This window comes from Ruminococcus sp. AF31-8BH, from assembly GCF_003460605.1.
Classification (GTDB): domain Bacteria; phylum Bacillota; class Clostridia; order Lachnospirales; family Lachnospiraceae; genus Blautia_A; species Blautia_A acetigignens.
The window spans coordinates 1-57671 of the sequence record NZ_QTVN01000002.1; the positions used below are offsets into that span (position 1 = coordinate 1).

Below are 57671 nucleotides of genomic sequence, written 5' to 3' on the forward strand. Positions count from 1 at the left end.
GCCTGGGTGGCTTTTTAAAATTTCCTATTGATTTAGCACGGTGAAGTATGTATAATACCTGTAAGGTCAAAATGATAGAAAAAATAAGAGAATTTTGTACCAGAACAGGAGAAATGCGTTAGCCCTGTGACAATAAAGGAAAGGCAGGAATGACAACATGCAGGTAATGTACCAGAGCACCAGAGGAAAAGGGGAGCCGGTAACCGCTTCCCAGGCTATTTTGAAGGGACTTTCTGAAGATGGAGGTCTGTTTGTACCCACAAGCATTCCATCCCTTGATGTTTCTATGGAAGAGCTTTCCCAGATGTCTTATCAGGAGACAGCATATCAGGTAATGAGCCGTCTTCTTACAGATTTTACAGAGGAAGAATTAAGAACCTGTATTAACAGTGCATATGATAAGAAATTTGATACAGATGTGATCGCACCTCTTAAGGAAGCAGACGGTGCATATTTCCTGGAGCTGTTCCACGGACCGACCATTGCGTTCAAGGATATGGCACTGTCTATTCTGCCATACCTGATGACCACCGCTGCGAAGAAGAACAACGTGAAAAATGAGATCGTCATTCTTACAGCGACCTCAGGAGATACCGGCAAGGCTGCACTGGCTGGTTTTGCGGATGTTCCGGGCACAAGAATTATTGTATTTTACCCGAAGCACGGCGTAAGCCCCATCCAGGAGAAGCAGATGGTGACCCAGAAGGGCACCAATACTTACGTAGTCGGCATCACAGGCAACTTTGACGATGCCCAGACAGCAGTGAAGAAAATGTTCAATGACAAGGAGATGGCAGCAGAGCTTGCCGATGCAGGCTTCCAGTTTTCTTCCGCCAACTCCATTAATATCGGACGTCTTGTTCCGCAGATCGTATATTATGTATACGCTTATGCCACACTGGTCCGCCAGGGCAAGATCCAGGCCGGCCAGGAGATCAACGTGGTAGTACCTACAGGAAACTTCGGAAACATTCTGGCAGCATTCTATGCGAAACAGATGGGACTTCCGGTGAAGAAGCTGATCTGTGCATCCAATGAGAACAAGGTATTGTTTGACTTCTTCTCCACTGGTACTTATAACCGTAAGAGAGATTTCATCCTTACCAGCTCTCCGTCTATGGACATTCTGATTTCCAGCAACTTGGAGCGTCTGATCTACCGTATTACAGGCGAGAATCCGGATACCTGCGCGCAGCTGATGGAAGCACTGTCAAAAGGCGGCGAGTACACCATTACACCTGAGATGAAAGCACAGCTTGCAGACTTCTACGGCAACTTCTGTACAGAAGAGGAGACAAAGGATGCCATCCGTGAGGTTTATAAGGCCAGTGATTATGTCATTGATACGCATACTGCAGTTGCGGCAGGCGTATATAAGAAATATGTGGCAGATACAAAGGACGATGTTCCGGCAGTGATCGCTTCCACAGCAAGCCCGTACAAATTTACAAGAAGCGTTATGGATGCTATTTCAGAGGGACATGAGAATCTGGATGACTTCGGACTTGCAGACGCCCTGGAGAAGCTCTCTGGCGTAGCAGTGCCGAAAGCTGTCAACGATATCCGTACCGCACCGGTTCTTCATGACCGCGTAGTGGATGCAGAGGATATGCCGAAGACCGTGAAGGATATTCTCGGAATCAAATAAAGGAAATGTCTGCTGAAAAATCTGCATTTTATGTTGAAAAACGGCATATACTAGAGTATAATAACTTTTAGAAAAAAAGAATCCTGGGATGTGCGAGGCCCCTTTTATTTTTGAACCTACATTGACATCAAGGGAATCCAAGATCGCAGTGCGGATGTCAGACCTCTCGTTGTGGTAGGCAGAAGTCCTGTTGAGGATACCCACCTAGCGGCAAGCTAGGCGTCAAAAGAAAGGGAACGGCATTCTGGGATTTTTTAGAATCAGGAGGCAGGTAACATGGGTGTTACAGCAAAGAAATTTGGGGAATTAACCTCCGGCGAGGAGATTACTCTCTATCATCTTGAGAATCAGTCGGGCGCTTATGCAGAGGTTATGGATTACGGTGCCATCCTTGTGAAGGTGGTTGTTCCGGATAAGGACGGCAGGCTTATAGATGTAGTGCTTGGCTATGATGACGTTCAGCAGTATGAGGTGAACGGATGCTTTTTCGGAGCCATTATCGGAAGAAGCGGCAACCGTATCGGAGGCGCGAAATTTTCCCTTTATGGACAGGAATATCAGTTAGGAAAGAATGAGAATGACAACAATCTTCACAGCGGTCCCAATGGCTTCGAGAAGAAGATCTGGACTGTGAAGAATACCGATCAGGATAAAAATGCAGTTACTTTTTTCAGGATCAGCCCGGACGGGGAGAACGGATTTCCGGGAGAGTTTGAGGTTTCCGTTACTTATGAGCTGACTGAGGACAATGCCATCCAGATTTATTACGGCGGCATCAGCGACAAGGCAACCGTGGCCAACATGACCAACCACTCTTACTTTAACCTTGCAGGAGAGGGCAGCGGCAAGGTTCTGGATACATATGTTACCATTCATGCCAAGGATTACACTCCGGTGGATGAATTTTCCATTCCTACAGGTGAGTATGCATCGGTAGAGGGCACTCCAATGGACTTTAACAAGGCTAAGAAGATTGGTGACGAGATTGACGCCGATTTCCAGCAGCTGAAGTTTACTGGCGGCTACGACCACAACTATGTGACCGACAATTACGCCAAGGGCAACAGAAGAGTGATCGCATCTGCTTATAATGAGGCATCTGGTATTACGATGGATGTAATTTCTGATTGTCCGTGCGTGCAGTTCTATGCAGGCAATTTCGTCATTGATGAGAAAGGCAAGAACGGACATGTTTACAACAAGCGTGAGGGCTTCTGTCTGGAGACACAGGTGGAGCCAAACGCAGTGAATGTGGAGACCTTCCATTCTCCTGTACTGGAAGCCGGAGAGAAATACCAGTCCTTTACTGCATATAAGTTTGGCGTGCGCAAATAAAAGGACAGGCTGCCTGTGGCAATATTCCCATATATAAGGACATGTTTGTCTGGTCTTCTTCATATATTTACTGTATGAAGAAGACCAGATTTTTTTATGAAATTAATTATTTTCTCATTGTGCTGTTGGGGTGGCTGCTGCTGTTTCATAAGGCGGCGGAGGTGAACCGCGCCAGGGAAAAAGAAGGCTGGAAAACCTGGACAGGATGTGTGCTGGGAATTGCCGGGGCGGGAGGGATTGAGAGCGGAATGACGGTTGGTGTGCAGAATACTGGAAGCGCTGAGGCAACGGAGAACGATGACCTTCCAGAAATTGCTGAATCTGGGGATGAGAGACTTTCTACGCTGTCAGGAAAAATCCGTGTGCTTCTCATGGATTCAGGCTATCAATCTTATTATCATTCCTCTGTGACTTTGAATTTAAACGGAGCAGATTATGAGTATACTCCAGATTCCCCCGAACTTTCCCAGGGCGAACTTGTCCTGGGAGGCGGAGAAGCGGGAATCACCATCACCTCCATAGAAAGACAGGAGAGTCCGCCGGTTTACTACGGAACCCTGGAAATTCAAAATACGCCCCAGGGCTTGCTCCTGATCAATGAACTTCCCCTGGAAACCTACCTGGAAGGCGTGGTTCCAAGCGAGATGCCGGCCTCCTACGAAAGCCAGGCCCTGATGGCACAGGCAGTATGTGCCAGAACCTATGCTGTATGCCAGATGGAAGAGGGCAGCCTTCAGGAAGAATACGGGGCAGATGTGGATGACAGCGTGAATTTCCAGGTCTATGGCAACATTGCGCCCACAGACAAAACCAGCCAGGCAGTAAGAGAAACCAGCGGCCAGATCATGTGCCAGGACGGAAAGACAGTAACTGCCTATTATTTTTCCACCTCATCCGGCAGAACCAGCACGGACGAAATCTGGGGCGGGACGTCATCCTCCTATCTGAAAAGCGTGGAATGCGAGTTTGATCAGAACGCTCCCTGGAGCAGCTGGAAGGTGACAATTCCCTGGACGGTTCTGGAAGAGAGAACCAGGAATCTGACCGGCAGTGAAAGCCTGGAATCCATACAGGTGGTGAAAAAAAGTGAAAGCGGTGCCGTAACCGGGCTTCAGATCACCACAGAAAAGGAGGCGGTGCAGTTAGAAGGGGAATACGAAATCCGGGAATTTTTGTCCCCGCAGGGCCAGACCATCACGGAAAAAGATGGAAGCACCGTGACTGGGGGAAGCCTTCTGCCAAGCTCTTATTTTCAGTTGAAGGCAAATAAAGGCGGCTGCGTGGAAATCACAGGCGGCGGTTTCGGGCATGGCGTGGGAATGAGCCAGACGGCAGCCAATGAGATGGCAAAAGAAGGTTACAGCTGGCAGGAAATCCTGAAATATTTTTTTCGGGACATTACCTTGGACAGGTACGAATAAATTTTCCGATGGCAGGCAATATCCAGGCAGACAGTAGACAGAAATCCCATTTCATGGTATGATACAAAAAATTGCGCGATAGACTGGCAGGGGTACTTAAATGCAGCAGATGTTTAATGTTTGCTATATCAGGTCCTGCACCGCCTATCGCAGTAACAGCAGGAGCAATTGTATGGATAAGAAGAAAGAAAAACAGAGCGTTGTCCAGCTGATCCGTGGGTTCATGCAGCGGGCAAACGGGGATCATGTGGGCGCATATGCAGCCCAGGCTGCGTACTTTCTGATCATGTCGTTCATTCCGTTTATTCTGTTTCTTACAACTATGATCCGTTATACGCCTTTGACGTACAACATGGTCAGCGAGGCCATCCGGGCATTTGTGCCCCATAATATACAGAATTTTGTGCTTACCATTGTATCTGAGGTTTATGGAAGAAGCACGGCAGTGGTTCCTATTTCCGCTATCATGGCACTGTGGTCTGCGGGGAAAGCCATGCAGTCCCTTACCAATGGGCTGAACACCATTTACCATGTAAAGGAGACCCGTAACTGGCTGATGACCCGGCTGTATGCAGTGGTATATACTTTTATGTTCAGCGTTGCCATCATTGCCAGCCTCCTTCTTCTGGTACTGGGAAACCAGATCCAGGCCATGGCGCTGAAATACATTCCTTTTGTGGGAAAAATCATCGGCAAGGTGATCGGAGCCCGGACAGCCCTTGTGTTTGCCGGCCTGTTTCTGATCTTCCTGATTCTGTATAAAATGCTTCCCAACCGCAAGGCAACCTTCAAAAGCCAGGTGCCGGGAGCGGTGCTGATCGCAGCGGGATGGTCCTTGTTTTCCTATTTCTTTTCCCTGTATTTCGAGCTGTTTCCAGGCTTCAGCAATATGTACGGAAGCCTGACGGCACTGATCATGGTAATGCTGTGGCTGTACATCTGCATGAACCTGCTTTTGTACGGTGCGGAGATCAATTCTTACTTTGAGAAACAGTTCCGGCTGGCCCAGGCATCTGTGCGGGAAATGTTAAGCCGGGAGCACGAGGAAGCGGAAAAAGAAATCGAAAAAGAGAAAAGAAAGCTTCTGGAGAAAGTGCCGGAGAAGAAAACACAATCCTCCGAAGCCAAAAAGAAAGAAAAAGAAAGCCCTTGACAGATTTGCTTTCCTGTGGCATAGTAATAAAAGAGAAAAAGCCAGGAAGGTGTTTTTAGGAAATTATTTTCTTCCAGAGAGAGGAAGTCATCGGCTGTAAGCTTCCTTAAGTTCAGATAGTTTCTGAGTTTCGCATCGGAGCCGCGTTTCTGAAAGATTCAGTAGGAAGCGACGTGATGCTGCGCGTTAAGCGGCGAGAGAGCCTGTATACACAGGAATCAGGGTGGTACCGCGGATATGCTTCGTCCCTTTAGCTGGGGACGGAGCTTTTTTATTGTAAAAGTCTGGGCAGCAGCTGTGCCTGCGTGAAAGCTTGCTTGCACGCAGGCACAGATATTGCCCAGGCTACCCCATATGAACAAGTAGGCCGATAGGCCGGATTGTGAATATGGGGGGGATTGCGGGAGCGCGAAGCGCGGAGCAATCCACTTTTACAATAGGAAATATCGGCTATGCCGAGATTTCCTTTCCTTCCTTCCACTCTTCTGGCAGATCATAAGAATAAAGGAGAAATGAACCATGGATATGAAAGAGAGACTTCAGGAACTGGCTGAGAACGCCAGAATCCGGATCGAGGAATCCGAAGGCCTGGACAAGTTAAACGATGTGCGCGTTGCATATCTTGGAAAAAAAGGTGAACTGACCGCAATCTTAAAAGGAATGAAGGACGTATCACCGGAAGAAAGACCGAAAGTAGGACAGCTTGTAAATGAGACAAGAGCCAAGATCGAGGGTCTTCTGGAAGAATCCAGACAGAAATTAGAGGAAGCAGTCAGAGAAGAGAAAATGAAAGCCGAGGTCATCGACGTAACTCTTCCTGCAAAGAAATCCAGAATCGGTCATCGTCATCCCAACAGCATCGCCCTGGAAGAGGTGGAGCGTATTTTCATCGGAATGGGCTATGAGATTGTAGAAGGACCGGAAGTGGAGTATGCAGACTACAACTTCACCAAACTGAACATCCCGGAGAACCATCCGGCAAGAGACGAGCAGGATACTTTCTTTATCAATGACTCCATCCTTCTTCGTTCCCAGACTTCCCCGGTACAGGCCCGTACCATGGAGAAAGGCAAGCTGCCAATCCGTATGATCGCACCTGGCCGTGTATTCCGTTCTGATGAGGTGGATGCAACCCATTCTCCATCCTTCCATCAGATCGAGGGACTTGTCATTGACAAGAACATTACCTTTGCAGATCTGAAAGGAACTCTGGAAGTATTTGCCAAAGAGCTTTTCGGACCTGAGACAAAAACCAAATTCAGACCGCACCACTTCCCATTCACAGAGCCAAGTGCAGAGGTTGACGTTTCCTGCTTCAAGTGCGGCGGAAAAGGCTGCCGTTTCTGTAAAGGCTCCGGCTGGATTGAAATCCTTGGCTGCGGAACTGTTCATCCCAACGTACTTCGCATGTGCGGCATTGACCCGGATGAGTACACAGGCTTTGCATTCGGTGTAGGTCTTGAGCGTATTGCCCTTCTGAAATATGAGATCGATGACATGCGCCTGCTTTATGAGAACGATATCCGTTTCCTGAAACAGTTCTAGAGCATGTTTGAAAAAGGCTCTAATAAATAAAAAGTGAGAAGAGGATTAAATAAATGAATACTTCATTATCTTGGATGAAAATGTATGTGCCGGATCTTGATGTAACCGCACAGGAATATACAGATGCAATGACCCTGTCAGGTACAAAGGTAGAGGGATTTACCAAGCTTGACGCAGACCTTGACAAAATCGTCATCGGACAGATCGAGAAGATCGAGAAGCACCCGGATGCTGATAAGCTGATCATCTGCCAGGTAAATATCGGCAGCGAGACCATTCAGATCGTAACCGGTGCACCAAATGTTAAAGAAGGAGACAAGGTTCCGGTTGTTCTGGACGGCGGACGTGTAGCTGGCGGCCATGACGGCAAAATGACACCTGGCGGAATCAAGATCAAAGCCGGCAAGCTTCGCGGAGTTCCGTCAAACGGTATGATGTGCTCCATTGAAGAGCTTGGAAGCAACCGCGACATGTATCCGGAAGCTCCGGAATACGGAATCTATATTTTCCCGGAAGATGCAGTTGTGGGCGAGAGTGCGATCAAGGCACTTGGACTTGACGACGTTGTATTTGAATATGAGATTACTTCCAACCGTGTAGACTGCTACGGCGTTCTTGGAATCGCAAGAGAAGCAGCCGCTACCTTCGGCAAGAAATTCTGCCCGCCGGAAGTAAAGGTGACAGGAAACGATGAGAAAGCATCCGACTACGTGAAAGTAACTGTAGAGAAACCGGAGCTTTGCCCGCGTTACTGTGCAAGAGTGGTAAAAAATGTAAAGATCGGACCGTCCCCGAAATGGATGCAGCGCTGCCTGGCTTCCAACGGAATCCGCCCGATCAACAACCTGGTTGATATTACAAACTATGTAATGGAAGAGTTCGGACAGCCAATGCACGCTTACGACCTTGACACCATTGCAAACCATGAGATCGTTGTCCGCTGTGCTGGCGAGGGCGAGAAATTCGTCACTCTTGACGGCCAGGAGCGTACCATGGATGAGAACGTGCTGATGATCTGCGACGGCGAGAAGCCGGTTGGAATCGCTGGTATCATGGGCGGCGAGAACTCCATGATCACAGACAATGTGCACACCGTTCTTTTCGAGGCAGCATGCTTCGACGGAACCAACATCAGACTTTCCTCCAAGAGAATCGGACTTCGTACAGATGCTTCCGGTAAATTCGAGAAAGGCCTTGATCCAAACAATGCAAAAGCCGCAATCGACAGAGCCTGCCAGCTGATGGAAGAGCTTGGCGCCGGCGAGGTTGTTGGAGGAATGGTTGACATCTGCAGCAAAGTAAGTGAGCCATCCCGTGTGAAATTTGAGCCAGACCGCATCAACGGACTTCTTGGAACCAATCTTTCCAAAGAAGAGATGCTTGGCTATCTTGCAAAAATTGAGCTTGCCTATGATGAGGAAACAAATGAGATCGTAGCACCTACCTTCCGTCAGGATATCCACTGCATGGCAGATGTTGCTGAGGAGGTTGCACGTTTCTACGGATATGACAAGATCCCGACTACTTTACCGTCCGGTGAAGCTACCACAGGAAAAATGCCATTTAAGCTTCGCATTGAGAACATTGCAAGAGATATCGCAGAGTACTGCGGATTTTCCGAAGGCATGACCTACTCCTTCGAAAGCCCGAAGGTATTTGACAAGTTAAGAATCCCGGAGGATGATATGCTCCGCCAGGTGATCACCATCAGCAATCCGCTTGGTGAGGACTACAGCATCATGCGTACCAGCACCCTGAACGGAATGCTTTCTTCCCTTGCAACCAACTACAACAGAAGAAACAAAGACGTTCGCCTGTACGAGCTTGGAAATGTTTATCTGCCAAAGGCTCTGCCGCTTACAGAACTGCCGGATGAGAGAACCATGTTCACACTTGGAATGTACGGAAACGGTGATTTCTTTGACATGAAGGGTGTTTGCGAGGAATTCTTTGAAAAGATCGGCATGAAGAAGAAAATGGAATATGATCCTGCAAGCAAGAAGCCGTTCCTTCATCCTGGAAGACAGGCCAACATGATCTATGAAGGCACTGTTGTGGGATACCTTGGAGAGGTTCATCCGCTGGTTGCTGACAATTACGGAATCGGCGACCGTGCATATATTGCAATGATTGATATTAAGAGCGTTCTGGAGTTTGCAAACTTCAACCACAAGTTCACTGGAATTGCCAAATATCCGGCTGTAACCCGTGACATCAGTATGCTGGTTCCGAAGCACGTTCTTGCAGGACAGATCGAGGATATTCTGGTACAGCGCGGCGGAAAGATCCTGGAGAGCTATCAGCTGTTTGATATCTACGAAGGAAGCCAGATCAGAGGCGGCTACAAGTCTATGGCTTATGCCCTTGTATTCCGTGATCATGACAAGACTCTGGAGGAGAGCGAGATTTCTGCAGCAATGAAGAAAATCTTAAATGGTCTGGAAGGACTTGGAATCGAGTTGAGAAGCTGATGCTTTTATATGTGATAAGACATGGGCTGACTCCCTGGAATCATCTGCATAAGGCCCAGGGGGCAGCGGATATTCCTCTTGCACAGGAGGGAATCGACCTTGCGAAAAAGACGGGAGAGGTGTTGCGGGATGTGGATTTTGACATCTGTTTTACCAGCCCTCTTACCCGGGCAAGACAGACAGCGGCTCTGGTACTTGGGGGCAGGGATGTTCCAACGATACCGGATGCGCGGATCCAGGAGATTAATTTCGGAGATCTGGAAGGCCATGTGATGCGAAAAGGCGATGCCATGGAGTCAGACTGCGGAGAATTTGATCTGTTTTTCAAGGATCCTCTGAAATTCCCACGTCCCAACAATGGGGAAAATATTCAGGATGTGCTGAAGCGGACCAGGGATTTCTGGGTGGAGAAAACCACGGATCCTTCTCTGGCAGATAAGACCGTGCTGGTATCTTCCCACGGATGTGCAGTGCGGGCGCTGCTTCAGAATCTGTATCAGGATCCGGAGCATTTCTGGCATGGATGCGTGCCGCCCAACTGCAGCATCAATTTAGTAGAAGTAAAAGATGGCAAAGCCAGATTCCTGGAGGAAGATAAGGTTTACGCCTGAAAATATGTGATATGTTATAATACCCTTGTCTATGTGAAAAGACAGTCAAACAGGCCTTTTTACCGGACAGGGGTATTTTTTTAGCCTGGTATTTTTTATAGTAATGCGAATTATGCCTGGCGACTTGTTATTATTAGAAAATTGTGATATTATAATAAAAATATACTATAATTCACAATATATGATGATATCAGGGGCAAAAGGTCAAAAAGCCGTTCATGCTTGCATGATAAGGCTTTTGAACTTGGGACCCGCCGAACATGAGGAGGTAGCGATTTACGTAGTAAATCAGCGGATTCCGAATGTTCGAGAATTGCGGGAGCTGCTTTGCAGCGGAGCAATTCGTGGATATCAAGTTAGGGGCAAAAGACCTTTTGACCCTAACATCAAAATTAAACATGGGGAGGCAGACAATGAAGAAAAAAATAACACATTCTGTATTGTTTGTTGCGGTCCTTGCAGGTACCACTGCGCTGACATTATACGCAGGCAGAGGAAATGTATCATCCACCATTTACAATTTCGTATTCCTGGCGGTGATCGCAGTACTGTACATGATCGCAATGTTCGGCGGAATGTTCCGCATGAACAATCTTGGCTCTGCATTTCACAGGGCAGTAGAAGAACTGAACAGCATGTTCAAGACTCCGGGCAAGACCGACCCGAAGAATCTCACTTACTTAGGAGAACTGTTTGATGATAAATATCTGGATCAGAAGATGGACAGCTTCACAGACAGCATCAACAACAGTAAGGAAGGTCTTGGAGATATCGAGGAGTTTATCAATGAAGACGAGCTGGATATCCACATCCACAAGAAGCTTCTGGAAATGGTGCCGGATATTTTCACCAGCATCGGTATTCTGGGAACCTTCCTTGGTCTGGTATGGGGACTTCGTGATTTCCAGCCTACAGACTACAGCGCCATGACTTCCTCTGTGGCAGCGCTGGTAGAAGGTATTAAGGTAGCGTTCCTTACCTCTATTTATGGTATTTCTTTTTCCATTGTATATACCTTTGGCATGAAAGGAGAGTATTCTTCCATGACAGAGGAACTGCAGGCATTCCTTGAGAAATTCCACTCCTGTGTAATGCCTACTGCGGAGAATGAATCCAGGAACCTGCTTCTTGCAAGCCAGAAGCTGCAGACAAGTGCCATGAAGCAGATGGCAGAGCAATTTTCCGTTCAGATGGCAGACAGCTTTGAAAAGGTCATTACCCCTACCTTCCAGAAGATGAACGATTCTCTGGATATGCTGGTGGCTTCTGTGACCAGATGCCAGGAGGATGCCATCCGGGATATTTCCGATGAGTTTTTGAAGCAGATGAACAATTCCTTCCATCTGCAGTTCCGTGATTTCAACCTGGCTCTTGACCAGCTGAAGAAGGCTCAGAAAGAGAACACAGCTTATACGTCTGCCATGTACCAGACCATGAGCCAGAAGCTTTCTGAGACCTATGAGAAGCAGGACAAGGCCATCACCGATATGGTGAAGGAGATGGGCGGCATGCAGACACGGTATATGTCCACAGCCAACCGCATCCTTTCCGAGAATCAGGAGATCCAGAAGATGCAGCAGCAGGATTACCAGCATGTTGTGGATTACCTGAAGGATGCTGAGAAATCCGCTGCCAAGTTCTGGGTTGCATGTAATCAGGCAATGCAGAAATATGTGGAGACAGCAGCTGCTTCTATTGAGAAGGTGTCTTCTGCAGGTCAGGAAAGTGCAGATCTGATCCAGGCCAACAAGAAGATGGCGGAGAATTTCACCGCGCAGATGGAAGATTTTGCCCAGTATCAGCGGCTTTCCTATAAGACTATGGAGCAGGTAAGACGTCTCCTTAGCGAGGTTTCTGCAGCCAACACAAGAGATGTATCTCTGATCGCAAGCGGAAGAAATGATTCCATGGACAAGCTTGCGGACCTGATCGCAGAGCAGAATGAGAGACAGCAGGCTCTTTTGGAAGAGATCAACAAGAACATGAAGGAGCTTTCCAAAGCTGCACAGAAAGGGAAATTCGGCTTATTCAGATAAGAGGAGAGAAACATGCGCAAAAAAAGAAAATCAGGAGAGGACGGCTTTAATGTATGGCGCTCCTACTCCGATGTTATGGCCGGTGTTCTGCTTCTTTTCATACTGATCATGTCATTGACGCTTTTTCAGGCTCAGAAGAGCTACGACGAGAGTATTCAGGAGAGAGATGAGAAGCTGGCCCTTCAGGCAGAGTATACAGCAGATCTTCTTGCCAAGCAGAATACCATTGAGGAACAGGAAGGCACCATTAAGACCAAGGATGAGAAGCTCACGGCCCTTGCCCAGACACTGGCAGAGCAGGAAGCCAAGCTGAAAGAGCAGCAGGCTCTTCTGGATCAGCAGCAGACAGATCTGGATGAGAAGACTACACTGCTCAGTGAACAGCAGACCAAGATCGATAATATTATCGGTGTCAAAGCTGAGGTTGTAGAGGCTCTCCAGAAAGAGTTCAAGAACAACAACATCAATGTAAATCTGGATTCCCAGACTGGTGCCCTTACACTGGATGCCAGCGTTCTGTTCGATGTAAATGAGTCAGAGCTTACAGATGCTGGTAAGGAAGCACTTCGAAACGTACTTCCCATTTACTGCAAGGTTCTGATGGAGGATACATATAAGAGCTATCTTGCAGAGATCATCATTGACGGTTATACGGATACAGATGGTGATTATGCGTACAACCTGGAACTGTCACAGAGACGTTCCCTTGCAGTGGCACAGTATCTTCTGGACATCCAGGGAGAATTCCTGACTGCAGACCAGAGTCTGGATCTGCAGGATTACCTTACCGTAAACGGACATTCCATGGCGAACCCTATTCTGGATGCCAATGGAAACGTAGATAAGGAAGCGTCCCGCCGTGTTGAGGTTAAGTTCCGCTTGAAGGATGACGAGATGATCGATGAGCTGAGCAAGATCATGTCCGGAAGCGAGGACACCGCGGGAAGTACAGATGGGGCTGCGGATGCAGGAACGGACAGCGGTAATTAATAATTCGGCTGAAATTTATGAAATATAAAAGAGAGTATCTTTACCATTTTCCTTTTGGGGAAGGTAAGAAGATACTCTCTTTTTATGATAGTTGTGTTTTATCCCAGCCTGGAAAGGGCTTCCTCGGACACGATTTTCTTGCGGACGCAGAGGAAAATAGTGAAGGCTGTGGTTGCCGCGGTGATATCGGAAATTGGTTCTGCGTAATAAATTCCCATAACACCAAAGAATTTCGGAAGAATCAGTGCCAGCGGAATCAGTAGGATCACCTTACGAAGCAGGGCAATGAAAAGGGAAATTTTCGCCTGTCCAAGTCCCATGAAAGTAGTCTGGCAGCCCATCTGAATACCAAAGATGGCAATTCCCGCCATGAAGATTGGCATTACTTTTTTCACCAGTGCAAGCAGTTCAGGGTCAGAGGTAAAGATTCCGGCGAACATACCCGGGCAAAATACGGTCAGAAGACAGAAAATAGTGGAAACCGCAAAGGTAAAGCTGATGGTAAGACGATAGGTCTTTTTCACACGGTCAAACTTACGGGCACCGAAGTTATAGCTGATAATCGGCTGTACGCCCTGGGTAAAGCCCTGGATGGGAACTACCGCAAGCTGCATTACGCTTTGCAGGATGGTCATGGATCCTACATAAAGGTCTCCGCCGTAAATGGAAAGTCCGCGGTTTAATACAATGTTGATGGCGCTTTCTGTTGCCTGCATGATGAAAGGAGAAATTCCAAGTGCCATAATATTTTTCAGAATGGAAAAGTCAATGGCAAGGTTTTTCCTGCGGATGCGGATGGCGGATTTCTCAGAGAGAAGAAACTTTACTACCCACACTGCGCTCACTGCCTGGGAAATAATCGTGGCAAGGGCAGCGCCCTGTACATTCATATTCAATACAAAAATGAAAATGGGATCAAGGATGATGTTGATCACGGCTCCAATCAGTACGGAAAGCATGGCAGTCCGCGCCTGTCCCTGGGAGGAAATAAACATGTTCAGTCCCAGAGCAAACTGTACGAAAATCGTTCCCATGAGATAAATGGTGATGTAATTTACCGCATAGGTGATGGTCTGGTCACTTGCCCCGAACAAAAACAGAAGGGGACGCTTAAAAATCATGAAAATAATTGTCAGGGAAATGGAGAAAATAAGAAGGACGCTGACACCATTTCCCAGGATTTTTTCCGCACGTTCTTTGTCACCTTTTCCAAGGGCAATGGAAGCCAGGGGAGCACCTCCTGCACCGATAAATGCGCTGAATGCGGAGATCAGCATAATGATGGGGAAGGTAAGTCCTACTCCTGTCAGTGCGATTGGTCCAACTTTGGGGATATGCCCAATGTACATTCTGTCAATAATGTTATAAAGAACATTGATCAGCTGGGCAATTACAGAAGGAATTGCAAGGCTAGCCATAAGACGGGGCAAGGGCATTGTGCCAAGTTTCTGTTCTTTTGTCTGTTCCATGGAATACCTCTTTTCTAAAACTCAGCCTCCGGGCAGCAACGGACTTCGGGCAAAATATACCGCAAAGCGGGGGTGTGCAGATTGCGGGATTGATTTTGGGGGCACGCTCTAAACTGTGTATCTGCCAGGTGCTGAGAAGTAATTTGTAAGGATCGCAGGACTGCCTGAATATGCAGTAACCCGCAAGGAGTAAGTATAACATAGGGACGAATATTAGGCAAGAATGATTCCGTGCCATTGGAGCGGCATACGAAAATGTTTTGGATGGATTGATGATAGAAATTACCAATAAGCAGTATGGGAATTCAGAGGGAAATGTGATATGATATTACGAGTTAGGATATTCTAACTAAATGAGACTGCTTTTGACCGGACATAAAAAGGGCAGGAATGGTACCTGGCCGCGTGGATGCGGCAGAGATCTGGTACAGAACCTTTTTTCCGGCATAAGCTATTGTAGAATATAAAGGAGTTTTGTGCGTATGAATGTATTCTGGGGACTGATGATCCCTTTTTTTGGAACGACCCTGGGGGCGGCCTGTGTTTTCTTTATGAAAAAGGAACTGAATCCGCTGGTGCAAAAAGGGTTTCTTGGTTTTGCGGCGGGCGTGATGGTGGCGGCTTCGGTATGGTCCCTTTTGATTCCGGCAATGGATATGAATGCTAGGATGGGACGGTTGGCTTTTATTCCTGCGGCAGTTGGATTTTTGATTGGAATTGGATTTTTGCTTTTTATGGACCGCACAGTGCCTCATCTTCATCTGGACAGTGAGGAAAACGAAGGACCAAAATGCAATTTAAAAAAAACAACAATGCTTGTACTTGCGGTGACATTGCATAATATTCCGGAGGGGCTGTCGGCAGGAGCTGTGTTTGCGGGAGCTTTGTCCGGAAATGAGACGGTGACCATGGCGGGCGCATTTGCCCTGGCCATTGGAATTGCCATACAGAATTTTCCGGAGGGCGCCATTATTTCCATGCCCCTTCGCGGCAACGGAATGAGCCGGAGAAAATCCTTTGTTTATGGAACTGCATCCGGTGCGGTGGAGCCTATCGCGGGCGGTCTGACCCTTCTGCTTGCGAAGTACATTACTCCGGTGCTTCCCTATCTGCTGGCTTTTGCGGCAGGTGCCATGATCTACGTGGTAGTGGAAGAGCTGATTCCCGAAGCCAGCGAAGGGGAACACAGCAACATCGGAACCCTGGCGTTCGCAGGCGGGTTTGTGCTGATGATGGTGCTGGATGTGGCGCTTGGATAGCTCGGATTACGAATGCGGTCGGCAGTTGTGGGAGCGCTCAGCGCGGGTTACTGTTCACTTCGTGCCCAGTAACACGCTTCGCGATGCACAGAAATCATGCTTTGAATGATTTCGCGCCGCAATCCTCGGGTTTTCTGTGAACTTTGTTCACAAAAAACACCTCGCGGAATATTACCTATGAACAGTAACCAGCGCGGAACAACTGACTTTCATATTTGGAAATACTGTTGCAATTTGCATATTTCAAGTATAAAATAGACACCAGAGAAAATTTTTACAAAAGAAAACAGACTGCCGGATCTGGCAGCCAGGATTTGAAGGAGAGAGTAAAATGTCAACAAAAATCGGACGAAATGATCCCTGCTGGTGCGGCAGCGGAAAGAAATACAAAAAATGTCATGAGGCTTTTGATGCGAAGGTGGAGATGCTCAGACAGAAAGGCTATCCGGTCCTGGACCACAAGCTGATCAAGACTCCGGAGCAGATCGAGAAGATCAAGGAGAGCTGCAAGATCAACGTTGCAGTTCTTGACTACGTGGCAGAACACATCAAAGCCGGCGTTTCCACAGAGGAGATCGACCGCTGGGTTCATGAGGAGACCGTACGCCACGGCGGAATCCCGGCCCCGCTGAATTATGAAGGTTTTCCAAAGAGCGTTTGCACCTCCATCAATGAGGTAGTGTGCCACGGCATTCCTTCCGAGGATGAGATTTTGAAGGATGGCGATATTGTAAACGTAGATGTTTCTACTATTTATAATGGATATTTCTCCGATTCTTCCCGTATGTTCTGCATCGGAAACGTAAGCCCGGAGAAGGAGAAGCTGGTCCGCGTTACCAAGGAATGCGTGGAAATCGGTATTTCCAAGGTAAAACCATGGGAGCCAATCGGTAACATGGGACATGCGGTGCATATGCATGCTCTTGAGAATGGCTACACCATCGTTAAAGAAATCGGCGGCCACGGCGTAGGCCTGGAATTCCACGAAGATCCGTGGGTTAGCTACACCTCTGAGGAAAACAGCGGTGTGATCATGGAGCCTGGCATGATGTTCACCATTGAGCCTATGGTAAACATGGGAAGCGACGAGGTTTATACCGACGAGGAAGATGACTGGACCGTCCGTACCGAAGACGGCCTGCCCTCCGCCCAGTGGGAAGTAACCGTCCTGGTAACCGAAGACGGCTGCGAGGTCATCTGCTGGTAAGGTTTTACTGAAAGGGAAAGGCATCTACAGAAAGTTTCATAAAACAATAAGCCGTGTGTACAGGTGAAATTCTTTACTTGTATACATGGCTTTTTTTAGAAAGGCTCTTGAAAAAGTTTAGAGCAAATGGTACTATAATTTCAAAGCATATTTCTATAAGTCTAGGCATTCTTGCCATCTGTTATTCTAAATCATCACTTCAGAAATCCATGCTTTTAATTTCAATCAAAAAACAGGGCAGGGGTTTGAGGTGTAAAATAGCAGTGCGGCATATTCCCATACTCCTGGAGGAACAGGAGGTATAAGCCTATGGCAAAAAGAAAGAATAACGCTGGTACTGTAAAGAAAAAGCAGATTACAGAAAAGAATCTGAAAGCAAACAGAAACTATAAAGATACCGTATTTCGAATGATTTTTTCTGACAGGAAGAATTTGCTGTCATTGTATAATGCAGTAAATGGGACTTCCTACAAAAATCCGGAAGAATTGGAAATCGTGACACTGGAAAATGCAATTTATATGGGGATGAAGAATGATCTTGCGTTTATCATTGCTACGAATCTATTTTTGTATGAACACCAGTCTACATATAATCCAAACATGCCGTTAAGGGATTTGTTTTATATTTCCAGTGAGTATCAAAAGCTGGTTGACCATAAGTCTTTATATTCTTCTGTATTGCAGAAAATACCGGCTCCGAATTTTATTGTGTTCTACAATGGAACAGAGAAAAAAGAAGACCGATGGGAAAATGCATTGTCAGATGCGTATGAAACGCCGGATAAAGAACCAAGGCTTGAATTAAAGGTACTGACATTAAATATGAATGAAGGGCATAACAAAGAACTGATGGAGCAGTGCCAGACACTGAGAGAATATGCAAAATACGTTGCATTGGTAAGAAAATACAAGAAAGAAATGAAACTGGATGCAGCTGTCAAATGTGCAGTGGACGAATGCATTCAAAGTGGGATCCTTGCAGAATTCCTGAAGAAAAATAGAGCAGAGGTGATTGCTGTGAGTATATTTGAATACGACAAAGAGGAAGAGGAGAAAAAGCTCCGTAAGGCAGAATATGAGGCCGGGTACGATGATGGAAAGAAATTAGGTATTACAGAGGGTGAAATACGTAAGGCAAAAGAAACGGCAATAGAACTGACAAAAGTGGGGATGGCGAAATCGCAGATAGCGGCTATCCTTAAAGTGAATGAGAATATGCTTCGACAATGGCTTGAAAAATAATGGCTATTTGTAAAGAATGCGAAAAAACTTCAGAAAACCTGGTGAGAAACAAAATTTGCAAAAATAATGGTTGCAATACGGGAACAACTATAGTATAATCACTTATGTTGTGAAAAAAGATGGTCCGCTGTTACCGTGATGGGTATTAAGAACATCCAGAGAATAAGGAGAGAATAACATGAACGAAATTATTAAAAACATCGAAGCAGAGCAGCTGAAAAAAGAAGTACCGCAGTTCAACGTAGGAGATACCGTAAGAGTACACGCTCTTATCAAAGAGGGTAACCGTGAGCGTATCCAGATCTTCGAGGGAACTGTATTAAAGAAACAGGGCGGAAGCACCCGTGAGACTTTCACAGTAAGAAAAGCATCCAACGGTGTTGGCGTTGAGAAGACATGGCCGCTTCATTCCCCACACGTAAAAGAGGTTGAGGTTATTCGTCGTGGTAAAGTACGTCGTGCAAAACTTAACTACTTAAGAGACCGTGTAGGTAAAGCAGCTAAGGTTAAAGAGCTGGTTAGATAATTTTGGACGTATTCAATCGTGAATGAAATTTGCTGCACAGATGGCGATCACTGTCTGTGCAGCATTTTTTTCTTTTTCTTTACCGGAAACTGTGTTAGAATGAAATCGTGTATCTAATGTAGCAGCAAGTGGTATAAATTTTGCAACCTGGTACAATAGCGCTGGAATATTCGCGGTACCAGTATGTAAACGGAGTAATTATGAGCGAAAGAAGAAACAAGAAAGAGACGGAGCAGCTTTTTAATATGCCGGAGATCACACGGATGGAGAAGAAAGCCCTGTCCAGTGCCAGAGAGAAGTTAGAAGACAGTAAGTTAAGAAAGGTGCTGATCTGGGTATTTGAGATCGTGGTCACCCTTATTTTTGCGGTGCTCACCTCCATGATGCTGTTTCAGTCCGTAACCATGCAGGAAAGCTCCATGGAGCCTACACTGGCCGTTGGCAGCCAGTATTTTGTAAATAAACTTGCCTATAAGACTTCCTCACCGAAGCGGGGCGACATCATTGTTTTTCGCACCAACGGAAGCGACGATGCGGCACTTCATGTCCGCCGGGTAATCGGACTTCCAGGTGAGACGATCCAGATTGTCAACGGACGGATCCTGATTAATGGAGAGGCCTACAAAGAAGGCAAGGATTTTCCGTCCATCAACAATCCGGGAATGGCAGCCAATGCCATTACTCTGGAAGCAGGAGAGTACTTTGTTCTAGGAGACAACCGAAACAACAGCGAGGACAGCCGTTACGCTGACATCGGCAAGGTAAATAAGAAATACATAACCGACAAGCTGTGGTTCCAGATTTCCCCAAGAAAAGAGATCGGCCTGCTGGATCAATAGTAGAGCGCAGGGCCTGCCTGGAAAGGGCTCTGTTTCTAACTTACTTGAAAAATTTTGCAGAACAATAAAGCGAGGTAAATATGAACGTACAGTGGTATCCTGGTCATATGACCAAGGCAAAAAGACAGATGCAGGAGGATATCAAGCTGATCGACCTGATCATTGAGCTTGTGGACTCCAGAGTTCCCCTTGCAAGCCGCAATCCGGACATTGACGAGCTTGGCAGAAACAAAGCCAGACTGATCCTTCTGAATAAATCTGATCTTGGCGATGAACGCCAGAATGAAGCCTGGAAGGCCTATTTCCAGGCGAAAGGATTCTATGTGGTGAAGGTGGATTCCAGAAGCGGCGCCGGAATGAAAGCCATTCAGGCTGCCATCCAGGAAGCCTGCAAGGAGAAAACAGAGCGGGACAGAAGAAGAGGAATCAAGAACCGTCCCATCCGCGCCATGGTAGTGGGAATCCCCAACGTTGGCAAATCCACTTTTATCAATACTTTTGCAGGAAGAGCCTGCGCCAAAACAGGCAACAAGCCTGGCGTGACTAAGGGCAAGCAGTGGATTCGCCTGAACAAGAATGTGGAGCTTCTTGACACTCCTGGAATCCTGTGGCCCAAATTTGAGGATGAGGAAGTGGGAATGCGTCTTGCGTACATTGGTTCCATCAAGGATGATATTCTGAACCTGGAAGAGCTTTCCCTGACCCTGATCGATTTTCTCAGGGAAAAATATGCAGGAGCGCTGGAAAAACGCTATCAGATTGCAGAAGAGGGAACCGCTGTACAGGTGTTAGAGGCAATTGCCAGATCCAGAGGCTGCCTGAAAAAAGGCGAGGAGCTTGACTATGCCAAGGCTTCTTTGATCCTTTTTGATGATTTCCGTTCCGGCAAAATTGGAAGAATTACCTTGGAATGGGTGCCCCAAGAGGAAAAATAACATGCAGAAAATTGGAGAAATCAAGGCAGAGCTTCAGGTACTGCAGCCGGAAGAGTACGATGCCTTTTTTGAAAAATACAAGGATGATACCAGAAACGGTGTCAGAAAGCTTCTGGAACAGCTTCATAAGAAGGAGGCTGCTTACCAGAAGGAGCTTGCCCGCACGGAAGCGATGAAGGTCTATGAGCATAAATATGAAGACCTGGGTTATATCTGCGGCATTGACGAGGTGGGAAGAGGTCCTCTTGCCGGTCCGGTGGTTGCAGGTGCGGTAATTTTGCCAAAGGACTGCAAAATTTTGTATCTTAATGATTCCAAGCAGTTAAGTGCAAAGAAAAGAGAAGAGCTGTATGATGTGATCATGGAGAATGCGGTGGCAGTGGGAATTGGAATGGCAAGTCCCCAGCGGATTGATGAGATCAATATTCTTCAGGCTACCTATGAGGCTATGCGGGAAGCTATCAGTAAGCTGGATCCGGTGCCACAGATTCTTTTAAATGATGCGGTGACCATTCCCCAGGTGACTATCCCACAGGTGCCGATTATAAAGGGAGATGCCAAGAGTGTGTCCATTGCTGCGGCAAGCATTGTGGCGAAGGTAACAAGAGACAGGATGATGGTAGAATACGACAAGACCATGCCGGAGTATGGCTTTGCATCTAACAAGGGGTACGGCGCGGCTGCGCATATTGAAGCGCTGAAGAAATACGGGCCAAGCCCCATACATAGGGCAACGTTTATTAAGAACTTTGTGTAGAAAATATTTCGAAAGTACATAAGATACCGACACAAAATAATTTGGAGTTTTCGTGGAGATCAATAAGAGAAGTGTTGGCACCTTTTATGAGAATCTGGCTGCCAGGTATTTGGAAAAACAGAATGTTATGATCCTGGAGCGGAATTACCGTAACAAGCGAGGCGAGATTGATCTGATCGGGCTGGACCCGGATGGATGGCTCATCTTCGTGGAAGTGAAGTACAGAAGCTCGGAGTACTCCGGCAATCCTCTGGCAGCAGTCGATGAGCGCAAGCAATGGATCATCTCCAAGGTAGCTGCCGGATATTTAATGACTCATTACAGAAGTCTGGATGTAAAATGCAGGTTTGACGTAGTGGGAATCGAGGGCAGTGAGATCAGGTGGATAAAGAATGCCTTTGAATTTCGATAAGCGCAGTACCAGAACTGGCAGACTGTTTTAAGAAGATTAGAGCCTGTCTGCCCGATGAATATGCAGATGCTTGTTAGAGTTCATATACTGAAACATAAGGAGAACATTATGGATATCAAATGGCACAGCAGTGATGAGACACACATGCAGGTGAGAGAGAAGAATGGTGTTACCTTTCTCGCTTACCCTGCATTTGAGAACCTCCCGGAGATCATTCACTGCTTCAGCACAAGGCTGGGCGGTGTAAGTGAGGGGATTTTTTCCTCTATGAATTTAAGCTTCACCCGAGGCGATAATGAGAATGCGGTAAAAGAAAATTACAGAAGACTGGGTGCAGCCGTAGTCTTTGCCCCGGAGGATGTTGTGTCATCGGATCAGACTCACACCACGAATGTGCGCCTGGTAGGGGCAGAAGACAGAGGAAACGGCATCACCCGTCCGAGAACCTTCCATGATACAGATGGAATGATCACCAACGTCCCGGGTGTGGTGCTGGCCACCTACTATGCAGACTGTGTGCCCCTGTATTTCGTAGACCCGGTTCATCATGCCATTGGCCTGTCCCATTCCGGCTGGCGCGGAACCGTGGGCAAAATCGGAAAAGTAACCATAGAGAAAATGCACCAGGAATTCGGCTCCGATCCTGCAGAACTTCTTACCGCCATCGGCCCGTCCATCTGCCAGGACTGCTATGAAGTAAGCGAAGATGTGATCCTTGAGTTTCAGAATGCTTTTAATGAAAAATACTGGAATCGTCTTTTTTACAAAAAAGACAATGGAAAGTATCAGCTGAATCTCTGGGAAGCCAACCGCATTATTTTCCTGGAAGCAGGAATCCAGGAGGAACACATTTCCATGCCTGGAATCTGCACCTGCTGCAATCCGGATTTTCTCTTTTCCCATCGTGCCTCCCACGGCAAACGCGGCAACCTGGCTGCCTTCCTTGGAATTCGCAGGAAAGAAAAAGAATAATACCAGGAAAATGATTAAAAAAAATAGGATAGAAGACCAGAGCCATCAGCTCCGTCCTCTATCCTTTTTTTGATCCTTATTTTTGGTTTACCCGTTTCATCAGATCCATGATCTTCTCGTTGCTGGAACGAACCTTCTCAACGGAAACGTCATGGTTGATAATATCAATAATACTTGCAAGATACTTGCTCATATTTGCCTCTATATAGTAAGGTCTGGTCAGAAGCTCCGGGATACGGTAATTCAGGTTAGTAGTGATAACCTTGTCGATCCAGCCCTTCTCATAGTAAGCGTCAAATTTATCCATGCCCTCAGTAAACAGACCGTAAGTGGTGCAGATAAATACACGGTTTGCGTGGCGCTCTTTGATCTGTTTGGCAACATCAAGCATACTTTCACCGGAGGAGATCATATCGTCAATAATGACAACGTCCTTGCCCTCTACGGAGTCACCAAGAAACTCATGTGCTACAATCGGGTTCTTGCCGTTTACAACGGTGGAATAATCACGTCTCTTATAGAACATACCCATGTCTACGCCAAGGATATTGGAGAAGTACACCGCTCTTGACATAGCGCCCTCATCCGGGCTGATGATCATCAGGTGATCGTTGTCCACCTGGAAATTGTCTACATTCTTCACCAGAGCCTTCAAGAACTGATAGGTAGGGAAGAAGTTGTCAAATCCGTTCAGCGGAATGGAGTTCTGGACACGGGGATCATGGGCATCAAAGGTGATGATATTGGAAACGCCCATATCGCTTAATTCCCGAAGCGCAACTGCACAGTCAAGAGATTCCCTCTTCTTACGTCTGTGCTGACGGCCTTCATAAAGAAACGGCATGATAACGTTAATACGGTGAGCCTTACCGGTAGCTGCGGAGATGATTCTCTTAAGATCCTGGAAATGGTTGTCCGGAGACATATGGTTTACATGACCGCAGACAGTGTAAGTAGAGCTGTAGTTGGTAACGTCTACCATAATGTAAAGGTCTGTACCGCGGACAGATTCCTTAATGATTCCCTTGCCCTCACCAGTACCAAAACGGGGGCACTCACAGTCTACAAGGAAAGACTTCTCACTGTAGCCCTGGGGAATGTTGTTCAGACCTTTTTTTTCTACCAGTTCCTTACGGAATTTTACCAGTTTTCTGTCAACCTCCTCTGCAAGATCGCGGCAGCCTTCCAGCGCTGCGATACGGATTGGTGCGACAGGCATAGATTTCTCGAGCAATTCTATGTTCGGCATGATATTCCTCCTAAGTAGTATGCTAATTGTCGATTCAGTTTGCTGCATCAAAATAGGACAGTTGTCCTTCATTTGCAGACCTCTTCCTTATATTTATAACATTTGCCCTAAATGACGTCAAGGAATTTATTTATTTTTACTTCGAAAAAACGCGAATTTCATATTGAACCAGAAATTTTTAGTTGTGTTTTGGGAAAAAACTTGGTATATTAAGAATAATGGCTATCGTATGCGGTGCCATAGACAAATGCATTCAAAGGAAAAACAGGATGCATAACCGGCCGCTGTGCGCGGTGTGAGCAGTGACTTTGATTTCTTTGAAACGATGGAGAAAAATGTGAAAAAGCAAAAAAAACATGTGATTTCGACAGTGCAGGAGGGGAGTATTGCCCAGGAACTGGAAATTGTGCCTGGGGATGCCCTGCTTAGTGTAAACGGCCAGCCTGTTGAAGATATATTTGATTACCGCTATCTGATGAATGAGGAATATGTGGTACTGGAGGTAGAGAAAGCCAACGGAGAAATCTGGGAGCTTGAGGTAGAGAAGGAATACGAAGAAGACCTGGGCGTGGAATTTGCCAAGGACCTGATGGACGATTACCGCTCCTGCTCCAACCACTGCATTTTCTGCTTCATTGATCAGATGCCCCCGGGAATGAGAGATACCCTCTATTTCAAGGATGACGATTCCAGACTGTCTTTCATCCAGGGAAACTATGTAACATTGACAAACATGAGTGACCATGATATTGAGCGAATCATCCGCTATCATCTGGAACCCATCAATATTTCCTTCCAAACCATGAACCCGAAGCTTCGCTGCAAAATGCTTCATAACCGTTTTGCAGGGGATGCCCTGGAGAAGGTGCAGAAGCTTTACGATGCAGGCATCACCATGAACGGTCAGATCGTTTTGTGCAAGGGAATCAATGACGGGGAAGAGCTGGATGAAAGCATCCGCAAGCTTTCCGCCTATGCGCCTGTGATCCAGAGCGTTTCCGTAGTTCCGGCAGGGCTTACCAAGTTCCGCAAGGGACTGTATCCCCTGGAACTTTTTAACAAAGAGGATGCCTGCCAGGTGCTGGATCAGATCCATGGCTGGCAGCAAAAGATGATGGAGAAATTTGGCATCCACTTTATCCATGCTTCTGATGAGTGGTATATTATGGCAGGAAGAGAACTTCCCCAGGAGGCTTCCTACGATGGCTATCTTCAGCTGGAAAACGGCGTGGGAATGCTGCGGCTGCTTGGAACAGAGATGCAGGACACACTGGCTGAGCTGGATGGAGATGACCGGAAGGTTCAGGCAGTCAGTGCCACAGGAGCCCTGGCGGCGCCTTATATTGTCCGCTATATGGGAATGATCCATGAGAAATTCCCAAATGTCAATGTAGAGGTGATCACCATACGGAATGAATTTTTCGGAGAGACCATTACCGTAGCCGGACTGATCACAGGCGGCGACCTGATGCGGCAGTTAAAGGGAAAGAACCTCGGGGAAAAGCTTCTGATCCCCTGCAGCATGCTGAAAAACGATGAGAATGTTTTTCTGGATGATGTAACGGTAGAGGAGCTTTCCAAAGAACTGAATGTAGAGATCGTAATTGTGGATGAAGGAGGCGCTGACCTTGTATCAGCCGTTCTTGATCCGCCCCAGCATAAGAAACAGAAAAGGAGACAAATGTATGAGCAAACCGGTAGTAGCAATAGTGGGCAGGCCTAATGTTGGAAAATCCACATTGTTTAACGCACTGGCAGGAGATAAAATTTCAATTGTAAAAGATACGCCAGGTGTAACAAGAGACAGAATCTATGCAGATGTGACATGGCTGGACAAGGAGTTCACCATGATCGATACAGGCGGTATTGAGCCGGACAGCAGCGACATCATTCTTTCCCAGATGAGAGAGCAGGCGCAGATCGCCATTGACACAGCAGACGTGATCATTTTCATCACAGACGTGCATCAGGGTCTTGTGGATTCCGATGCCAAGGTAGCAGACATGCTCCGCCGCAGCGGCAAGCCGGTTGTGCTTGTGGTAAATAAGGTGGACAGCGTCCAGAAATACATGATGGATGTTTATGAATTCTATAATCTTGGAATCGGAGAGCCATTTGCCATTTCTGCAGCCAACCGTCAGGGACTTGGAGATATGCTGGACGAAGTAACCAAGTATTTCCCAGAGGATACAGGCGAGGATGAGGATTCCGATATTCCGAAGATCGCCATTGTAGGAAAGCCGAACGTAGGTAAATCCTCCCTTGTAAATAAACTCCTTGGAGAGGACCGCGTAATCGTATCCGACATTGCCGGAACCACCCGTGATGCGGTTGATACCAAGGTTACCTGGAACGGCAAGGAATATATTTTTATCGACACTGCAGGACTTCGCCGCAAGGCTAAGGTGAAGGAAGAGATTGAGCGCTTCAGCGTGATCCGTACCGTAACCGCAGTAGAGCGGGCAGACCTTGTGGTTGTGATGATCGACGCTTCCGAGGGCGTTACCGAGCAGGATGCCAAGATCGCCGGAATTGCCCATGAGAAGGGTAAAGGCGTGATCATTGCGGTGAATAAATGGGATGCCATCGAGAAAAATGACAAGACCATTTACAAGCATACCAACCGCATTCGTGAGGTCCTTTCCTTTATGCCGTATGCAGAGATCGTATTTATTTCCGCCAAGACCGGCCTTCGAATTTCCAGAATGTTTGAGACTCTGGATGCAGTGATCGAGAACCAGACCATGCGTATCCAGACAGGCGTGCTCAACGAGATCCTTGCAGAAGCCGTTGCCATGCAGCAGCCGCCGTCAGACAAGGGCAAGCGCCTGAAGATCTTCTACATGACTCAGGTAGCAGTGAAGCCGCCTACATTCGTTATTTTCGTAAACGACAAGGAACTTATGCATTTCTCCTACACCAGATATCTGGAAAACAAGATCCGCGATGCATTTGATTTTGGCGGCACACCGCTGAGGTTTATTGTAAGAGAGCGCGGAGAGAAGGAATAATTATGGAACGGATTGCTTGCCTGTTTATCGGGTATTTGTTTGGAATGTTTCAGACATCCTATCTTATTGGAAAATACCATCACATGGATATCCGCCAGTACGGAAGCGGCAATGCGGGAACCACCAATGCCCTTCGTACCCTAGGCAAAAAGGCGGGAGCTATGACCCTGATCGGGGACATGTTAAAATGCGTGATCGCCATTCTGGTGGTGGACGCGGTTTTCAAAAATCAGTACGGGGATATTCTGCCCCTGCTTGGAATGTATACGGCAGCAGGCTGTGTCCTTGGACACAATTTCCCCATCTATCTGAAATTCAGAGGGGGAAAGGGAATTGCAGCTTCTGCCGGAATGCTCCTTGCCCTTGACTGGAGAGTGTTTCTGATCTGTGCTGTGATCTTTATCGGGCTTGTAGCGGTTACACGCTATGTTTCCCTGGGCTCCATGGCGGCTTATGTAGGTGCGCTGATCTGCTTTATTGCCTTTGGCGCAGCAGGAAGCTATGGCATGGATCCTTCCCATGTGGTGGAAATGAATGTGATCATGGCCCTTATGACAGCTCTTGCCATTTACCGGCACAGAGCCAATATTTCCCGTCTTATGAACGGCACTGAGAATAAGCTGGGAGCGAAGAAAAGATGAGGTGATGGATTTGGCAAAAATCAGTGTAATGGGGACCGGAAGCTGGGGAACAGCACTTGCAATACTGCTTTACAACAATGGCCATCAGGTTATGCTGTGGTCTGCACATCCGGAAAAGGCAGTCAGCCTGAATGAGACCCGCGAGGACAGTGGGAAGCTTCCCGGGGTGAAGATCCCGGAAGGAATCGTAATAACTTCCGATGACAAAGCGGCTCTTGCAGATGTGGATGTGACAGTGTTTGCTTCTCCTTCTGCCTATATCCGTAAAGTAAGCAGACGCCTGGCACCTTATGTGCGCCAGAGGCAGATCATTGTAAATGTGGCAAAGGGTGTGGAAGAGAATACTCTGATGCCTGTGTGCGATATTATTAAAGAAGAGATTCCCCAGGCAGATGTGTGCGTGCTTTCCGGACCAAGCCATGCGGAGGAGGTAAGCCGGGGGCTTCCTACCACCTGCGTGGTCAGTGCCCGCAGGAAAGAAACAGCGGAATATCTCCAGGGACTTTTCATGAGTCCGGTTTTCCGTGTGTATACAACGCCGGATATGCTGGGCGTGGAGCTTGGCGGCGCACTGAAAAATGTCATTGCCCTGGCGGCCGGTACTGCCGACGGACTTGGATATGGTGACAATACTAAAGCAGCCCTGATCACCAGGGGAATTGCGGAGATGACAAGGCTTGGGGTGAAAATGGGCGCTAAGCTGGAGACTTTTGCAGGACTTTCCGGAATCGGAGACCTGATCGTTACCTGTGCCAGTGTGCACAGCCGAAACAGGCGCGCTGGCTATCTTATGGGAAAAGGGTATACCATGGAGCAGGCCATGAAGGAAGTGCAGATGGTTGTGGAAGGCGTGTATTCCGCCAAGGCAGCCAAAGCCCTTGCAGAGAAATATGATGTGGAGATGCCCATTGTCATGGAAGTGAACAAGCTTCTGTTTGAGAACAAGCCTGCATCTGAGGCGGTGAAAGATCTGATGCAGAGAGAGAAGCAGGGGGAAATTTCCTGGGAGTAAAAATGCTTCAGACGCACCCTTATGTATGCGGATGATTCTCACGGACAGTATAAGTAATTTAGAAAAATAAAAATGAAAGCCGGAAAATTTCCATTTTAGCAGTTGGAAATTTTCCGGTTTTTGTAGTTCTGCTTTGCATAATTAAAATTTAAGAGAACCAATTACTTGCCTGGGTGCGCAACATGCCATGTCAGAAAATAACATCCTTCAGATCATCCGGTACATGGGAAGTATGAAGATCCTCATTCAGGGTATCCATAATGGCGATATCCTCATCCTCAATATTGAAATCAAAAATATTGGCATTGGAAGCAATGCGGTCCGGGTTCACGGATTTGGGAATTACGGAAATTCCCTTCTGGATGGCCCAGCGAAGCCCGACCTGTGCAGGCGTGTGGGCGTATTTGGTGCCAAGGACGCACATTACATCATTGTCAAGGTAAGCCCCTCTTGCCAACGGGGCATAAGCCTGTACCTGAATGCCCTCGGACTGACAGTATTCGATCAGCTCCTTGGGATAGCACAGGGGGTGACATTCGATCTGGTTCACAGCGGGAACAATGCCGGAAACCTTCTTCAGCTCCTCCAAGTGATGGATCTGGAAATTGCTGACTCCGATGGACAATACCCGTCCGGTCTCCAGAAGCTTGGCCATCTCCAGCCAGGTGCCTGTGTAGCAGCCAGGAACTGGCCAGTGGATCAGGTAAAGATCCAGGTAATCCAGCTTCAGTCTCTCAAGGCTTCGGTAAAAAGCTCCGTCCACATCCCCGAGACGCTGTGCATTGTTCCAGATCTTGCTTGTGATGAAAAGATCCTTGCGGGGAACGCCGCATCTGGCAATGGCCTTGCCAACGCTTTCCTCGTTCTTGTAGGCGGATGCAGTGTCAATCAGGCGGTATCCTGCGTCCACTGCTGCATTTATGGCTGTCTCTGCTTCATTGTCTGCTGTCTTATATACTCCAAGCCCGAGAAGGGGCATTTCTCTGTCGTTATTCAGGAATACGGTTTCTCTCAAAGCTAATTCCTCCTTGCTGAAAAATAAACTTTAATCATTATATCATATAATCGGAAAAGAATCACCTGTTTTTTATTGAAATTTTACAAGAATCACACCTGTTTTGGGGAAGAAAGGGCAAAAACGGGCAGTTCGTTAATCTTTAAACGATTTCTTGTAAGAACTGGTAAAATTGTACAGAAATTAAAACATATATTTGTGTGATAAAGCGTTGAAATTTGGTAAAATTTTATAATTATATCCTTGCGTATTAATGAGAAAGGATGTATAATAAAAGAAAAATTGATAAATTTATGTCATTAGTCTGCATCTTTTTAGGTAGAAGAAAGGAACTGCGCTATGCATGAAGGAAGAGATAAGCGGAATCTCATTACCACAATTAAGGGAATAGAATATCCTTTTATATGCTTACTCACGCTGACGGCGTGAGCTTTTTTCGTGCCCATTCTTATTGCTGAAAATGTGATAAGGCGGCTGTCTGGATTTAACCGGCAGCAGACTGTGGCGTAAACATCTGCCTGTCCATCAGGCGAAAGGAGTATTGCAATGCATTTGATCAAAGACGAAAACGGCAATTTGGTTCAGCATGGACATGAGCATACTCATGAGCACACACACGCTGACGGCGTGAGCCACACTCATGCTCATACCCACGAGGGATCTGAAGGCCATGACCATACACATACTGACGAGCAGAACTGCGGCACAGGCTGCGGCTCCTGCCAGGGAGGAGACTGTAAGAATGAGACAGTGGCACTCCTGACTTATATGCTGCAGCACAATGAGCATCACGCAGCCGAGCTTGACCAGATGGCAGACAACCTGGCCAAGATGGGAATGGATGCTGCTGCAAAGACCATTAAAGAAAGCGTTTCCGATTTCCAGAAGGGCAATATGCGTCTTGGGCTTGCCCTTACCCTTGTGAAAGAGGAAATGAAATAAGAATTTGACGTTACAGTGTGACACAAAGGAGGCATTAATATGTGTTTAGCAACTGTTTACAAAGAGAATGATGATTCTGTTATTTTCAAGAACGTCAGCCGCATTAATGTAGAAGGAGACAAGCTGATTCTTCGTGACATTATGGGTGACGAGAGAGTTGTAGAGGGTTCTATCCTTATGGTAGACCTTGCTAATAGTATTGTCAAAGTAAAATGCGACTGATTTTTTAGCGGATCTTCAGGCACTGGAGTGTGTTTGAATTATCGGTTCAACAGGCTCTGGCCTTTAGAATATAAAATTACTTAATACGTGGAGGTATGTAATTATGAAATTGTCAGAAGCTATGAGAGAAAAAATGCTTCTGTCCTTCGAGCTTTTCCCGCCGAAGACAGAGAAAGGAATGGAGAACCTTCCTGGAACAATCGATCATCTTATGAAGTACAAACCAGAGTACATCTCCTGTACATATGGTGCAGGCGGCGGAAATGTAGGTGCTAACAGAGAAGTTTGTCAGATGATCAAGAAAGCCGGAACTGTTCCGGTAACTCATTTCACAGTAATTAAGAATACCAAAGAGGGAATCAAGGAGCAGCTGGATCAGTACCTTGCAGAGGGCGTTGACCATATGCTTGCACTTCGCGGAGATATCCCCCTTGGTGAGACAACTACCTGTGGAGATTTCAACTATGCTACAGACCTTGTTAAATTCGTTCGTGACGAATTTGGCGATAAATTCGAGATCGCTGTTGCAGGATCACCGGAAGGACATATTGCATGCCGCAGCCTTGATGCTGACATCGCAGTTCTCAGACAGAAACAGGACAATGGTGCTGACTACATTATGACTCAGCTTTGCTGGGATATGGAGCAGTTCAAATACTGGCTGGATGCAATCCGTGAGGCTGGTGTTACAATGCCTGTAGATGTTGGAGTTATGCCAATCCTTGATATGTCTGCTACAATCAATATGGCGCTTTCCCGTAACGGCTGCGTAATGGATAGCGAGCTTTGCAGACTCATTTCCAGAAACTGGCTGTTCCCGAACCCATTTGCAGCAAAAGATGCAGACGGCAAGCCATTTGATATGTTCTATGATGACAAGATCAAGAGATTCAAGGAAGAGGGAATCGAGTACACAATCAAACAGATCGACGAGTACCGTGCTCTTGGCGTAGATGGTATCCATCTGTACGCACTGAACAAATGGAAAGATGTATCTGAGATCATCGACAGATCCGGACTTAGAACTTTAATCTAAGCTTTTATCTGACTACTTATAAATTTTTGGGAGGCAATTGATTATATTATGGCACATGTAATTGCTGTCGCAGGAAAAGGCGGCGTTGGAAAAACCACATTATGCGGAATGCTGATCCAGTATCTCTGCGAGAAGGGCAAAGGCCCGATCCTTGCTGTAGATGCTGATGCAAATTCTAATCTGAATGAAGTTCTTGGAGTGGAAGTGGAGACTACACTTGGTGATGTAAGGGAAGAAATTGCCCGTGCAGAGCTTGCAAGTGAGAATCCGATCCCTGCAGGAATGTCTAAGGCAGATTATGCAGAAAGACGCTTCGAAGACGCCCTGGTAGAAGATGATGATTTCGACCTTCTTGTTATGGGAAGAACTCAGGGGAAAGGCTGTTACTGCTTCGTGAACGGACTTCTTCAGACACAGCTTGCCAAATACCAGAATAATTATCCTTACATTGTAGTAGATAATGAGGCTGGTATGGAACATATCAGCCGAGGTGTGCTTCCGTCCATGCAGACAGCAATTCTGGTCAGTGACTGTTCCAGAAGAGGCGTTCAGGCCGTAGGCCGTATTGCAGAGCTTATCAAAGAATGCGATATGCATCCTGATAAAGTGGGCCTTATCATCAATCGTGCTCCGGGCGGAAAGCTGAATGACGGAATCAAAGAAGAGATCGAGAAGCAGGGACTCAACCTTTTGGGCGTTGTTCCCCAGGATGAAACTGTTTATGAATATGACTGTGAAGGTAAACCAACCGCCAGTCTGCCGGAGAATAATCCGGTGAAGATGGCTCTTCGTGAGATCGTTGACAAGCTTGGCTTATAATTGAAAAGCTTTCCCCCTGCCTTTATGCTATGTGCAGCAGGGAAATGAAAAATGGACTGGTAATTCCGCAGTAAGCGGGAACGCTGCTGCGGAATTTTTCATCAGAACCATATCCCATGGGAGGGGATGGGTTCCGAATATCGGACGAAACATTTAAGTCTGCCCATGCAGACATCATCAAATACAAAAGTAACATATACTTAGAGGAGGTCAATAATGAGTGAATTCAAATTAACTACAGTGGAAGAATTCGAAGCTGCCACAGCCCGTCTTCTTGAGACTGGTGCAAAGGTAGGCGCTGATTCCTGGCAGATGCGTGTTAAGAATCAGACTCCACACTGTAAATTCGGTGAGCAGGGTGTATGCTGCCGAATCTGTTCAATGGGTCCGTGCCGTATTACACCTAAGGCACCGAGAGGTATCTGCGGTTGTGATGTACATGGTATCGTAGGAAGAAACTTCCTTCGTTTCACAGCAGGCGGCGCAGCTACACACTCTGATCATGGACGTGAAATCTGTATCACACTTGGACATGCAAAAGAGGGCGGCGATTACCAGGTAAAAGATCCTGAGAAGCTGATCCGTATTGCAAAAGAGTGGGGCGTTGAGACAGAGGGTAAAGACATCTATGATCTGGCTCATGAAATGTCTGATCTTGCTCAGGAAGAGTACGGAAAGATCAGAGGCGTTTCCAGATGGCTGAAGAGAGCACCTCAGCATACACAGGATCTGTGGCATGCAGCTGGAATTGAGCCAAGAGCAATCGACCGTGAGGTTTCCTGTGCACTTCATATGACTCATATGGGTAACACAAGTAAACCGGAGGCTCTGATCCGTCAGGCACTTCGTAACGGTCTTTCCGATGGATGGGGCGGTTCCATGTGCGGAACTGAGTTCTCCGATGTTCTTTTCGGAACTCCAAAGCCAATTGATACCGAGGCTAACCTTGGTGTTATGAACGCTGAGAATGTAAACATCGTTGTTCATGGACATGACCCGAGTCTTTCTGAGATGATCTGTGAGTATGCAGACAGCAAAGAGATGATCGACTATGCGAAATCCATGGGTGCTAAGGGAATCACTGTTTCCGGTGTATGCTGTACATCTAATGAGGTTGCAATGCGTCGCGGTATTCCGATGGCTGGTAACTTCTTACAGCAGGAGAACGTTGTACTGACAGGTGCCTGTGAGGCAATCGTAGTTGACGTTCAGTGTATTTTCCCGGCACTTGGACCTCTTTCCAAATGCTTCCATACAAAATTCATCACAACTTCTCCAATCTGCCAGATGCCAGATTCCGATTTCATTGAATTTGATGCAGGTACAGCAGGTGAGAAAGCAAAACAGATCGTAAAACTTGCATGTGAAAACTTCAAGAACAGAAAACCAGAGCTTGTACATATTCCGGATTTGAAACATAAAGCTACAGTTGGTTACTCTGTAGAAGCAATCGTTAAGACACTTGACGGCGTAACAAACTCTCAGGTAGACGAAACCGGTACCACCAAACCTCTCCTTGAGTGTATTACATCCGGTGTTATCCGTGGTGCTGTTGCTATGGTTGGATGTAACAACCCGAAGGTCAGACCTGACACAGCTCACATCGAACTTATGAAGAAGCTGATCGCAAACGATATCGTGATCATCGCTTCCGGATGTTCTGCTCAGGCAGCTGCTCGTGCAGGACTTATGGACAAAGCTGCAAAGGATCTTTGCGGTGCTGGTCTGAAACGTGTTTGCGAGCTTGCAGATATCCCGCCAGTATTACATATGGGATCCTGTGTGGATATCAGCCGTATGTTGATCCTTGCAGCTGAGCTTGCCAAGGATTCCGGACTGAATATTTCCCAGCTTCCAGTAGTAGGATGTGCTCCTGAATGGATGTCTGAGAAGGCAGTTTCCATTGGAAACTATGTAGTAGCAACTGGTCTTGATACATATCTTGGTGTAGACCCATATGTTTCCGGTTCTACAGAGGTTGCAAGCCTCCTTACAGAGGGTGTACGTGACTGGGTAGAAGCAGCATATACAGTTGAGAAAGATATTGATAAATTAGGCGATCTTATGATTGCGAGAATCGAAGAGAAACGTGACGCTCTCGGAATCTGATCCAAAGAAAGGCGCGATTAACTTATGAAAATAGCAGTAACCGGTAAAGGCGGAGTAGGAAAGACAACTTTTGCGGCAACACTTGCCAGATTATATGCAGATGAAGGGAAGAAGGTCCTTGCAGCGGATGTTGATCCGGACGCAAACCTGGGACTTGCCCTTGGGTTTGATGAGGAAACTCTTGATTCCATTATTCCAATTTCAAAAATGCGTAAGCTGGTGGAGGAGCGTACCGGAGCCAACAGTCAGAACCAGTTTTATACACTGAACCCAAAGGTGGACGATATTCCGGATACCTACGGAAAGGTCTGTAATGGCGTAAAGCTGCTTGTACTTGGAACCGTGGAGACAGGCGGCGGCGGATGTGTCTGCCCTGAGCATGTCATGTTAAAGAGAATCATCAGCAACCTTGTTGTACACAGGGATGATGTGGTGATTATGGATATGGAAGCCGGTCTGGAGCATCTGGGCCGGGGAACCACGGAAAGTATGGACGAATTTATTGTTGTGATCGAACCGGGCGCAAGAAGCGTACAGACCTACAAGAATGTAAAACGCCTTGCAAAGGATCTTGGAATCACCCAGGTCAAGGTGGTTGCAAACAAAGTCCGGAATGCTGAGGATGAAGAGTTCATCAGGGCAAAGATTCCGGCTGAAGATCTTCTTGGTATGATCCACTATAATGTTGAAGTTATGGACGCAGACCGCCAGGGTAAATCTCCCTATGATTTCAGTGAGACCGTAACATCCGAAATCAGAAAGATTAAAGAAAAGATAGACAATGAAAACAGTCTGTAAATAATAGGAGGTACTACAGTGACTTTATTTGATAGAGTATTCAGCGGAAATGACGCTGTTTATGGATTAACAGAGGGTGCTATTGATGCAGCCATCGCACAGCACGGCGAAGACAAAGCAGTAAGCTTCCCTGATACCGCTTACAGCCTTCCTTGCTACTATTCTGTAACAGGAACAAAGGTTACAACCTTAAAAGAGTTAAAAGAGGCTCTTGGCGTTGTAAAAACTCTTATGACAAGAGAGAAAAGACTGAACGACGCATTTATGTCCGGTATTGCTACCGCACTTTGCGCAGAGTTCATCGAAGTTCTGAAATATATCGACGGAGCAACACCATATGAGGAGCCATGCTATGGTCATCTTGCAGATGCTGTTATCCGTGAGCTTGGTGTACCGCTTGTAACAGGCGATATTCCTGGTGTAGCCGTTATCCTTGGATCTGCTCCTTCTGTAGAAGAGGGTGTTGCTCTTGTAAAGAGCTATCAGGCACAGGGTATTCTTGTAACACTGGTTGGCGGTATCATTGATCAGGTTAAGGAAGCCGGCATGAACACAGGAGCAAACGTACGTGTTATTCCTCTTGGAAAAGACGTTACCTCTGTTATCCACGTTGTATCCGTTGCACTTCGTGCAGCTCTTATCTTCGGTAATGTAACACCTGGAGATGCAGGCACACTTATGAAATACACAATGGATCGTGTTCCGGCATTTGTTAACGCATTCGGACCTCTGGATGACGTTGTAGTTGCATGCGGAGCTGGTGCTATCGCACTTGGCTTCCCGGTAATCACAAACGAGACAGAGAATATCTTCCGTGTACCAAAGAGCCTTATCGTTCAGGAGGATGTAAGCAAATTCAACGCTACTTCCCTTGAGGCTCGTGACATTAAGATCAAGATCACAAACATCGATATCCCGGTTGCATTTGCATCCGCATTCGAGGGCGAGATCATCCGTCGTAAAGACATGCAGGTTGAGTTCGATGGTTCCCGTGTAGACTGTGCAGAGCTTGTACATACCTGTGACGCTTCTGAGGTTGAGGATCACAAGATCACAGTTGTAGGACCGGAAGTTGACGAGATGGAAGAGGGAAGCAAGAACAGCATCGCATACGTTGTTAAGGTTGCAGGAAAGAACATGCAGCCAGACTTCGAGCCTGTAATCGAGCGTAAATTCCACAACTACATCAACTGCATCGAGGGTGTATACCACACAGGACAGAGAGATATGCAGCGTATCCGTATCAGCCATGCAGCATATGATGCAGGCTTCCGTATCAAACACATCGGTGAGGTTCTTTACTCACAGGTTAAGAACGAGTTCGACGCTGTTGTTGACAAGTGTGAGGTTGTGATCTACACAGATCCTGCTGAGTGTACAAGAATCCGTCATGAGGTTGCTATCCCGATCTTCGAGAAACGTGATGACCGTCTTGCAAACCTGACTGATGAGTCTGTAGACGTATATTACAGCTGTATCCTTTGCCAGGCATTCTCCCCGTCTCATGTTTGTGTTGTTACACCTGAGAGACTTGGACTTTGCGGTGCCGTTTCATGGCTGGATGCAAAAGCTACCAACGAGCTTGATCCGAACGGACCTTGCCAGGTAATCACCAAAGAGCGTCCGATCAATGAGGATCTTGGTGCTTACGAGGACGTTGATGAAGCAGTTCAGAAGTTCTCCCAGGGTGCTCTTGAGCACGTTACCCTGTACTCCATCATGCAGGATCCTATGACCTCCTGCGGATGCTTCGAGTGTATCTGCGGTATCGAGCCGTTCTCCAATGGTGTAGTTATCGCAAACCGTGAGTATGCAGGCATGACACCTCTTGGAATGACCTTCTCTGAGATGGCTTCCATGACAGGTGGTGGAGTTCAGACTCCTGGATTCATGGGACATGGAAAACACTTCATCGCTTCCAAGAAATTCATGAAGGCTGAGGGCGGTATCGAGCGTATCGTTTGGATGCCGAAAGAATTAAAAGAGTTCATCGCAGACAGACTGAATGCTACTGCAAAAGATCTCTACGGAATCGACAACTTCACAGATATGATCGGTGACGAGACTGTTGCTACAGATCCTGAGGCACTGGTAGAGTTCCTTACAGAGAAAGGACATCCGGCACTTGGACTTGATCCGATGATGTAATAGATTCAGTAAATCCTGCTGAGGGAAAATCATTTTCTGGGGTCTGCCGTCTGGCAGGCTCCGGGAAATTTGTTTCCAGGCAGGATACTGTTTGACAGCTTGATCGTTTCGCTGCGGAGGGCGAATACAATGGATTGTTTTATTGCGGAATGAAAGAATCCATGTCTGATAATTTATTTAGCAGCAAATCCACAAAAGGTGTTGAAGCCTGTGATGGTTTGTGATAGAAGATTAACAGAAAAGGAGATGCAGAAAATTGTTAATTAACAGAATTTTCAGCGGAAATGATGCAGTATACGGTCTGACAGAAAAAGCCGTAAACGATGCTGTACAACAGCATGGTGCAGACAAAGCGGTGGGATTTCCCCATACTGCTTACTGCCTGCCATGCTATTATGCAGTAACTGGTGTTAAGATCAAGACACTTGGAGAACTGCAGGCAGCTCTTAGCGTCGTCAAATCTCTTATGACAAGAGAGCATGCACTGGAGGATGCTCTTATGTCAGGCGTAGCCACCGCTCTCTGCGCGGAATTTATTGAAGCATTGAAATATCTTGATGGGGCAGAGCCTTATCAGGAGCCATGCTATGGACATCTTCCGGACTCCATTATCCGTGAGCTTGGTGTACCGCTTGTAACAGGAGATATCCCCGGAGTAGCAGTTATTCTTGGCAGCGCACCTACTGCACAGGAAGGTGTTGACCTGATCAAGAGCTACCAGGCACAGGGTATTCTTGTAACACTGGTTGGCGGTATCATCGACCAGGCACAGGAGCTTGGCCTGAAGATGGGCTATAATTTAAGAATCGTTCCTTTGGGAAAAGACGTAACAAGTGTAATCCACGTTGTATCCGTTGCACTTCGTGCAGCACTGATCTTCGGTAACGTAACACCTGGTGATGCAGCAAGCCTTCTTACATACACCAAAGACAGGGTCCCGGCATTTGTAAATGCCTTCAAGCCTGTTGATGATGTAATTCTCGCAGCAGGTGCAGGTGCTATCAAGCTTGGCTTCCCGGTTATCTCCAATGAGGATGAGAATATTGCGGAAGTACCAGGCGCACTGATCGCATGCCCGAACGTTGCTGATTTTAACAAGGTTTCCCTGGAAGCCAGAGGAATCAAGATCAAGATTACAAAAGTGGATATTCCGGTTGCGTTTGCATCCGCTTTTGAGGGCGAGATCATTCGTCGTAAAGATATGCGTGTGGAATTTGACGGTTCCCGTGTGGATTGCGTAGAACTTGTGCAGACTAAGGAAATGAACGAGGTCGAAGATCACAAGATCACTGTCGTAGGTCCTGAGGTCGATAGCTTTGAGCCTGGAAGCAAGCACAGTCTTGCCTACGTGGTAGAAGTAGCAGGCAAGAAGATGCAGCCGGATTTTGAGCCGGTTATCGAGCGTAAATTCCACAATTATATAAACTGCATTGAAGGTGTATACCATACAGGACAAAGGGATATGTTCCGTATCCGTATCAGCAATGACGCATTTGCAGCAGGCTTCAGAGCCAGACATTTTGGCGAGGTTCTTTACACACAGGTAAAGAATGAGTTTGAGGCGGTTGTAGATAAGTGTCAGGTAACCGTTTACACGGACCCGGCTGAGTGTACCAGAATCCGTCACGAAGTAGCAATTCCTACTTTCGACAAACGTGATGCACGTCTGGAAACCCTTACCGATGAGTCTGTAGACGTTTATTACAGCTGTATCCTGTGTCAGGCATTTTCTCCGTCACATGTCTGCGTAGTAACACCGGAGAGACTTGGACTTTGCGGAGCCGTTTCATGGCTTGATGCAAAAGCCACAAATGAGCTGGATCCAAACGGCCCATGTCAGATCATCACCAAGGAGCGCCCGATTGATGTAAATCTGGGCTCTTACGAGGATGTTGATGAAGCAGTAAAGAAATATTCCCAGGGTGCTCTGGAGCATGTTACTCTGTACTCCATCATGCAGGATCCTATGACCTCCTGCGGATGCTTCGAGTGTATCTGCGGTATCGAGCCATTTTCCAATGGCGTGGTTATCGCAAACCGTGAGTATGCAGGCATGACACCTCTTGGAATGACGTTCTCCGAGATGGCTTCCATGACCGGCGGCGGTGTTCAGACACCAGGCTTTATGGGACATGGAAAACACTTTATTTCATCCAAGAAATTCATGAAGGCAGAGGGCGGAATTGAGCGTATCGTATGGATGCCGAAGGAATTAAAAGAGACCGTGGCGGAGCGTCTCAACAGAACTGCAAAAGAACTCTATGGCATTGACAACTTCACTGATATGGTCGGTGATGAGACAGTTGCCACAGATCCGGAAGTTCTTGTTGCATTTTTAACAGAACATAATCATCCTGCATTGTCAATGGATCCGATGATGTAGTATAATGGTTCTGTATACTTTTACAAAATTTTCAAGGAGGCTTTAAGAAATGCCATTTAATCAGAAACCACAGAAGTTCAACGCAAAGATCAACACTGTTACGGTTGGAACTGGTGATAAAGCGGTTACAATTGGAGGAAATTCCACATTTCCGTTCTATACATTTGATGCACCAACCGAGAACCGTCCGAAAATCGGTGTAGAAATCACTGATATGGGACTTGACGAATTTGCGCCGGGAATCAAAGCATATTATGAAGGATGCACCACTATGGCTGAGATCGCTAAGAAAGCAGCAGCTATGGAAGGTGGAGATTTTGTTGTACTCAATCTGGATGGCGGAGATCCAAACGGAGTAAACAAATCTACAGAAGAGCTTATTGCAGTAGTGAAAGAGGTTGCAGAAGCAATCGACTGTCCATTAGTAGTTGAAGGCTGCAAGAATGTGGAGAAGGATGCGGAACTTCTTCCAAAGGTTGCAGAAGCACTTCAGGGCAGAAACGTAATCGTTATGTCCGAGAAGGAAGAGAACTACAAGGCAATCGGTGCAGCAGCAGGTCTTGCTTACAACCAGATCGTAGGTGCTGAGTCTGCTGATGATATCAACCTTGCAAAACAGCTGAACGTAGTTACAACACAGTTAGGTGTTGATGCGAAGAAGATCGTTATGAACGTAGGTACCGCAACAGTAGGTTACGGTTATGAGTACGTTGTTTCCACTATGGACCGTATCAAAGGAGCAGCTTTATCCCAGAATGATAACATGCTGCAGATGCCAATTATTACACCGGTTTCTTCTGAGACATGGGGCGTAAAAGAATCAGTTGCTACTGAGGAAGATATGCCTGAATGGGGATCAGAGGATGAGCGTGGTATCAACATGGAAGTTATGACAGCAGCAGCAGACCTTGCAGCAGGTTCTGATGCAGTTATCTTAAGACATCCACAGTCTGTAAAGACCATCGCTAAGATGATTGACGCACTTGTGTAATAATTTTTAGGAGGAATAATTGATATGGCACTGAATGGTATTCAGATTTTTAAATTAACACCAAAGAAAAACTGTAAGGAATGTGGATGCCCGACATGTATGGCTTTCTCTATGAAGGTTGCACAGGGCGCTATGAAAATTGAGCAGTGTCCACATATGTCCGAGGACGCATTAGCTTCCCTTTCTGAGGCAACAGCTCCGCCAATGAAGACAATCAAGATCGGAACTGGCGCAGAGGAGCTTACCCTTGGCGGTGAGACAGTTCTTTTCAGACATGAGAAGACATTTGTAAACAAATCCAGATATGCAGTAGAGCTGTGCACATGCATGGACGATGCTGCTGTTGATGCGAAGCTGGCTGAGATCCCGAAGGTTGATTACGACCGTATCGGTGAGAGAATGTACGCAGAGCTTGTTTATGTGAACTGTGATGCTGAGGCAACAGCTGACAAATATACAGCTCTCGTTCAGAAAGCAGCAGCACTTGGACGTACTATGATCCTTGGATGCTCTGATCCTGAGATCGCAAAAGCAGCCCTTGAAGTATGCAAGGACAACAAGCCGGTATTAAACGGAGCAAATGCTTCCAACTACGAGGCTATGAACGCTGTTGCTACAGCAGCAGGTGTAGTTCTTGGTGTATCCGGCAAAGACTTAAACGAGTTATATGACACCACAGCAGCTCTTGAGAAGCTCGGAAACAAGAACCTGGTACTTGATGTAACAGGTGCTGATGTAAAAGAGACCTTCGGAAATGCTGTTCAGGTTCGTCGTGCAGCTCTCAAAGATCAGGACAGAACCTTTGGATATCCTTCTATTGTAAATCTTGCTAAGATTGCTGGCGGAGATTATCATCTTCAGGCAGCACTTGCAGCTGTATTCACTATGAAATATGGTTCCATTATCGTTATGGAGCGTATGACATATGCAGAGGCACTTCCGTTATACGGTCTGCGTCAGAACGTATTTACTGACCCGCAGAAGCCAATGCGTGTAGAGCCAGGCATCTACCCAATGAACGGTGCTGACGAGAATTCTCTTGTTGTTACAACCGTAGACTTTGCTCTTACATACTTCCTTGTATCTGGTGAGCTGGAGCGTTCCGGTGTTCCGCTTAACCTTGTTATCAATGATGCAGGCGGATTATCCGTACTGACCTCCTGGGCTGCTGGTAAGTTCTCCGGAAACAGCATTTCCGCATTCTTCAAAGAGAACGTAGAGCCTAAGGTTAAGAGCAGAAGACTTGTAATCCCTGGAAAGGTTGCCGTACTTAAGGGCGATCTGGAAGCAAAGCTTCCGGGATGGGAGATTATTGTCGGACCAAGAGAAGCTGTACAGCTTGTTAAGTTCTTAAAGGACCTGGACGCATAAACAACTAAATCTATCAAAAAGGAGAACACTACAATGGCAAAATTTATTACTATTGGTGAGAGACTTTCCACAACAGCACCATCTGTAAACAAAGCTTTTACAGAGAGAGATCCTGAGCCGATCTTAAAAAGAGCAAAACAGCAGCTTGATGCTGGTGCTGTATATCTTGATGTAAACATCGGACCAGCTGAGAACGATGGAGAAGACCTGATGAAATGGGCTGTTAAGCTTCTTCAGGAGAACTTCGACAATGTTCCGCTTGCACTTGATACTTCCAATAAGAAAGCTATCGAGGCTGGTATTTCTGTATATAACAGAAGCAAAGGAAAACCGATCGTTAACTCCGCAGATGCTGGCGGAAGAATCGAGAACATCGACCTTGCAGCAGCAAACGATGCTATCGTTATCGCTCTTTGCTCCGCTGACGGTATTGCAGCAGACAATGATGAGCGTATGATGCACTGCCAGAACATGCTTGAAAGAGGTATGGGACTTGGCATGGATCCTTCTGATCTGTGGTTTGATCCGTTATTCCTGGTTGTTAAGGGAATGCAGGAGAAACAGATGGAAGTTCTGGAGGCTATCAAAATGTTCTCCGATATGGGACTGAATTCTACAGGCGGTCTGTCCAACAACAGTAACGGTATGCCGAAGAATATCCGTCCGATCATGGATTCCGCATTAGTTGCTATGGCTATGATGCAGGGTCTTACATCTGCAATTGTTAACCCTAACGACCTTCGTCTTATGGAAACAATCAAATCCTGCGATGTATTCAAGGGCAACACCCTGTATGCTGATTCCTATCTTGAGCTGTAATCACGGAGCAACTGACTTTTATAAACTGTCTGCGTAAGCAGATACTTCCGTGCTTGAATAGGGACGTAAGATACAAAGAGGGGCTGGGGCTTGGGCCTCAGTCCCTTTTTTAACGAATTAAATGTCTGTTTTGGCAGATATTACCATATGAGAAAGGTGAGTGCCGAATGTTTAAGGTAACATTTTCTTTTGAAGATGGCAGTGTGGTAGAACATTTTGCCAATGCGGGGGACAATTTACTTGAATTAGCGCGAGAGGCCAATGTGGCCATCGACGCACCATGCTCCGGAAATGCTTCTTGCGGAAAGTGCCGGGTGCAGTTGATAAAGGGAGAACTGGACAGCAAGAAAACCTTGCATATCAGTGATGAAGAATATCAGGCAGGATGGCGTCTTGCCTGTGTAAGCAAGATCTGTGCTGATGTGACTGTGCTTGTTCCTGATATTGCGTCTGCTTACAAGAGCAGAATGAAGGTTGCAGACCTGAGCTCCAAAGAGGAAATTGCCATTTTTGAAAACTCCAAGAATGATGTGGAGATGACCGGAATTGAGCTTCGGAACAGTCTTGACGTAATTGAACTGGAGATGGACGAGCCAAGTCTGGATGATACAATGCCGGACAATGAACGTCTTACAAGAGCTTTAAAGAAATACATGAATCTGAAGCAGGTAAGGATTCCTTATGCTGTTTTAAGAAAATTACCGGATGTGCTCCGGGAGAACCATTTCAAAGTGAAATGTGTAGTCCGGACTGCACCAAATGATCTTTTTGTATACGATATTTTCGGAAAAGATGAGGATGTAGTAGTCGGTGGTCTGGCAGTAGATATTGGTACTACCACCGTGTCCGCAGTTCTGATCAATATGGAGACAGGAGAAATTCTTGCCAAGGCTTCCTCCGGAAACGGACAGATCCGTTTCGGCGCAGATGTTATCAACCGTATCATCGAGCAGCAGAAGCCAGGAGGAAAGAAGAAGCTGCAGGATGCCGTAATTAAAGAGACCATCAACCCTCTTATTGCGCAGATGTGCAAAAGTGCCGGTATTTCAGCTAGCCATATTTACAGAATGTCTGTAGGCGCAAACACAACCATGAATCATCTGTTTGCAGGAATCAATGCGGATCCGGTCCGTATGGAGCCATACATTCCTGCATTCTTTAAGACCAACTCCCTTTTTGCTTCTGATGTGGGAGTTGCCATTAATAAAGACGCGCATATTATTATTGCGCCGAATATCGGAAGCTATGTAGGCGGTGACATTACTGCCGGAACCTTAGTAAGTATGATCTGGAACAGACCGGAGTTTTCCCTGTTTATTGACCTTGGTACCAACGGAGAGCTGGTATTCGGAAACTCTGACTTTATGATGAGCTGTGCATGTTCAGCAGGACCTGCCTTTGAGGGTGGTGACATCAGCTGCGGTATGCGTGCAACAGACGGTGCCATTGAGGCCTGTACCATTGACAAGGAAACTATGATTCCTACCTACAAGGTAGTAGGAAATCCTGGAACCAAGCCGATCGGACTTTGCGGTTCCGGAATCATTGACGTGATCAGTGAGCTTTTCATGTGTGGAATCATCAACCCTAAGGGTAAATTTGTCCGCGAGGGTGAGAGAATCCGCCACGACAAATATGGAATGGGAAGCTATGTGATCGCATTTGAAAGCGAAGCAGGCTCTGTGAAGGATGTTGAGATCACAGAGGTGGATATTGATAACTTTATCCGTGCCAAGGGTGCTATTTTTTCTGCAATCCGCACTATGCTCAACAGTCTGGACTTTGATGTAAGCATGATTGATGATGTTTATGTAGCAGGAGGTATCGGAAGCGGTATCAATATGAGAAATGCTGTAAATATCGGAATGTTCCCGGATATCCCTCTGGAGAAATTCCACTATATCGGCAATTCTTCCCTGACAGGCTCCTACCTGATGCTTCTTTCTACAGCAGCAGAGAAGAAGACCTATGAGCTTGCTGCAAACATGACATACATGGAGCTTTCCACAGTACCGACTTATATGGACGAGTTTGTGGGCGCATGCTTTATTCCGCACACAGACACCGGAATGTTCCCGGACGTAATGAAAGATTTACAGAACAGGAAGTAAACAAAAATGCCATTTACCATTGATGATTTAAACTATGATAAAGACAGCAAGGAGAGAATGCCCTGGGAGCATTATCTTGAGCTGTATGCAAAGGCTGATCCTAAGGAAATCGCAGCCAGACTTTCTATTCCATATGATGAAAGTGCGAAAGCCTTTACTTTGACATTTCTGGGCTCTGATTATACTATCACATACCCGGATTTTCAGGTAAAGCATGTGGAGGATGAGAAGAAATGCTATCCTCTTGAGGATATGATCTATGCGAAAATCCTGACGATCCGTTTTCTGTTAAACGGTTCTGCTTCCATGGGAACCGGTAAGTATAAAACCTACCGTGAAATGCCTTGGGGAGAAGTGTATTTACGCCAGTTTGACGGAAGATGCATTAAGCGTCTTGCATTTACTTATGGTAACAGACTGAAGGATTTCAGGCTGGTAATGGATCATATGAAATGCACTCCTGTGAAATTCGGAGATGCGGCATATGAGTTATCCATTTATCCCGGATATCAGATCCAGATGATCCTGTGGGAGGGAGATGAGGAATTTCCACCATCCTCCCAGATTCTGTTTTCAGATAATTTCCCCGTATCCTTTGCTGCGGAAGATATGGCGGTTATGGGAGATGTGATCATCGGCTCTTTAAAAGCTTTTTTAAAGGCTGCGCAGGCGAAATGATCCTGCATATAAATTAAGTCTGTTAAATGTAAAAGCTGTATATTCATGATTAAAGCGGATCCGGACAGGGACATGATCCTTAATGCCCTTTTGGAAGCCGTTTTGATAAATTCAAATTATGCGGAGGCGTCCTGCTCAGGTGGCAGTGACGTAAAAAGGAGGTAAGTTACAATGGGATACAAGAGTGACATTGAAATCGCACAGGAATGCGAAATGCTGCCGATTACCCAGATTGCAGAGAAGGCTGGTATTGATGACAAATACCTGGAGCAGTATGGAAAGTATAAGGCAAAAATCGACTACAATCTCTTAAAAGAGAGCGATAAAAAAGACGGAAAACTGATCCTTGTAACAGCAATCAACCCTACCCCGGCTGGTGAGGGAAAAACAACTACAACTGTAGGTCTTGCAGATGGAATGCAGAAGCTTGGAAAGAGCGTAATGGTTGCGCTTCGTGAGCCATCTCTTGGACCGGTATTTGGTGTAAAGGGCGGTGCAGCAGGCGGCGGCTATGCACAGGTTGTTCCGATGGAGGACATTAACCTTCACTTCACAGGTGACTTCCACGCAATCGGCGCAGCAAACAACCTTCTTGCAGCAATGATCGACAACCACATTTTCCAGGGCAATGCACTGAACATTGACCCACGTAAGGTTACATGGAGAAGATGTGTGGATATGAATGACCGTCAGCTTCGTAACGTAATCGATGGTCTTGGCGGAAGAACAAACGGTATGCCACGTGAGGATGGCTACGATATCACAGTAGCATCTGAGATCATGGCAGTTCTCTGTCTTGCAAGCGATATCACAGATTTGAAGAACAGACTTGCAAGAATGATCGTTGGCTATACATATGGCAAACCATCAGAGCAGAAGCCTGTAACAGCTGGTGACCTTCACGCAGAAGGCGCTATGACTGCACTTTTAAAGGACGCCCTCAAACCAAACCTGGTTCAGACTCTTGAGCATGTACCGGCAATCGTTCACGGCGGACCATTCGCAAACATCGCTCATGGCTGCAACTCTGTAACAGCTACAAAGATGGCTATGAAGCTTGCTGATTATGCAATTACAGAGGCTGGCTTTGGTGCTGACCTTGGTGCTGAGAAATTCCTTGACATCAAATGCCGTATGGCTGACCTTCATCCAAATGCAGTTGTTATCGTTGCTACTGTTCGTGCACTTAAATACAATGGCGGCGTTGCAAAAGCAGATCTGAATAATGAGAACCTTGAGGCTCTTCAGAAGGGTCTTCCGAACCTTCTGAAACATGTAAACAATATTAAGAATGTTTACAAGCTTCCATGTGTAGTTGCAATCAATGCATTCCCAACAGATACCAGGGCAGAGCTTGATCTTGTAGAAGCAAAATGTAAAGAGCTTGGTGTCAATGTTGCGCTCTCCGAAGTATGGGCAAAAGGCGGCGAAGGCGGTCTGAAGCTTGCTGAGGAAGTAATTCGTCTGTGCGAGGAGCCAAACGACTTTACTTATGCTTATGAGCTTGAAGGCTCTATCGAGGACAAGCTGAATCAGATCGTTCAGAAGGTTTACGGTGGAAAGAACGTAGTTCTTACAGCAAATGCTCAGAAACAGGCAAAACAGCTTGAGGCTCTTGGCTTTGGAAACTGCCCGATCTGTGTTGCAAAAACACAGTACAGCTTAACGGATGATCAGACGAAGCTTGGTGCTCCAACAGATTTCGAAGTAACCGTTCGCAACCTGAAAATTTCTGCCGGTGCAGGCTTCATTGTAGCTCTTACCGGTGAGATCATGACTATGCCAGGTCTTCCGAAAGTTCCGGCTGCTGAGAGAATCGATGTTGATGAGACTGGTAAGATCACAGGACTGTTCTAATAAGGAGATAAACGAAAATGGGATTTTCAACAAGTACATGTACAGAATTTGTAGAAGTTCTTGCTTCTAAAGCCCCGGTTCCGGGCGGCGGCGGCGCATCCGCACTGGTTGGTGCAGTAGGAACTGCTCTTGGCAACATGGTAGGAAGCCTTACTGTTGGCAAAAAGAAATATGCAGATGTTGAGGAAGAAATGTGGGAGCTGAAGGGTAAATGCGACAAGCTTCAGAAAGATTTCCTTCGTCTTATTGAGCGGGATGCAGAAGTTTTTGAGCCTCTTTCCAAGGCATACGGTATGCCAAAGGAGACAGAAGAAGAGAAAGCTGAGAAAGCAAGAGTTATGGCAATCGTATTAAAGGATGCCTGCTCCGTTCCGATGGAGATTATGGAGAAATGCTGTGAAGCACTTGACCTGATCAAGGAATTTGCTGCAAAAGGCTCCAAGCTTGCAATCAGTGATGCCGGTGTAGCGGCAACCTTCTGCAAGGCTGCATTAAAGGGTGCCAGCCTGAATGTTTACATTAACACCAAATCCATGGCAGACAGAGAATATGCAGAAGAGCTCAACGCGAAAGCAGATGCTATGCTTGAGAAATATTGTAAGCTTGCAGATGAGACATTTGACAGCGTTCTTGCAAGACTGAAATAATAGGATATCAGAAAGGGAGATCATTCAAAATGGCAAAACAGTTATTAGGTAAAGAAGTAACTGCTGCATTAAATGAGCGCATCAAAGGCAATGTGGCAGCACTTCAGGAAAAAGGCGTTAACCCGACACTTTGCATTATCCGTGTAGGCGAGAATCCAAGCGACATTTCCTATGAGAGAGGCGCAACAAAGCGCTGCGAGACTTTAGGAGTTGCCTGCGAGAAGATTCTTCTTCCGGAGGACGTAGCTCAGGAAGAGCTTCTTGAAGTAATCGACAAGGTAAACAAGGATGACCATATCCATGGCGTTCTTCTGTTCCGTCCGCTTCCGAAGCACTTAGATCAGGCAGTGATCGAGAATGCACTTGCTCCTGAAAAAGATGTTGACTGTATGACAGACCTTTCCATGTCCGGTGTTTTCACAGGCAAGAAGATCGGCTTCCCGCCATGTACACCACAGGCATGTATGGAAATCCTGGATCATTACGGAATCGACTGCACAGGCAAGAAAGCCGTTGTAATCGGAAGAAGCCTTGTTGTTGGCAAGCCGGCGGCAATGATGCTTGTTAAGAAAAACGCAACTGTAACCATCTGCCATACAAGAACCGTTGATATGCCATCTGTAGCTCGTGAAGCTGACATCATCATCGTAGCAGCAGGCCGCGCAGGCGTTGTTGGCGCTGATTATGTTAAAGAGGGACAGATTGTGATCGACGTAGGAATCAACGTAAATGCAGAAGGCAAGCTTTGCGGAGACGTTGACTACGCAGCAGTAGAGCCGATCGTTGATGCGATCACACCGGTTCCTGGCGGAGTTGGAAGTGTAACTACTTCCGTTCTGGTAGGTCATGTGGTTGAGGCAGCAATGCGTAAGGTAAACGCATAATTTGCATAAAGAAAGCTCTCCGGGGAAACCCGGGGAGCTTTTTATAGTATAGTTCAGAAGCTGATTTCGTTACTGTTCACTGGTAACATTCCGCGAGGTGTTTTTTGTGAACAAAGTTCACAGAAAACCCGAGAATTGCAGCGCGAAATCATGCGAATGCATGATTTCTGTGCATCGCGAAGCGTGTTACTGCTCACGAAGTGAACAGTAACCTGATTTCCATTAGAATATGTTTAATATTTACAAAAAAATTGCTTTTCTCTTAAAAATATTGTATCATAGAAAGTAACAGATATATGGAGGTCGTGGGATATGGGAAAAGTGATGGCAGTAAATATCAGCGAGAAACGAGGAACTCAGAAGGTCAATGTCCACACTGTGAAACTGATCGAGAATTATGGACTGGAGAATGACGCCCATGCAGGGAACTGGCACCGCCAGGTCAGCCTTCTTTCCTATGAGAAAATAGAAGAATTCAAGGCGAAGGGAGCCCCGGTGCAGGATGGCGCCTTTGGGGAAAATCTCATTGTGCAGGGGTTTGATTTCAGAACTTTGCCTGTTGGCACACGGCTGAAATGCAACGATGTGATCCTGGAAATCACCCAGATTGGCAAGCAGTGCCACAATGGCTGCGAGATTTTTAAGATCATGGGGGACTGCATCATGCCAAGAGAGGGCGTGTTTGCCAGGGTGATCCACGGCGGCGTGATCTCAGAGGGAGATGAGATGGATTATGCTTGATCAGTATGGAAGAATCATTGATTACATGCGGATTTCCCTTACAGACCGCTGTAATCTGCGGTGCATTTACTGCATGCCAGAGGAAGGAATCTGTCAGATTCCCCGCACGGAGGTTCTAAGTGAAGATGAAATCTTAAGAGTCTGCAGCCTGGCCAGTGAGCTTGGGATTTCCAGGATCAAGCTGACAGGAGGGGAGCCTTTGGTGCGCAGGATCTGTGTTCCCCTTGTGAAAGAGCTGAAAGCTCTTCCCGGAATCCAGCAGGTGACGTTGACTACCAACGGCATTTTGCTGAAAGAGCAGCTGCCGGGGCTGATGGAAGCGGGATTGGATGCAGTGAATATAAGCTTAGACACTTTGGATGCAGAGACTTTTCGAAAAATCACCAGAAGGGATGAGCTGAAAAAGGTGCTGGAAGGACTTGAGGCAGCACTTTCCTATCCGGAGCTTAAGGTGAAGGTAAACTGTGTTCCCACTTTTCAGAGCCAGCAGGATCTTTTGCAGGTGGCGGTCCTGGCAAAGGAGAATCCGCTCCATGTGCGGTTTATCGAGATGATGCCCATTGGTCTTGGAAAAGAGTTTACAGCGAGAGACGAGGAGACGGTAAAAGGGCTTCTGGAGCGTGCTTACGGTCCTATGACGCCTACGAAGGAAACCCTTGGAAATGGGCCCTGCCATTATTATACCCTTGAAAATTTCCAGGGCAGAATTGGATTTATCAGTGCTTTGTCCCACAAGTTCTGCAGTCAGTGCAACCGTGTGCGCCTTACTTCTACCGGATATCTGAAGGGCTGTCTTCAGTTTGAAAACGGAGCGGACTTAAAAGCATTGTTAAGAGGCGGCGTTTCCGATGCGCTTCTGAAGGAAACCATCCAGAAGACCATTTATGAGAAGCCAGCAGGCCATAATTTCCAGGAAAAAAAGAACGGGACAGAAGAGTCCCATATAATGGCGCAGATCGGCGGATGAGAACCTATAAAAAGCCGGATTTTGCAGATGTATTTTCCGTACATCCAGCAGAATCCGGCTTTTTGTGCGCTTTGGTATATTTTTCACTGAGTTAATTGTGCAAAAAAACATTGTTAATTAAAAGACTTATTAGGAAAAGCTTGCCAAATTGAACAAAAAAATATATAATTTTCTTACAAAAATAGTGAAGTTTGTTAAAAAATACGCAATGCCGGAGACCTTATGGTGAAACATTCACAAAAGGGCCAGAGGTAGAACTGGCAGGTAAGGAGGATTAACAGTAATGTTAGATCAGTCATGTTACAAAAAGGCAGATGAGATTATTGAGCATTATGAAAAATGTGCGGCCTCATTAATTCCCATCATGCAGGACATTCAGGCAGAATACCGGTATCTGCCTGCAGAGCTTCTGACCTACGTTGCCGAGAAGATCGGCGTAACAGAAGCCAAGGCGTTCAGCGTAGCCACCTTCTATGAGAACTTTTCCTTTGAGCCCAAGGGGAAATACATTATCAAGGTGTGTGACGGAACAGCCTGTCATGTAAGGAAATCCATTCCCGTAAAAGAAGCTTTTATGAAAGAACTGGGACTTAGCAATAAGAAGCACACCACAGACGACATGATGTTCACTGTGGAGACCGTATCCTGTCTTGGAGCCTGCGGACTTGCTCCAACCTGTATGGTTAACGAAGAAGTGCATGCCAAGATGACACCGGAGAAGGTAGTAGAGCTGATTAACAGATTGAGAGGTGAGAATGGATGAGAATAAACAGTAAAGAAGAACTGCTGAATAAGAAAGCTGAGATTGAGCAGCTTATAAATGGTTTTACCTGCCGTGTTCTCGTCTGTTCCGGTACCGGATGTATGGCTTCCGGTGCACAGAAGATCTATGATGAAATGGTAAGACTTTGTGAGGGAATCGACGGTGTGCGCATTGAGATGCAGAAGGATATCCCTCATGTAGGCGTTATTAAGACCGGATGTCAGGGACTTTGCGAGTTAGGACCTCTTATGCGCATTGAGCCTTATGGATATCAGTATGTACATGTTCAGGAAGAGGACTGCCTGGAGATCGTAGAGCGTACTGTACGCCTCGGACAGCCTGTAGACCGTCTGTTTTACCGCCATGGGGATGAGGTCTGTCCCAAGCCAGAGGATATTCCGTTCCTTAACCGTCAGACCAGGATCGTTCTTGAGAACTGCGGTAAGATTGACGCGGAATCCATTGATGAATATATTGCAGCAGGAGGCTTTGCTGCTCTTGCAAAAGCAGTTACAGAGATGACTCCCCAGGAGGTTATTGATGAGGTTACCAGATCCGGCCTTCGCGGACGTGGCGGTGCCGGCTTCCCGGCTGGCAAAAAATGGTCACAGGTAGCCAGACAGGCTGAGAAGACCCGTTATGTTGTATGTAACGGTGACGAAGGTGATCCGGGAGCATTTATGGATGGCTCCGTTATGGAAGGCGACCCATATAAGATGATCGAGGGTATGATCATTGCCGCTTATGCAGTAGGTGCTGAGAACGGATACATATATGTGCGTGCAGAGTATCCTCTTTCTGTTGCAAGACTTCGCCTTGCTATTTCCCAGGCTGAGAAATACGGTCTTCTTGGAGATAATATTCTTGGCAGCGGTGTAAACTTCCACCTTCACATCAATCGCGGCGCAGGAGCTTTTGTATGCGGTGAAGGCTCTGCCCTTACCTCCTCCATTGAAGGAAACAGAGGTATGCCTCGTGTGAAGCCGCCTCGTACAGTTGAGAAGGGTCTGTGGGGCAAGCCGACCGTCCTGAATAACGTAGAGACCTATGCAAATGTTCCGAAGATCATTGTGCAGGGTGCCGACTGGTTCCGTACCATCGGAACAGAGGGAAGCCCGGGTACCAAGACATTCTCTCTTACAGGAGCGATTGAGAACACAGGTCTTATTGAAGTGCCTATGGGAACCACACTCCGTGAGATCATCTATGATATCGGCGGTGGTCTTAAGAGCGGTGCTGCATTTAAGGGTGTACAGATCGGTGGTCCTTCCGGCGGATGTCTGATCGAGGATCAGCTGGATGCGCCTCTTGATTTTGATTCCGTGAAGAAGCTGGATGCCATTATGGGTTCCGGCGGACTGGTTGTTATGGACGAGAATACCTGTATGGTAGAGGTTGCCCGTTTCTTCATGAGCTTTACCCAGCGCGAGAGCTGCGGCAAGTGTGTTCCATGCCGTGAGGGTACCAAGCGTATGCTGGAGATTCTGGAGAAGATCGTAGAGGGCAGAGGTGAAATGTCCGATCTTGATGAGCTGGAAGAGCTTGCAACTATGGTTCAGAGTATGGCTCTTTGCGGTCTTGGCAAGAGTGCACCCCTTCCGGTTCTCAGTACCATGAAGCGTTTCCGTGAGGAGTATGAGGAGCATATCCGTGACAAGAAGTGCCGTGCCAAGGTCTGCACTGCGCTCCGTCAGTTCCACATCAATCCGGAGTTCTGTATCGGTTGTGGAAAATGTGCCAAGAACTGTCCTGCCGGGGCAATTTCCGGCAAGATCAAATCACCTTATCATATTAATAATGATGTATGTATCAAATGCGGCAGCTGTAAGGACAACTGTAATTTTGATGCAATCTATGTGGAAATGTAAAGGGAGGACAGATTATGGGTACAATGACAATTGACGGCAGAAAAGTCGAATTTACAGATGAAAGAAATGTCCTGACCGTTATTCGTAAGGCAGGAATCAATATTCCCACACTTTGTTATCACTCAGAGGTTTCCACCTTTGGAGCCTGCCGTCTGTGTACGGTAGAGGATGACCGTGGAAGAACCTTTGCCTCTTGTTCTGAGGAACCAAGGGACGGCATGGTTATTTATACAAACTCAGGAAAGATTAAGAAATACAGGAAGCTGGTAGTGGAGCTGCTTCTTGCAGCACATTGCCGTGACTGTACTACCTGCGTTAAGAGCGGGGAGTGTGTGCTCCAGGAGCTGGCTCACAGACTTGGGGTACATAATATCCGTTTCCAGAACACAAGAGAGCATTATGAGATTGATGACAGTTCACCTTCTCTGATCCGTGACCCGAATAAGTGTATCCTTTGCGGCGACTGTGTACGTGCCTGCGAGGAGCTTCAGGGAATCGGTGCCCTGAACTTTGCATACCGCGGAACAGAAGCTATTGTGATTCCGGCCTTCAATAAAAAGATAGCAGAGACACAGTGTGTGAACTGCGGACAGTGCCGTGTATTCTGTCCTACAGGTGCTATTTCCATTAAGACACATATGGATGAAGTATGGGATGCCCTTGCAGATCCGGATGTACGGGTGGTTGCGCAGATTGCTCCAGCAGTACGTGTTGCCGTGGGAGACCACTATGGACTGACCAAGGGACGCAGTGTAATGGGCAAGATTGTCAATGCACTTCACAGAATGGGTTTTGATGAAATCTATGACACCAGCTTCAGCGCGGATCTGACTATTATGGAAGAATCCGCAGAGTTCCTGAAACGGGTTGAGAATGGTGAGAACCTTCCCCTTCTTACTTCCTGCTGTCCGGCATGGGTGAAATTTATTACTGACCAGTACAAGGATTATATTCCGAACCTGTCTACCTGCAGATCCCCGCAGGGAATGATGTCAGCAGTAATTAAGGAGTACTTCCGTGACCCTGAAAATGCCAAAGGCAAGAGAACGGTTATGGTATCTGTTATGCCATGTACTGCCAAGAAAGCAGAGGCAATCCGTCCGAACAGCTTTACAGACGGAGCGCAGGATACGGATATTGTTATCACGACTACAGAGCTGATTCGCATGATCGACAACTTTGGTCTGGACTTCGGACAGCTGGAGCCGGAAGCATGCGATATGCCTTTTGGATTTGGTTCCGGCGGCGGTGTGATTTTTGGCGTTACAGGTGGTGTTACAGAGGCGGTTCTTCGCCGCTTAAGCCCGGATCATACAAAGGAGACCATGCGCGAGATCGCAGAGTGCGGTGTGCGCGGCGATGAGGGAATCAAAGAATTTACTATTCCTTACAAGGGAATGGATATTAATATTTGTGTAACTAGCGGACTTGCAAATGCCAGAACGGTTATGGAGCGTGTGAAGAACGGTGAAGCCAACTATCATCTGATCGAGGTAATGGCATGCCGCCGTGGCTGTATTATGGGAGGCGGCCAGCCTGTACGTGCAGGTGACAGAACCAAGGCTGCAAGAGCAAGAGGCCTGTACAGCGCAGACAATACCATGCTGATCAAGAAGTCCGACGAGAACCCTATGGTTATGGAACTCTACCAGGGACTGCTCAAGGGCAAGGAGCACAAGCTGCTGCATAATGAGTTTTATTGATTAGAATAATAAAAAGCCCGACTGCATATTATTTAGAGGAAGAGTGTAGGATTATGCGAAGCGGCGGCAGCTATGCCGCCGCAGAACCTTTGAATATCAGGCAGGAGGGCTTTTTTGTATGGAGAATTTTCAGATTTACCGGGACATCCAGGCAAGGACCGGCGGTGATATATACATAGGCGTTGTAGGCCCTGTACGCACCGGGAAATCCACCTTTATCCGCAGGTTTATGGAGCTTGTGGCTTTGCCTGGGATGGATGAAAAAATGCAGAAGGAGGTTCGGGATCAGCTCCCTCTTTCCGGCTCCGGCAAAATGATCACAACTGTAGAACCTAAATTCATCCCAAGAGAAGCAGTGCCTGTAACCCTTGGGGAGGATCTGAAGGTACAGGTTCGCCTGATCGACTGCGTAGGCTTTCTGGTAAAAGACGCCGCAGGAAATATCGAAGACGGCAAAGAGCGTATGGTGAAAACTCCCTGGTTTACAAAAGCCATTCCATTTCATGAAGCCGCCAAAATGGGCACGGAAAAAGTGATCCAGGAGCATTCCACCATCGGCCTTGTGATCACCTCAGACGGAAGCTTCGGGGAAATCCCCCGGGAAAATTTTACCCAGGCAGAAGAGCAGACTGTGACAGAGCTGAAAAAACAGGGAAAGCCCTTCCTTATGGTAGTGAATTCCCAGTTCCCCCACAAAGAGGAAACCAGGCAGCTGGCGAACCAGCTTCAGCAGAAATATCTGGTCCCCGTAGTGCCCGTAAACTGCGAACAGCTAAGAAAAGAGGACGTAGCCCAGATCCTGGAAAAAATCCTGTATGAGTTTCCGGTTACCCAGATCCAGTTTTTCGTGCCAAAATGGGTGGAAATGCTGCCTGCTGACCACGAGTTGAAAGCCCAGATCCTTTCCCAGATCAAAGCCTGCATGAAGCGCATGCTCCACATCCGGGACATCACCAGGGAATCTGTAAAGCTGGAAGGCCCCTATGTCCAGGAAACCCTTCTGGATCACGTCAATCTGTCCGACGGCACCGTACAGATCCGCATCCAGGTAAATGACAAGTACTATTACAAAATGCTCAGTGACATGAGCGGAATCCCCATGGAAAGCGAGTACGAGCTGATCCACACCATGAAAGAGCTTGCCGCCATGAAGGAAAAATATGTAAAAGTCCGCGATGCTTTAGATGCAGTCACAGGTAGCGGCTACGGCGTGGTAGTACCCGAGCTTTCCCAGATTCAGCTGGAAGAGCCTGCGGTAATCCGCCAGGGCAACAAATACGGCGTAAAGATTAAGTCCAAGAGCCCGTCCATCCACATGATCAAAGCCAACATTGAGACAGAAATTGCCCCCATTGTAGGCACCGAGCAGCAGGCTAAGGATCTGATCGCCTACATCGGGGAAAGCGCGTCAAGAGGAGAGAGCATCTGGGAGACCAATATTTTCGGAAAATCTATAGAACAGCTGGTGCAGGACGGTATCCGAAGCAAGCTGGCCTCCATCAGCGAGGAAAGCCAGGCAAAGCTCCAGGATACCATGCAGAAAATCGTCAACGACAGCAAAGGCGGGCTGGTGTGCATTATTATATGACCAGAACCCGCGCAGCCAAAAAGGCAGCGTGCTCTTTCGGGCAGCTGCCTTTTTGTGCGGATCGTTTACATGGAAAAAATACCTACTCCCGTCCATGCTCTTTTTTCCAGCGTGCAAGAAACTCCAGCTGTTCCTGGTCGGAAAGCTGCTGGGAATACGGATCGTTTCCCGCAGCCAGACAGCAGAAAAGTATCAAAACCTGTAATGCAAAAAACAAAATGATAAGTAATATCATACAATCCCTCCTTTTTGCCCCTGAGAGTAGTATTTGCAAATAATATCAATTTATACATTTTATGTCAGGAAAAAGAAAGATTGTATTTTATTTTTAAATAATGAAAGTTTAAGCCTGCTTCTTAGCGAGGAAGGACGTAAATGCTATGTGGCGGTCCATCCAGTCCCCTGCGATGCCCACTCCTTTTCCCATGGTGAAAGCGGCTGCTATCGTACCAACGCCAAGTCCTTTGATA

General features: G+C 46.8%; 49 protein-coding genes, 1 other RNA gene and 1 other annotated feature (1 of these 51 running past the window's edge). Of the genes, 45 read left to right on the forward strand and 5 right to left on the reverse strand.

All coding sequences use genetic code 11. From position 1 onward, the window contains the following. The first annotated feature begins 157 nt into the window (after nucleotides 1-157). The 10 genes from thrC to DWZ38_RS02440 all read left to right on the forward strand — a co-directional run bounded on the left by thrC (nucleotide 158) and on the right by DWZ38_RS02440 (nucleotide 13210). Nucleotides 158-1648: a threonine synthase gene (thrC, locus tag DWZ38_RS02395; protein WP_021924969.1), complete on the forward strand. Its 1491-nt coding sequence runs from the start codon at nucleotides 158-160 to the stop codon at nucleotides 1646-1648. A gap of 77 nt (nucleotides 1649-1725) precedes the next feature. Continuing rightward, nucleotides 1726-1903, forward strand: a non-coding RNA gene (ssrS, locus tag DWZ38_RS02400) — 6S RNA. A 21-nt stretch (nucleotides 1904-1924) separates the two neighbouring features. After that, nucleotides 1925-2983 carry an aldose epimerase family protein gene (locus tag DWZ38_RS02405; protein WP_117849680.1) on the forward strand — a complete coding sequence of 353 codons (1059 nt, stop codon included), beginning with the start codon at nucleotides 1925-1927 and terminating at the stop codon, nucleotides 2981-2983. 74 nt (nucleotides 2984-3057) lie between these two features. Then, nucleotides 3058-4404 carry a SpoIID/LytB domain-containing protein gene (locus DWZ38_RS02410; RefSeq protein ID WP_178105251.1) on the forward strand — a complete coding sequence of 449 codons (1347 nt, stop codon included), beginning with the start codon at nucleotides 3058-3060 and terminating at the stop codon, nucleotides 4402-4404. A 172-nt stretch (nucleotides 4405-4576) separates the two neighbouring features. Then, the gene (locus DWZ38_RS02415) at nucleotides 4577-5557 is read left to right on the forward strand and encodes a YihY/virulence factor BrkB family protein (RefSeq protein WP_021924966.1); all 981 of its coding nucleotides are present in this window, start codon (nucleotides 4577-4579) and stop codon (nucleotides 5555-5557) included. 34 nt (nucleotides 5558-5591) lie between these two features. Further along, nucleotides 5592-5810 (forward strand) — a binding site (T-box leader). A gap of 272 nt (nucleotides 5811-6082) precedes the next feature. Then, a complete protein-coding gene (gene pheS / locus DWZ38_RS02420) occupies nucleotides 6083-7102 on the forward strand; it encodes a phenylalanine--tRNA ligase subunit alpha (protein WP_117850375.1) in 1020 nt (339 codons plus the stop codon). A 53-nt stretch (nucleotides 7103-7155) separates the two neighbouring features. Beyond that, nucleotides 7156-9573 (forward strand): phenylalanine--tRNA ligase subunit beta, encoded by a 2418-nt coding sequence (pheT, locus tag DWZ38_RS02425; RefSeq protein WP_117849685.1) that lies wholly within the window; start codon nucleotides 7156-7158, stop codon nucleotides 9571-9573. Between the two features lie 11 nt (nucleotides 9574-9584). Then, nucleotides 9585-10184: a histidine phosphatase family protein gene (locus tag DWZ38_RS02430; RefSeq protein ID WP_347518597.1), complete on the forward strand. Its 600-nt coding sequence runs from the start codon at nucleotides 9585-9587 to the stop codon at nucleotides 10182-10184. Nucleotides 10185-10597: 413 nt separating this feature from the next. After that, complete coding sequence (locus DWZ38_RS02435) at nucleotides 10598-12220, forward strand: MotA/TolQ/ExbB proton channel family protein (RefSeq protein WP_021924591.1); 1623 nt, start codon at nucleotides 10598-10600, stop codon at nucleotides 12218-12220. Nucleotides 12221-12232: 12 nt separating this feature from the next. Then, complete coding sequence (locus tag DWZ38_RS02440) at nucleotides 12233-13210, forward strand: OmpA family protein (RefSeq protein ID WP_021924592.1); 978 nt, start codon at nucleotides 12233-12235, stop codon at nucleotides 13208-13210. A 98-nt stretch (nucleotides 13211-13308) separates the two neighbouring features. Here the strand turns inward: DWZ38_RS02440 and DWZ38_RS02445 are convergent, their stop codons facing one another. Then, nucleotides 13309-14679: an MATE family efflux transporter gene (locus DWZ38_RS02445; RefSeq protein WP_021924593.1), complete on the reverse strand. Its 1371-nt coding sequence runs from the start codon at nucleotides 14677-14679 to the stop codon at nucleotides 13309-13311. Nucleotides 14680-15161: 482 nt separating this feature from the next. On the opposite strand from DWZ38_RS02445, the gene DWZ38_RS02450 reads away from it, so the two are divergent. From DWZ38_RS02450 to pgeF, 9 genes are all read left to right on the forward strand, one after another. Continuing rightward, nucleotides 15162-15938: a ZIP family metal transporter gene (locus DWZ38_RS02450; RefSeq protein ID WP_117849688.1), complete on the forward strand. Its 777-nt coding sequence runs from the start codon at nucleotides 15162-15164 to the stop codon at nucleotides 15936-15938. Between the two features lie 331 nt (nucleotides 15939-16269). Next, the gene (locus tag DWZ38_RS02455; protein ID WP_117849691.1) at nucleotides 16270-17145 is read left to right on the forward strand and encodes a methionyl aminopeptidase; all 876 of its coding nucleotides are present in this window, start codon (nucleotides 16270-16272) and stop codon (nucleotides 17143-17145) included. A 309-nt stretch (nucleotides 17146-17454) separates the two neighbouring features. Beyond that, nucleotides 17455-18387, forward strand: a complete 933-nt coding sequence (locus DWZ38_RS02460; protein ID WP_021924394.1) for a hypothetical protein — start codon at nucleotides 17455-17457, stop codon at nucleotides 18385-18387. 178 nt (nucleotides 18388-18565) lie between these two features. After that, nucleotides 18566-18913, forward strand: a complete 348-nt coding sequence (gene rplS / locus DWZ38_RS02465) for a 50S ribosomal protein L19 (protein WP_021924395.1) — start codon at nucleotides 18566-18568, stop codon at nucleotides 18911-18913. 200 nt (nucleotides 18914-19113) lie between these two features. Next, a complete protein-coding gene (lepB, locus tag DWZ38_RS02470) occupies nucleotides 19114-19752 on the forward strand; it encodes a signal peptidase I (RefSeq protein ID WP_117849693.1) in 639 nt (212 codons plus the stop codon). Between the two features lie 80 nt (nucleotides 19753-19832). Continuing rightward, entirely contained in the window at nucleotides 19833-20687 is an 855-nt protein-coding gene (gene ylqF / locus DWZ38_RS02475; RefSeq protein WP_021924397.1) for a ribosome biogenesis GTPase YlqF, read from the forward strand. A gap of 1 nt (nucleotide 20688) precedes the next feature. After that, entirely contained in the window at nucleotides 20689-21444 is a 756-nt protein-coding gene (locus DWZ38_RS02480) for a ribonuclease HII (RefSeq protein ID WP_117849695.1), read from the forward strand. A 52-nt stretch (nucleotides 21445-21496) separates the two neighbouring features. Beyond that, nucleotides 21497-21856: a YraN family protein gene (locus DWZ38_RS02485; RefSeq protein ID WP_243000129.1), complete on the forward strand. Its 360-nt coding sequence runs from the start codon at nucleotides 21497-21499 to the stop codon at nucleotides 21854-21856. Nucleotides 21857-21964: 108 nt separating this feature from the next. Beyond that, nucleotides 21965-22828, forward strand: coding sequence for a peptidoglycan editing factor PgeF (gene pgeF / locus DWZ38_RS02490; RefSeq protein ID WP_117849697.1), 864 nt, complete (start codon nucleotides 21965-21967; stop codon nucleotides 22826-22828). Between the two features lie 76 nt (nucleotides 22829-22904). Here pgeF and DWZ38_RS02495 read toward each other — a convergent pair whose 3' ends face one another. Continuing rightward, nucleotides 22905-24077, reverse strand: coding sequence for a ribose-phosphate pyrophosphokinase (locus DWZ38_RS02495; RefSeq protein WP_021924401.1), 1173 nt, complete (start codon nucleotides 24075-24077; stop codon nucleotides 22905-22907). A gap of 325 nt (nucleotides 24078-24402) precedes the next feature. On the opposite strand from DWZ38_RS02495, the gene DWZ38_RS02500 reads away from it, so the two are divergent. From DWZ38_RS02500 to DWZ38_RS02515, 4 genes are read left to right on the forward strand one after another with little or no spacing between them, the layout of a single operon-like run. After that, on the forward strand, nucleotides 24403-25800 hold the full coding sequence (locus tag DWZ38_RS02500; RefSeq protein WP_117850382.1) for a DUF512 domain-containing protein: 1398 nt from the start codon (nucleotides 24403-24405) through the stop codon (nucleotides 25798-25800). Then, nucleotides 25763-27088 carry a ribosome biogenesis GTPase Der gene (der, locus tag DWZ38_RS02505; protein WP_021924403.1) on the forward strand — a complete coding sequence of 442 codons (1326 nt, stop codon included), beginning with the start codon at nucleotides 25763-25765 and terminating at the stop codon, nucleotides 27086-27088. Before DWZ38_RS02500 ends, der begins: the two co-directional genes overlap by 38 nt. Nucleotides 27089-27090: 2 nt before the next feature. Continuing rightward, nucleotides 27091-27729, forward strand: a complete 639-nt coding sequence (plsY, locus tag DWZ38_RS02510) for a glycerol-3-phosphate 1-O-acyltransferase PlsY (protein ID WP_021924404.1) — start codon at nucleotides 27091-27093, stop codon at nucleotides 27727-27729. 10 nt (nucleotides 27730-27739) lie between these two features. After that, nucleotides 27740-28741, forward strand: coding sequence for an NAD(P)H-dependent glycerol-3-phosphate dehydrogenase (locus DWZ38_RS02515; protein WP_117850385.1), 1002 nt, complete (start codon nucleotides 27740-27742; stop codon nucleotides 28739-28741). 190 nt (nucleotides 28742-28931) lie between these two features. Here the strand turns inward: DWZ38_RS02515 and DWZ38_RS02520 are convergent, their stop codons facing one another. Continuing rightward, on the reverse strand, nucleotides 28932-29756 hold the full coding sequence (locus DWZ38_RS02520; RefSeq protein ID WP_021924406.1) for an aldo/keto reductase: 825 nt from the start codon (nucleotides 29754-29756) through the stop codon (nucleotides 28932-28934). Between the two features lie 546 nt (nucleotides 29757-30302). On the opposite strand from DWZ38_RS02520, the gene DWZ38_RS02525 reads away from it, so the two are divergent. The 22 genes from DWZ38_RS02525 (at nucleotide 30303) to spoIVA (ending at nucleotide 57201) form a co-directional block, all read left to right on the forward strand. Further along, nucleotides 30303-30698, forward strand: coding sequence for a hypothetical protein (locus tag DWZ38_RS02525; RefSeq protein WP_021924407.1), 396 nt, complete (start codon nucleotides 30303-30305; stop codon nucleotides 30696-30698). Nucleotides 30699-30737: 39 nt separating this feature from the next. Next, the gene (locus DWZ38_RS02530) at nucleotides 30738-30920 is read left to right on the forward strand and encodes a CooT family nickel-binding protein (protein WP_021924408.1); all 183 of its coding nucleotides are present in this window, start codon (nucleotides 30738-30740) and stop codon (nucleotides 30918-30920) included. A gap of 103 nt (nucleotides 30921-31023) precedes the next feature. Further along, a complete protein-coding gene (locus DWZ38_RS02535) occupies nucleotides 31024-31956 on the forward strand; it encodes a methylenetetrahydrofolate reductase (protein ID WP_021924409.1) in 933 nt (310 codons plus the stop codon). Nucleotides 31957-32004: 48 nt separating this feature from the next. After that, nucleotides 32005-32775 (forward strand): AAA family ATPase, encoded by a 771-nt coding sequence (locus DWZ38_RS02540; RefSeq protein ID WP_021924410.1) that lies wholly within the window; start codon nucleotides 32005-32007, stop codon nucleotides 32773-32775. 216 nt (nucleotides 32776-32991) lie between these two features. Further along, a complete protein-coding gene (gene cooS, locus DWZ38_RS02545; protein WP_117849702.1) occupies nucleotides 32992-34884 on the forward strand; it encodes an anaerobic carbon-monoxide dehydrogenase catalytic subunit in 1893 nt (630 codons plus the stop codon). A 24-nt stretch (nucleotides 34885-34908) separates the two neighbouring features. Beyond that, entirely contained in the window at nucleotides 34909-35682 is a 774-nt protein-coding gene (locus DWZ38_RS02550) for a carbon monoxide dehydrogenase accessory protein CooC (RefSeq protein ID WP_117849704.1), read from the forward strand. Nucleotides 35683-35700: 18 nt separating this feature from the next. Then, entirely contained in the window at nucleotides 35701-37830 is a 2130-nt protein-coding gene (gene acsB / locus DWZ38_RS02555) for an acetyl-CoA decarbonylase/synthase complex subunit alpha/beta (protein WP_117849706.1), read from the forward strand. Between the two features lie 256 nt (nucleotides 37831-38086). Continuing rightward, a complete protein-coding gene (gene acsB, locus DWZ38_RS02560) occupies nucleotides 38087-40213 on the forward strand; it encodes an acetyl-CoA decarbonylase/synthase complex subunit alpha/beta (protein WP_117849709.1) in 2127 nt (708 codons plus the stop codon). Nucleotides 40214-40262: 49 nt separating this feature from the next. After that, nucleotides 40263-41204, forward strand: coding sequence for an acetyl-CoA decarbonylase/synthase complex subunit delta (gene acsD / locus DWZ38_RS02565; RefSeq protein ID WP_021926203.1), 942 nt, complete (start codon nucleotides 40263-40265; stop codon nucleotides 41202-41204). Nucleotides 41205-41228: 24 nt separating this feature from the next. Then, complete coding sequence (gene acsC, locus DWZ38_RS02570; RefSeq protein ID WP_021926204.1) at nucleotides 41229-42575, forward strand: acetyl-CoA decarbonylase/synthase complex subunit gamma; 1347 nt, start codon at nucleotides 41229-41231, stop codon at nucleotides 42573-42575. 33 nt (nucleotides 42576-42608) lie between these two features. After that, entirely contained in the window at nucleotides 42609-43394 is a 786-nt protein-coding gene (acsE, locus tag DWZ38_RS02575; RefSeq protein WP_021926205.1) for a carbon monoxide dehydrogenase/acetyl-CoA synthase methytransferase subunit, read from the forward strand. A 167-nt stretch (nucleotides 43395-43561) separates the two neighbouring features. Further along, nucleotides 43562-45505, forward strand: coding sequence for a corrinoid activation/regeneration protein AcsV (gene acsV, locus DWZ38_RS02580; RefSeq protein WP_117849711.1), 1944 nt, complete (start codon nucleotides 43562-43564; stop codon nucleotides 45503-45505). 6 nt (nucleotides 45506-45511) lie between these two features. Then, nucleotides 45512-46183: a DUF3786 domain-containing protein gene (locus DWZ38_RS02585; protein WP_117849714.1), complete on the forward strand. Its 672-nt coding sequence runs from the start codon at nucleotides 45512-45514 to the stop codon at nucleotides 46181-46183. Between the two features lie 171 nt (nucleotides 46184-46354). Next, the gene (locus tag DWZ38_RS02590; RefSeq protein WP_117849717.1) at nucleotides 46355-48040 is read left to right on the forward strand and encodes a formate--tetrahydrofolate ligase; all 1686 of its coding nucleotides are present in this window, start codon (nucleotides 46355-46357) and stop codon (nucleotides 48038-48040) included. Nucleotides 48041-48057: 17 nt separating this feature from the next. Continuing rightward, nucleotides 48058-48687 (forward strand): cyclodeaminase/cyclohydrolase family protein, encoded by a 630-nt coding sequence (locus DWZ38_RS02595; protein WP_117849719.1) that lies wholly within the window; start codon nucleotides 48058-48060, stop codon nucleotides 48685-48687. 29 nt (nucleotides 48688-48716) lie between these two features. Further along, nucleotides 48717-49571, forward strand: coding sequence for a tetrahydrofolate dehydrogenase/cyclohydrolase catalytic domain-containing protein (locus DWZ38_RS02600; RefSeq protein WP_117849722.1), 855 nt, complete (start codon nucleotides 48717-48719; stop codon nucleotides 49569-49571). A gap of 312 nt (nucleotides 49572-49883) precedes the next feature. Then, nucleotides 49884-50312 (forward strand): MOSC domain-containing protein, encoded by a 429-nt coding sequence (locus DWZ38_RS02605; RefSeq protein WP_021926211.1) that lies wholly within the window; start codon nucleotides 49884-49886, stop codon nucleotides 50310-50312. Then, entirely contained in the window at nucleotides 50305-51279 is a 975-nt protein-coding gene (moaA, locus tag DWZ38_RS02610; RefSeq protein ID WP_021926212.1) for a GTP 3',8-cyclase MoaA, read from the forward strand. The genes DWZ38_RS02605 and moaA overlap by 8 nt, the downstream gene beginning before the upstream one ends. Before the next feature lie 283 nt (nucleotides 51280-51562). Then, a complete protein-coding gene (locus DWZ38_RS02615) occupies nucleotides 51563-52042 on the forward strand; it encodes an NAD(P)H-dependent oxidoreductase subunit E (RefSeq protein WP_117849724.1) in 480 nt (159 codons plus the stop codon). Further along, complete coding sequence (locus DWZ38_RS02620; RefSeq protein WP_117849726.1) at nucleotides 52039-53910, forward strand: NADH-quinone oxidoreductase subunit NuoF; 1872 nt, start codon at nucleotides 52039-52041, stop codon at nucleotides 53908-53910. Before DWZ38_RS02615 ends, DWZ38_RS02620 begins: the two co-directional genes overlap by 4 nt. A gap of 14 nt (nucleotides 53911-53924) precedes the next feature. After that, nucleotides 53925-55613 carry a [FeFe] hydrogenase, group A gene (locus DWZ38_RS02625; protein ID WP_117849729.1) on the forward strand — a complete coding sequence of 563 codons (1689 nt, stop codon included), beginning with the start codon at nucleotides 53925-53927 and terminating at the stop codon, nucleotides 55611-55613. Nucleotides 55614-55731: 118 nt separating this feature from the next. Next, nucleotides 55732-57201 carry a stage IV sporulation protein A gene (gene spoIVA, locus DWZ38_RS02630; protein ID WP_117849732.1) on the forward strand — a complete coding sequence of 490 codons (1470 nt, stop codon included), beginning with the start codon at nucleotides 55732-55734 and terminating at the stop codon, nucleotides 57199-57201. Nucleotides 57202-57283: 82 nt separating this feature from the next. Here spoIVA and DWZ38_RS22055 read toward each other — a convergent pair whose 3' ends face one another. Both DWZ38_RS22055 and DWZ38_RS02635 read right to left on the reverse strand, forming a co-directional pair. Then, nucleotides 57284-57436: a hypothetical protein gene (locus tag DWZ38_RS22055; protein WP_021924544.1), complete on the reverse strand. Its 153-nt coding sequence runs from the start codon at nucleotides 57434-57436 to the stop codon at nucleotides 57284-57286. A gap of 108 nt (nucleotides 57437-57544) precedes the next feature. After that, a protein-coding gene (locus DWZ38_RS02635; RefSeq protein WP_117849735.1) for a DUF6198 family protein crosses the window boundary here: on the reverse strand, nucleotides 57545-57671 show its final stretch. Its footprint extends 551 nt past the window's final position; the window shows 127 of its 678 coding nt (coding positions 552-678); the start codon falls outside the window, past its right edge — the gene reads right to left on this strand; its stop codon occupies nucleotides 57545-57547.

Excerpts from the sequence above, each read along its gene's own strand:
- thrC (WP_021924969.1), top strand. The coding sequence starts at position 158 with ATGCAGGTAATGTACCAGAGCACCAGAGGAAAAGGGGAGCCGGTAACC.
- DWZ38_RS02405 (WP_117849680.1), top strand. The coding sequence starts at position 1,925 with ATGGGTGTTACAGCAAAGAAATTTGGGGAATTAACCTCCGGCGAGGAG.
- DWZ38_RS02410 (WP_178105251.1), top strand. The coding sequence starts at position 3,058 with ATGAAGAAGACCAGATTTTTTTATGAAATTAATTATTTTCTCATTGTG.
- DWZ38_RS02415 (WP_021924966.1), top strand. The coding sequence starts at position 4,577 with ATGGATAAGAAGAAAGAAAAACAGAGCGTTGTCCAGCTGATCCGTGGG.
- pheS (WP_117850375.1), top strand. The coding sequence starts at position 6,083 with ATGAAAGAGAGACTTCAGGAACTGGCTGAGAACGCCAGAATCCGGATC.
- pheT (WP_117849685.1), top strand. The coding sequence starts at position 7,156 with ATGAATACTTCATTATCTTGGATGAAAATGTATGTGCCGGATCTTGAT.
- DWZ38_RS02435 (WP_021924591.1), top strand. The coding sequence starts at position 10,598 with ATGAAGAAAAAAATAACACATTCTGTATTGTTTGTTGCGGTCCTTGCA.
- DWZ38_RS02440 (WP_021924592.1), top strand. The coding sequence starts at position 12,233 with ATGCGCAAAAAAAGAAAATCAGGAGAGGACGGCTTTAATGTATGGCGC.
- DWZ38_RS02445 (WP_021924593.1), bottom strand. The coding sequence starts at position 14,679 with ATGGAACAGACAAAAGAACAGAAACTTGGCACAATGCCCTTGCCCCGT.
- DWZ38_RS02450 (WP_117849688.1), top strand. The coding sequence starts at position 15,162 with ATGAATGTATTCTGGGGACTGATGATCCCTTTTTTTGGAACGACCCTG.
- DWZ38_RS02455 (WP_117849691.1), top strand. The coding sequence starts at position 16,270 with ATGTCAACAAAAATCGGACGAAATGATCCCTGCTGGTGCGGCAGCGGA.
- DWZ38_RS02460 (WP_021924394.1), top strand. The coding sequence starts at position 17,455 with ATGGCAAAAAGAAAGAATAACGCTGGTACTGTAAAGAAAAAGCAGATT.
- rplS (WP_021924395.1), top strand. The coding sequence starts at position 18,566 with ATGAACGAAATTATTAAAAACATCGAAGCAGAGCAGCTGAAAAAAGAA.
- lepB (WP_117849693.1), top strand. The coding sequence starts at position 19,114 with ATGAGCGAAAGAAGAAACAAGAAAGAGACGGAGCAGCTTTTTAATATG.
- ylqF (WP_021924397.1), top strand. The coding sequence starts at position 19,833 with ATGAACGTACAGTGGTATCCTGGTCATATGACCAAGGCAAAAAGACAG.
- DWZ38_RS02480 (WP_117849695.1), top strand. The coding sequence starts at position 20,689 with ATGCAGAAAATTGGAGAAATCAAGGCAGAGCTTCAGGTACTGCAGCCG.
- pgeF (WP_117849697.1), top strand. The coding sequence starts at position 21,965 with ATGGATATCAAATGGCACAGCAGTGATGAGACACACATGCAGGTGAGA.
- DWZ38_RS02495 (WP_021924401.1), bottom strand. The coding sequence starts at position 24,077 with ATGCCGAACATAGAATTGCTCGAGAAATCTATGCCTGTCGCACCAATC.
- DWZ38_RS02500 (WP_117850382.1), top strand. The coding sequence starts at position 24,403 with ATGGAGAAAAATGTGAAAAAGCAAAAAAAACATGTGATTTCGACAGTG.
- der (WP_021924403.1), top strand. The coding sequence starts at position 25,763 with ATGAGCAAACCGGTAGTAGCAATAGTGGGCAGGCCTAATGTTGGAAAA.
- plsY (WP_021924404.1), top strand. The coding sequence starts at position 27,091 with ATGGAACGGATTGCTTGCCTGTTTATCGGGTATTTGTTTGGAATGTTT.
- DWZ38_RS02525 (WP_021924407.1), top strand. The coding sequence starts at position 30,303 with ATGCATTTGATCAAAGACGAAAACGGCAATTTGGTTCAGCATGGACAT.
- DWZ38_RS02530 (WP_021924408.1), top strand. The coding sequence starts at position 30,738 with ATGTGTTTAGCAACTGTTTACAAAGAGAATGATGATTCTGTTATTTTC.
- DWZ38_RS02535 (WP_021924409.1), top strand. The coding sequence starts at position 31,024 with ATGAAATTGTCAGAAGCTATGAGAGAAAAAATGCTTCTGTCCTTCGAG.
- DWZ38_RS02540 (WP_021924410.1), top strand. The coding sequence starts at position 32,005 with ATGGCACATGTAATTGCTGTCGCAGGAAAAGGCGGCGTTGGAAAAACC.
- cooS (WP_117849702.1), top strand. The coding sequence starts at position 32,992 with ATGAGTGAATTCAAATTAACTACAGTGGAAGAATTCGAAGCTGCCACA.
- DWZ38_RS02550 (WP_117849704.1), top strand. The coding sequence starts at position 34,909 with ATGAAAATAGCAGTAACCGGTAAAGGCGGAGTAGGAAAGACAACTTTT.
- acsD (WP_021926203.1), top strand. The coding sequence starts at position 40,263 with ATGCCATTTAATCAGAAACCACAGAAGTTCAACGCAAAGATCAACACT.
- acsC (WP_021926204.1), top strand. The coding sequence starts at position 41,229 with ATGGCACTGAATGGTATTCAGATTTTTAAATTAACACCAAAGAAAAAC.
- acsE (WP_021926205.1), top strand. The coding sequence starts at position 42,609 with ATGGCAAAATTTATTACTATTGGTGAGAGACTTTCCACAACAGCACCA.
- acsV (WP_117849711.1), top strand. The coding sequence starts at position 43,562 with ATGTTTAAGGTAACATTTTCTTTTGAAGATGGCAGTGTGGTAGAACAT.
- DWZ38_RS02585 (WP_117849714.1), top strand. The coding sequence starts at position 45,512 with ATGCCATTTACCATTGATGATTTAAACTATGATAAAGACAGCAAGGAG.
- DWZ38_RS02590 (WP_117849717.1), top strand. The coding sequence starts at position 46,355 with ATGGGATACAAGAGTGACATTGAAATCGCACAGGAATGCGAAATGCTG.
- DWZ38_RS02595 (WP_117849719.1), top strand. The coding sequence starts at position 48,058 with ATGGGATTTTCAACAAGTACATGTACAGAATTTGTAGAAGTTCTTGCT.
- DWZ38_RS02600 (WP_117849722.1), top strand. The coding sequence starts at position 48,717 with ATGGCAAAACAGTTATTAGGTAAAGAAGTAACTGCTGCATTAAATGAG.
- DWZ38_RS02605 (WP_021926211.1), top strand. The coding sequence starts at position 49,884 with ATGGGAAAAGTGATGGCAGTAAATATCAGCGAGAAACGAGGAACTCAG.
- moaA (WP_021926212.1), top strand. The coding sequence starts at position 50,305 with ATGCTTGATCAGTATGGAAGAATCATTGATTACATGCGGATTTCCCTT.
- DWZ38_RS02615 (WP_117849724.1), top strand. The coding sequence starts at position 51,563 with ATGTTAGATCAGTCATGTTACAAAAAGGCAGATGAGATTATTGAGCAT.
- DWZ38_RS02620 (WP_117849726.1), top strand. The coding sequence starts at position 52,039 with ATGAGAATAAACAGTAAAGAAGAACTGCTGAATAAGAAAGCTGAGATT.
- DWZ38_RS02625 (WP_117849729.1), top strand. The coding sequence starts at position 53,925 with ATGGGTACAATGACAATTGACGGCAGAAAAGTCGAATTTACAGATGAA.
- spoIVA (WP_117849732.1), top strand. The coding sequence starts at position 55,732 with ATGGAGAATTTTCAGATTTACCGGGACATCCAGGCAAGGACCGGCGGT.
- DWZ38_RS22055 (WP_021924544.1), bottom strand. The coding sequence starts at position 57,436 with ATGATATTACTTATCATTTTGTTTTTTGCATTACAGGTTTTGATACTT.